This window comes from Nocardioidaceae bacterium SCSIO 66511, from assembly GCA_023100825.1.
Lineage (GTDB): Bacteria > Actinomycetota > Actinomycetes > Propionibacteriales > Nocardioidaceae > Solicola.
The window spans coordinates 2,587,661-2,645,331 of record CP095846.1; the positions used below are offsets into that span (position 1 = coordinate 2,587,661).

General features: G+C 67.2%; 54 protein-coding genes, 3 rRNA genes and 1 riboswitch (2 of these 58 running past the window's edge). Of the genes, 5 read left to right on the forward strand and 52 right to left on the reverse strand.

Annotated elements, in window-relative coordinates; translation table 11 throughout:
* The 6 genes from steA to MU582_12150 form a co-directional block, all read right to left on the reverse strand.
* Window positions 1–1,077 carry the 5' portion of a putative cytokinetic ring protein SteA gene (steA, locus tag MU582_12125; GenBank protein UPK73192.1) on the reverse strand. The gene continues 99 nt to the left of window position 1, outside the view, so 1,077 of the gene's 1,176 nt are visible here — the first part of the coding sequence; its start codon is at window positions 1,075–1,077; the stop codon falls past the left edge of the window.
* 87 nt (window positions 1,078–1,164) lie between these two features.
* Complete coding sequence (recN, locus tag MU582_12130) at window positions 1,165–2,874, reverse strand: DNA repair protein RecN (GenBank protein ID UPK73193.1); 1,710 nt, start codon at window positions 2,872–2,874, stop codon at window positions 1,165–1,167.
* Window positions 2,874–3,821, reverse strand: a complete 948-nt coding sequence (locus MU582_12135; protein ID UPK73194.1) for an NAD kinase — start codon at window positions 3,819–3,821, stop codon at window positions 2,874–2,876. The genes recN and MU582_12135 overlap by 1 nt, the downstream gene beginning before the upstream one ends.
* Window positions 3,818–4,642 (reverse strand): TlyA family RNA methyltransferase, encoded by an 825-nt coding sequence (locus tag MU582_12140; GenBank protein ID UPK73195.1) that lies wholly within the window; start codon window positions 4,640–4,642, stop codon window positions 3,818–3,820. The genes MU582_12135 and MU582_12140 overlap by 4 nt, the downstream gene beginning before the upstream one ends.
* Window positions 4,639–4,818, reverse strand: coding sequence for a hypothetical protein (locus tag MU582_12145; protein UPK73196.1), 180 nt, complete (start codon window positions 4,816–4,818; stop codon window positions 4,639–4,641). The genes MU582_12140 and MU582_12145 overlap by 4 nt, the downstream gene beginning before the upstream one ends.
* Before the next feature lie 32 nt (window positions 4,819–4,850).
* On the reverse strand, window positions 4,851–5,909 hold the full coding sequence (locus tag MU582_12150) for an HAD-IIA family hydrolase (protein ID UPK73197.1): 1,059 nt from the start codon (window positions 5,907–5,909) through the stop codon (window positions 4,851–4,853).
* A 37-nt stretch (window positions 5,910–5,946) separates the two neighbouring features.
* Between MU582_12150 and MU582_12155 the strand changes: the two genes are divergently transcribed.
* Window positions 5,947–7,161 (forward strand): DUF1015 domain-containing protein, encoded by a 1,215-nt coding sequence (locus MU582_12155; GenBank protein ID UPK73198.1) that lies wholly within the window; start codon window positions 5,947–5,949, stop codon window positions 7,159–7,161.
* On the opposite strand, the gene MU582_12160 is transcribed toward MU582_12155, so the two are convergent.
* The 7 genes from MU582_12160 to MU582_12190 form a co-directional block, all read right to left on the reverse strand.
* Entirely contained in the window at window positions 7,156–7,500 is a 345-nt protein-coding gene (locus tag MU582_12160; protein UPK73199.1) for a single-stranded DNA-binding protein, read from the reverse strand. The two genes, MU582_12155 and MU582_12160, sit on opposite strands and share 6 nt — an antisense overlap.
* Before the next feature lie 86 nt (window positions 7,501–7,586).
* On the reverse strand, window positions 7,587–8,252 hold the full coding sequence (locus MU582_12165; GenBank protein UPK73200.1) for a tetratricopeptide repeat protein: 666 nt from the start codon (window positions 8,250–8,252) through the stop codon (window positions 7,587–7,589).
* Between the two features lie 76 nt (window positions 8,253–8,328).
* A 5S ribosomal RNA gene (gene rrf / locus MU582_12170) occupies window positions 8,329–8,445 on the reverse strand.
* A gap of 68 nt (window positions 8,446–8,513) precedes the next feature.
* Window positions 8,514–11,614, reverse strand: a 23S ribosomal RNA gene (locus MU582_12175).
* 318 nt (window positions 11,615–11,932) lie between these two features.
* Window positions 11,933–13,450: ribosomal RNA gene (locus MU582_12180) — 16S ribosomal RNA — on the reverse strand.
* Together the 16S, 23S and 5S rRNA genes form the textbook arrangement of a ribosomal RNA operon.
* A gap of 589 nt (window positions 13,451–14,039) precedes the next feature.
* Entirely contained in the window at window positions 14,040–15,293 is a 1,254-nt protein-coding gene (gene tyrS / locus MU582_12185) for a tyrosine--tRNA ligase (protein ID UPK73201.1), read from the reverse strand.
* Window positions 15,294–15,337: 44 nt separating this feature from the next.
* Window positions 15,338–15,946, reverse strand: a complete 609-nt coding sequence (locus tag MU582_12190) for a DNA-3-methyladenine glycosylase (protein UPK73202.1) — start codon at window positions 15,944–15,946, stop codon at window positions 15,338–15,340.
* Window positions 15,947–16,075: 129 nt separating this feature from the next.
* Here MU582_12190 and MU582_12195 point away from each other — a divergent pair, with 129 nt between their 5' ends.
* The gene (locus tag MU582_12195; GenBank protein ID UPK73203.1) at window positions 16,076–17,158 is read left to right on the forward strand and encodes a hypothetical protein; all 1,083 of its coding nucleotides are present in this window, start codon (window positions 16,076–16,078) and stop codon (window positions 17,156–17,158) included.
* A 644-nt stretch (window positions 17,159–17,802) separates the two neighbouring features.
* Here the strand turns inward: MU582_12195 and argH are convergent.
* The 15 genes from argH to MU582_12270 form a co-directional block, all read right to left on the reverse strand.
* Window positions 17,803–19,200 carry an argininosuccinate lyase gene (gene argH / locus MU582_12200; protein UPK73204.1) on the reverse strand — a complete coding sequence of 466 codons (1,398 nt, stop codon included), beginning with the start codon at window positions 19,198–19,200 and terminating at the stop codon, window positions 17,803–17,805.
* Entirely contained in the window at window positions 19,197–19,721 is a 525-nt protein-coding gene (locus MU582_12205; GenBank protein ID UPK73205.1) for an arginine repressor, read from the reverse strand. The genes argH and MU582_12205 overlap by 4 nt, the downstream gene beginning before the upstream one ends.
* The gene (gene argF, locus MU582_12210) at window positions 19,718–20,650 is read right to left on the reverse strand and encodes an ornithine carbamoyltransferase (protein ID UPK73206.1); all 933 of its coding nucleotides are present in this window, start codon (window positions 20,648–20,650) and stop codon (window positions 19,718–19,720) included. Before argF ends, MU582_12205 begins: the two co-directional genes overlap by 4 nt.
* A complete protein-coding gene (locus tag MU582_12215; GenBank protein UPK77162.1) occupies window positions 20,647–21,771 on the reverse strand; it encodes an acetylornithine transaminase in 1,125 nt (374 codons plus the stop codon). Before MU582_12215 ends, argF begins: the two co-directional genes overlap by 4 nt.
* Window positions 21,772–21,812: 41 nt before the next feature.
* A complete protein-coding gene (argB, locus tag MU582_12220; GenBank protein ID UPK73207.1) occupies window positions 21,813–22,742 on the reverse strand; it encodes an acetylglutamate kinase in 930 nt (309 codons plus the stop codon).
* A gap of 17 nt (window positions 22,743–22,759) precedes the next feature.
* Window positions 22,760–23,911 carry a bifunctional glutamate N-acetyltransferase/amino-acid acetyltransferase ArgJ gene (gene argJ, locus MU582_12225; GenBank protein ID UPK73208.1) on the reverse strand — a complete coding sequence of 384 codons (1,152 nt, stop codon included), beginning with the start codon at window positions 23,909–23,911 and terminating at the stop codon, window positions 22,760–22,762.
* The gene (argC, locus tag MU582_12230) at window positions 23,908–24,951 is read right to left on the reverse strand and encodes an N-acetyl-gamma-glutamyl-phosphate reductase (protein UPK73209.1); all 1,044 of its coding nucleotides are present in this window, start codon (window positions 24,949–24,951) and stop codon (window positions 23,908–23,910) included. The genes argJ and argC overlap by 4 nt, the downstream gene beginning before the upstream one ends.
* A 34-nt stretch (window positions 24,952–24,985) precedes the next feature.
* Window positions 24,986–27,451 (reverse strand): phenylalanine--tRNA ligase subunit beta, encoded by a 2,466-nt coding sequence (pheT, locus tag MU582_12235; protein UPK73210.1) that lies wholly within the window; start codon window positions 27,449–27,451, stop codon window positions 24,986–24,988.
* Window positions 27,451–28,515, reverse strand: coding sequence for a phenylalanine--tRNA ligase subunit alpha (gene pheS, locus MU582_12240; GenBank protein UPK73211.1), 1,065 nt, complete (start codon window positions 28,513–28,515; stop codon window positions 27,451–27,453). Before pheS ends, pheT begins: the two co-directional genes overlap by 1 nt.
* A gap of 112 nt (window positions 28,516–28,627) precedes the next feature.
* A complete protein-coding gene (locus MU582_12245) occupies window positions 28,628–29,665 on the reverse strand; it encodes an ATP-binding protein (protein ID UPK73212.1) in 1,038 nt (345 codons plus the stop codon).
* A 9-nt stretch (window positions 29,666–29,674) separates the two neighbouring features.
* Window positions 29,675–30,451, reverse strand: coding sequence for an RNA methyltransferase (locus MU582_12250; protein UPK73213.1), 777 nt, complete (start codon window positions 30,449–30,451; stop codon window positions 29,675–29,677).
* Window positions 30,452–30,488: 37 nt separating this feature from the next.
* Window positions 30,489–30,881, reverse strand: a complete 393-nt coding sequence (rplT, locus tag MU582_12255; GenBank protein UPK73214.1) for a 50S ribosomal protein L20 — start codon at window positions 30,879–30,881, stop codon at window positions 30,489–30,491.
* A gap of 66 nt (window positions 30,882–30,947) precedes the next feature.
* A complete protein-coding gene (gene rpmI / locus MU582_12260; GenBank protein UPK73215.1) occupies window positions 30,948–31,145 on the reverse strand; it encodes a 50S ribosomal protein L35 in 198 nt (65 codons plus the stop codon).
* A 1-nt stretch (window position 31,146) separates the two neighbouring features.
* Window positions 31,147–31,821 (reverse strand): translation initiation factor IF-3, encoded by a 675-nt coding sequence (gene infC / locus MU582_12265; GenBank protein ID UPK73216.1) that lies wholly within the window; start codon window positions 31,819–31,821, stop codon window positions 31,147–31,149.
* A 263-nt stretch (window positions 31,822–32,084) separates the two neighbouring features.
* Window positions 32,085–32,552, reverse strand: coding sequence for an SseB family protein (locus tag MU582_12270; GenBank protein ID UPK73217.1), 468 nt, complete (start codon window positions 32,550–32,552; stop codon window positions 32,085–32,087).
* A gap of 50 nt (window positions 32,553–32,602) precedes the next feature.
* On the opposite strand from MU582_12270, the gene MU582_12275 reads away from it, so the two are divergent.
* Together MU582_12275 and MU582_12280 are read left to right on the forward strand one after the other, a co-directional pair.
* Window positions 32,603–33,037 (forward strand): hypothetical protein, encoded by a 435-nt coding sequence (locus MU582_12275; protein ID UPK73218.1) that lies wholly within the window; start codon window positions 32,603–32,605, stop codon window positions 33,035–33,037.
* Window positions 33,038–33,045: 8 nt separating this feature from the next.
* A complete protein-coding gene (locus tag MU582_12280) occupies window positions 33,046–33,717 on the forward strand; it encodes a helix-turn-helix domain-containing protein (GenBank protein ID UPK73219.1) in 672 nt (223 codons plus the stop codon).
* A gap of 15 nt (window positions 33,718–33,732) precedes the next feature.
* Here the strand turns inward: MU582_12280 and MU582_12285 are convergent, their stop codons facing one another.
* From MU582_12285 to MU582_12400, 24 genes are all read right to left on the reverse strand, one after another.
* Window positions 33,733–34,125, reverse strand: a complete 393-nt coding sequence (locus MU582_12285) for a VOC family protein (protein ID UPK73220.1) — start codon at window positions 34,123–34,125, stop codon at window positions 33,733–33,735.
* 72 nt (window positions 34,126–34,197) lie between these two features.
* The gene (locus tag MU582_12290) at window positions 34,198–34,614 is read right to left on the reverse strand and encodes a PH domain-containing protein (protein ID UPK73221.1); all 417 of its coding nucleotides are present in this window, start codon (window positions 34,612–34,614) and stop codon (window positions 34,198–34,200) included.
* A gap of 7 nt (window positions 34,615–34,621) precedes the next feature.
* The gene (hisG, locus tag MU582_12295) at window positions 34,622–35,467 is read right to left on the reverse strand and encodes an ATP phosphoribosyltransferase (protein UPK73222.1); all 846 of its coding nucleotides are present in this window, start codon (window positions 35,465–35,467) and stop codon (window positions 34,622–34,624) included.
* A gap of 23 nt (window positions 35,468–35,490) precedes the next feature.
* The gene (locus MU582_12300) at window positions 35,491–35,754 is read right to left on the reverse strand and encodes a phosphoribosyl-ATP diphosphatase (GenBank protein ID UPK73223.1); all 264 of its coding nucleotides are present in this window, start codon (window positions 35,752–35,754) and stop codon (window positions 35,491–35,493) included.
* A 27-nt stretch (window positions 35,755–35,781) separates the two neighbouring features.
* Window positions 35,782–36,261, reverse strand: coding sequence for a 6,7-dimethyl-8-ribityllumazine synthase (ribH, locus tag MU582_12305; protein UPK73224.1), 480 nt, complete (start codon window positions 36,259–36,261; stop codon window positions 35,782–35,784).
* Window positions 36,262–36,264: 3 nt separating this feature from the next.
* Window positions 36,265–37,497 (reverse strand): bifunctional 3,4-dihydroxy-2-butanone-4-phosphate synthase/GTP cyclohydrolase II, encoded by a 1,233-nt coding sequence (locus MU582_12310; protein ID UPK73225.1) that lies wholly within the window; start codon window positions 37,495–37,497, stop codon window positions 36,265–36,267.
* On the reverse strand, window positions 37,494–38,171 hold the full coding sequence (gene pnuC / locus MU582_12315; protein UPK73226.1) for a nicotinamide riboside transporter PnuC: 678 nt from the start codon (window positions 38,169–38,171) through the stop codon (window positions 37,494–37,496). Before pnuC ends, MU582_12310 begins: the two co-directional genes overlap by 4 nt.
* Window positions 38,168–38,770: a riboflavin synthase gene (locus tag MU582_12320; protein UPK73227.1), complete on the reverse strand. Its 603-nt coding sequence runs from the start codon at window positions 38,768–38,770 to the stop codon at window positions 38,168–38,170. Before MU582_12320 ends, pnuC begins: the two co-directional genes overlap by 4 nt.
* Window positions 38,770–39,807, reverse strand: a complete 1,038-nt coding sequence (gene ribD / locus MU582_12325) for a bifunctional diaminohydroxyphosphoribosylaminopyrimidine deaminase/5-amino-6-(5-phosphoribosylamino)uracil reductase RibD (GenBank protein ID UPK73228.1) — start codon at window positions 39,805–39,807, stop codon at window positions 38,770–38,772. The genes MU582_12320 and ribD overlap by 1 nt, the downstream gene beginning before the upstream one ends.
* Window positions 39,808–39,886: 79 nt before the next feature.
* Window positions 39,887–40,033: riboswitch (FMN riboswitch) on the reverse strand.
* A gap of 51 nt (window positions 40,034–40,084) precedes the next feature.
* Window positions 40,085–40,750, reverse strand: a complete 666-nt coding sequence (gene rpe, locus MU582_12330; protein ID UPK73229.1) for a ribulose-phosphate 3-epimerase — start codon at window positions 40,748–40,750, stop codon at window positions 40,085–40,087.
* A 46-nt stretch (window positions 40,751–40,796) separates the two neighbouring features.
* Complete coding sequence (locus tag MU582_12335; GenBank protein UPK73230.1) at window positions 40,797–42,146, reverse strand: rRNA cytosine-C5-methyltransferase; 1,350 nt, start codon at window positions 42,144–42,146, stop codon at window positions 40,797–40,799.
* The gene (gene fmt / locus MU582_12340) at window positions 42,133–43,065 is read right to left on the reverse strand and encodes a methionyl-tRNA formyltransferase (GenBank protein UPK73231.1); all 933 of its coding nucleotides are present in this window, start codon (window positions 43,063–43,065) and stop codon (window positions 42,133–42,135) included. The genes MU582_12335 and fmt overlap by 14 nt, the downstream gene beginning before the upstream one ends.
* Before the next feature lie 170 nt (window positions 43,066–43,235).
* Window positions 43,236–45,239 (reverse strand): primosomal protein N', encoded by a 2,004-nt coding sequence (locus MU582_12345; GenBank protein ID UPK73232.1) that lies wholly within the window; start codon window positions 45,237–45,239, stop codon window positions 43,236–43,238.
* 72 nt (window positions 45,240–45,311) lie between these two features.
* On the reverse strand, window positions 45,312–46,508 hold the full coding sequence (gene metK, locus MU582_12350) for a methionine adenosyltransferase (protein UPK73233.1): 1,197 nt from the start codon (window positions 46,506–46,508) through the stop codon (window positions 45,312–45,314).
* Between the two features lie 61 nt (window positions 46,509–46,569).
* The gene (gene coaBC, locus MU582_12355) at window positions 46,570–47,805 is read right to left on the reverse strand and encodes a bifunctional phosphopantothenoylcysteine decarboxylase/phosphopantothenate--cysteine ligase CoaBC (GenBank protein UPK73234.1); all 1,236 of its coding nucleotides are present in this window, start codon (window positions 47,803–47,805) and stop codon (window positions 46,570–46,572) included.
* Window positions 47,806–47,826: 21 nt separating this feature from the next.
* Window positions 47,827–48,099 (reverse strand): DNA-directed RNA polymerase subunit omega, encoded by a 273-nt coding sequence (gene rpoZ / locus MU582_12360; GenBank protein ID UPK73235.1) that lies wholly within the window; start codon window positions 48,097–48,099, stop codon window positions 47,827–47,829.
* Between the two features lie 51 nt (window positions 48,100–48,150).
* Complete coding sequence (gene gmk / locus MU582_12365) at window positions 48,151–48,744, reverse strand: guanylate kinase (protein ID UPK73236.1); 594 nt, start codon at window positions 48,742–48,744, stop codon at window positions 48,151–48,153.
* Entirely contained in the window at window positions 48,737–49,057 is a 321-nt protein-coding gene (locus MU582_12370; protein UPK73237.1) for a 30S ribosomal protein S13, read from the reverse strand. The genes gmk and MU582_12370 overlap by 8 nt, the downstream gene beginning before the upstream one ends.
* Before the next feature lie 154 nt (window positions 49,058–49,211).
* On the reverse strand, window positions 49,212–49,736 hold the full coding sequence (locus tag MU582_12375) for a hypothetical protein (GenBank protein UPK73238.1): 525 nt from the start codon (window positions 49,734–49,736) through the stop codon (window positions 49,212–49,214).
* A gap of 6 nt (window positions 49,737–49,742) precedes the next feature.
* Complete coding sequence (locus MU582_12380; protein ID UPK73239.1) at window positions 49,743–50,210, reverse strand: hypothetical protein; 468 nt, start codon at window positions 50,208–50,210, stop codon at window positions 49,743–49,745.
* A gap of 223 nt (window positions 50,211–50,433) precedes the next feature.
* A complete protein-coding gene (locus MU582_12385; GenBank protein UPK73240.1) occupies window positions 50,434–52,932 on the reverse strand; it encodes a hypothetical protein in 2,499 nt (832 codons plus the stop codon).
* 86 nt (window positions 52,933–53,018) lie between these two features.
* The gene (locus tag MU582_12390; GenBank protein UPK73241.1) at window positions 53,019–53,984 is read right to left on the reverse strand and encodes a peptidoglycan DD-metalloendopeptidase family protein; all 966 of its coding nucleotides are present in this window, start codon (window positions 53,982–53,984) and stop codon (window positions 53,019–53,021) included.
* Between the two features lie 172 nt (window positions 53,985–54,156).
* Complete coding sequence (locus MU582_12395; GenBank protein ID UPK73242.1) at window positions 54,157–55,323, reverse strand: TRAM domain-containing protein; 1,167 nt, start codon at window positions 55,321–55,323, stop codon at window positions 54,157–54,159.
* On the reverse strand, window positions 55,313–57,319 hold the full coding sequence (locus tag MU582_12400; GenBank protein UPK77163.1) for an APC family permease: 2,007 nt from the start codon (window positions 57,317–57,319) through the stop codon (window positions 55,313–55,315). The genes MU582_12395 and MU582_12400 overlap by 11 nt, the downstream gene beginning before the upstream one ends.
* Before the next feature lie 172 nt (window positions 57,320–57,491).
* Here MU582_12400 and MU582_12405 point away from each other — a divergent pair, with 172 nt between their 5' ends.
* Window positions 57,492–57,671 carry the start of a TrkA family potassium uptake protein gene (locus tag MU582_12405; GenBank protein ID UPK73243.1) on the forward strand. Its footprint extends 483 nt past the window's final position, so 180 of the gene's 663 nt are visible here — the first part of the coding sequence; its start codon is at window positions 57,492–57,494; the stop codon falls past the right edge of the window.

The following is a 57,671-nucleotide window of genomic DNA, read 5'->3' on the forward strand; positions in this document are numbered from 1 at the left end:
GATCGCGAGCAGTCCTGCGGCGAGCAGGATCAGCAGCTGCCACATCCGGATCCGCGCATGGTGGAGACGACTCACCCCCTTGGCGTCGATGAGCTTCGGGCCGAGGCGCAGCCGGGTCAGGAAGGTACTGGCCATCCCCGAACGGCCCTTGTCGAGGAACTCCACGAGGGTCGCATGCGTACCCACAGCGACGATCAGCTCGGCGCCCTTGGCGTCGGCGAGCAACATCGCGACGTCCTCGCTCGTGCCGGTGGCCGGGAACGGGATGCCTTCGAGGCCGAGCTTCTCCAGCCGGGCCAGGCCGGGAGCGCGGCCGTCGCGGTACGCGTGGACGACGAGCTCCGCGCCGCATTTGAGCGTCGCATCGGAGACCGAGTCCATATCGCCGATGATCATGTCGGGCTTGTATCCGGCCTCGACCAACGCGTCGGCTCCTCCATCGACGCCGATCAGTACCGGGTGGTACTCGCGGATGTAGGACTTCAGGATCGCCAGATCCTCGCGGTAGTCGTACCCGCGCACGACGACGAGCGCATGGCGACGAGCGAACGAGGTGCGCACCTCGGGTACGCCCACGCCGTCGAGCAGCAGCTCGCGCTCACGTTTGAGGTACTCCATCGTGTTGGCCGTGAACGCCTCGAGCTGGGTGGACAGACCGTCGCGGGCGGCCTCCATGAGCTCGTCGACACGCGTACTGTCGAGGACCTCGCCCTTGCCGAGCGGCTCGGCGTCGCGGTACAGGACACCCTCGTCGACGCGTACGGTGTCGCCCTCGGACAGGGCGGTGAAGACCTCGTCGCCGACATGGTCGACCAAGGGGATCCCCGCACCGGCGATGATCCCCGGGCCGAGGTTCGGGTAGCTACCGGTGCAGGAGCGTGCCGCGTTCACGACGGCGGCGACCTGCGAGTCGACGAGCGCCTCGGCGCTCACCTTGTCGATATCGGCGTGGTCGATCACGGCGATATCGCCGGGCCGCAATCGCTTGGTGAGGTTCTTCGTACGCCGGTCGAGGCGTACGGGCCCGGTGACGCCGGGTAAGGCGTCGGTCCGGTTTCGGCGCAGCGAGAGTCTCATCGATTGCCATGGTGCCATGCAGGGACGCGGATTCCGGGGATCCGCACGCGTCGTGTCTGGGAAGTCGATCACACCGCAGGTACCAGCTCAGCGCTGTGCGGCGAGCTCCAGTAGCTCGCGTGCGTGCGCCTCCGCCGTTGCCGAGCCTTCGAGTCCGGCGAGCATCCGCGAAAGCTCCTCGATCCTGGCGTCGGCGTCCAGCCTGCTGATACCGCTCGTCGTGACCGTGCCGTCGTCGGATTTGACGACCCGATAGTGCCGGTCGGCAAAAGCAGCGACCTGTGGGAGGTGCGTCACGGCGATGACCTGGGCGTTGCGGGCGAGCCGGGACAGCCGGCGACCGACCTCGACGGCCGCCTTACCGCCGATCCCGGCGTCGACCTCGTCGAATACGAGGGTCGGCACCGTAGAGGTGTCGGCGAGTACGACCTCCAGCGCGAGCATCACCCGGGACAGCTCTCCCCCACTGGCGCCCTTGTTGAGCGGCAACGGGTCGGCCCCTTTGTTCGCTGCGAAACCGATCTCGACCGTGTCGAGGCCGTGCGGAGTCAGATCGCCCGCCGTCGGCTCATCCGGCGTCTCGACCGCGACGTCGACATGTGCATGCGGCATCGCGAGTTCGCTCAGCTCGGCGTCGACGAGCTTGCCGAGACGCTCCGCGGCGCTCCGCCGAGCGTCGGCGAGTCGTACGCCGAGTTCCAGCAGCCGCGTGGTCAGGTCCTCACGCTCGCCGACAAGCCCGGAGATCCGGTCGTCGTCGCCGTCGAGTTCGCCGCTGCGGGCTCGCGCGTCGTCGGCCCAGGCAAGTACGTCCTCGACGGTGTTGCCGTACTTGCGCAGCAGCGCCGTGATCTGGGCACGACGTTGCTGAACCGTATCGAGCCGGGCCGGATCGACCTCGACGGAGTCGGTGTAGGCACCGAGCTCTGCCGAGGTGTCGGCGATCAGGTAGCCGATCTCGGCTACTCGGCCGGCAAGGCGTTCGAGCTCGGAGTCGTGCTCGCGTACCACGTCGAGCGCCGCCTGCGCCCCGGCCACGAGGGCAGTCGCGTCAGCACCCGGCTCGGCCGACTCGGCGTCACCGGACAGGCGTACGTGCGCCTCATGTGCCGCAGTCACCAGCGCCTCGGCGTTGGCGAGCCGGTCTTCGTCGGCGACCAGCGAGTCCAGCTCACCGGGCTCGGGCGAGACCTCGTCGATCTCGGCCAGTCCGAAACGCAACAGATCGAGCTCGCGGGCGCGCTCCTGCGCGTTCGTCGTCAGCTCGTCGATCTCGGTCTCCACCACGCGGAGCCGCTGGTACGACGGTGTGTACTCGGCCAGGAGATCGGCGATGTCGGTGCCGGCGAACTGGTCGAGCGCGGCGCGCTGTGCACCTGCGCGAAGCAGCCGATTCTGGTCCGACTGGCCGTGGACTGCGACTGCTCGCTCGCTGATCGCACCAAGGACAGAGGCGGGCACCGACGCACCTCCGACGAACGCCCGTGAGCGACCCTCGGCGGACACCGTACGGCCGACGATCAGGCAGTGCTCCTCGACCTCGCCCCCGGCCTCGAGCGCCGCATCGGCGACGCCGTCGATGCCCGACGTGTCGAGTCGCGCCTCGACTCGGCTGCGTTTCGCTCCTTGCCGCACGAGGGTGCTCTCGGCGCGTCGCCCGCGCAACAGGTTCAGCGCGCTCACGATCATCGTCTTACCGGCACCGGTCTCGCCGGTGATGACGGTGAGACCGGGGTCGAGGTCGAGTGCTGCCTCGTCGATGACGCCGATCGAGCTGAGCCGGATCTCCTCCCACATCAGTCGGAGACCCCCGATCCGGCCGCGCCTCGGCCGCGCCAGCCGGACACGGGAAGGTCGAACTTTCGTACCAGCCGATCGGTGAAACTCGCGCTGTGCAGTCGCGCCAGACGTACCGGCTGGCGACCGCGGCGTACCTCCACCCGCGCACCCGGCGGGAGCTCGAACGTGCGACGGCCGTCGCACCACAGCACACCCGATCCGAGTGTGCCGGCGAGCACTTCGATCGCGAGGGTCGAATCGGGTGAGGCGACCATCGGCCGGGCGAACAACGCGTGTGCGCTGATCGGCACCATCACGATCGCCTCGACGTCGGGCCAGACGACCGGGCCGCCCGCGCTGAAGCTGTACGCGGTCGAACCGGTCGGCGTTGCGCATACGACTCCGTCACAGCCCCAGCGCGACAGGGGGCGGCCGTCGATTTCGGCAACCACCTCGAGCATGCGCTCCCGGGCGGCCTTCTCGACCGACGCTTCGTTCAGCGCCCAGGTGCTTGCGACGCGGTCACCGTTGACGGTGACATCGACGTCGAGGGTCAGGCGCTCCTCGACAACGTACTCACGAGCCACAACGCGGTCGACCGTGATGTCCAGATCGTCGACGTCGGATTCGGCGAGGAAGCCAACATGGCCGAGGTTGACCCCGAGCAGCGGCGTCTCGGCCGATCGAGCGAGCTCGGTGCCGCGCAGGATGGTGCCGTCGCCACCGAATACGACCACCAGCTCGCAGTCGGCCGCTGCCTTCTCGTCCGCAGCACACGACTCGACGTCACCGAGCCCGTAGCGGGCGAGGTACTCATGTTCGTCGTCGAGTACTCGGCTGCGGATGCCGGCCTCGCGGATCCGGCGTACGAACGCCGCCGCGACCTCCCCCGCCGCGGCGCGCCCGGTATGGGTGACGACGAGAACTCGCCGGTCCTCGGAAGCGTCCTGTGCGCCGGAAGTCACGTTCCCACCTTCTCACCGTCGGGTCCCGCGGCCACAACCGCCGCTACCCGCGCAGGATCGACCGGGGGTGCATCGCGGCGCAGCCAACAGAAGTACTCGACGTTACCGGCGGGGCCCGGGAGCGGGCTGGCGGCGAGTCCGCGCGTACCCCAGCCGAGCTCCTGTGCGCGGGCGCACACCGCCTCGACGGCCTCGACACGCAGCGCGGGATCGCGTACGACGCCGTTCTTGCCGAGCCTGCCCTTGCCGACCTCGAACTGCGGCTTGACCATCAGCACCTGGTCGCCGTCATCGGAACACACCGCGCTCAGCGCGGGCAGGACCACGGTCAGGGAGATGAAGGAGAGATCGGAGGTCACCACATCCACGGATCCGCCGATGACGTCTCGGGTCAGATGGCGCACGTTGGTGCGATCGTGCACCTCGACCCGGTCGTCGTTGCGCAGCGACCAGGCGAGCTGGCCGTAGCCGACATCGACGGCAACTACCGAGGCTGCGCCCCGCCGCAGCAGAACGTCGGTGAAGCCACCCGTGGAGGCACCCGCGTCGAGACAACGCCGATTCTCGACTTCGAGACCGTCCGGGCCGAACACCTCGAGAGCGCCGATCAGCTTGTGCGCGCCGCGGGAAGCGTACGCAGGTGTCTGGTCGGGCTCGCGGACCACGATCGGCTGATCGGTTGCGACCGCCGTAGCGGGTTTGCGCGCAGCCAGCCCGCCTACCGTGACTGCGCCGTCGGCGATCAATGTGCTCGCCTCATCACGAGATCTGGCGAGTCCTCTGCGTACGAGCTCTGCGTCGAGTCGTAGGCGTTTCGTCACGACGCGGAGCCGGACCCGGCGTCGGCAAGAGAGCTGCGTAGCTGTTCGTGCACATCCTCGTAGATCGCCGCATGCGACTCCACCGGCGTTGTCTCCAGCTCGCTCAGCCGCTCGACCGCCGCATCGACTCGCGCGTTGCCGGTGCGTGTCGGGTCCTCATCGGATGGCGCGGTCATCAGTCTCCCGGGTCGTCGTCGAAGTCATCTCATCATCGCACGAACGGCACGACGTACTCGGTAATGGCCGTGACGTCCGGTGACCGTTCGTCGGAGTGCCAGCACGCGGTCAAGCCCGCCCGCAGCGCCGACACCGCATCGGCATACGCCGGATCGGCGTCGGGCACGCTGAGCTCGATCCGCCCGGCGTCGTTTCGGGCGCGGATCTGCCCGCATACGAACCATTCGTCGTCACGGACGACCGCCGGCTGTGGCTCGGTGAGAGCTCTCAGGTCGGGTCCGACGTAGGTGGGCCGAAGCATCGGAGGCGCCGTCGCCAGATCGTCGACCGAGCTCACACCCGTCAGAACGCACAGGCTGTCGGCTCCTACACCGTTCGCACCCTCGATATCGGTGTCCAGCCGGTCGCCGACGACGATCGGCCGCTCGCCGCCGACCCGGACGACCGTCTCGTCGAACAGGGCCGGTTCCGGCTTACCCGCCACGACCGGCCGAGCGCCCGTCGCCGCCGATAACGCGGCCACGAACGCACCGTTGCCCGGGGCCAGGCCCCGTTGTGTGGGTACCGAGGTGTCGGTATTGCTCGCGTACCAAGGCACTCCGGCGGCGATCGCATATGCGCCCTCGGCGAGCGCCGACCAGTCGATGCTGGGGTTGAACCCCTGTACGACCGCGGCCGGCGAGTCCTGCGCGCTCGTCGTGACGGCGAGTCCCCGCTCCTCCAGTGCCTCGCGCAAACCATCGGCGCCCAACAGCAGTACCGTCGCTCCTCCGGGCACGTCCGCTGCGACCAGTCGGGCGACGGCCTGCGCTGAAGTGACGATGTCGCTGGGCGAGGCTTCGATCCCGAGCCGGCCGAGCCTAGCTGCGACGGTCGCGGGCGTGCGGGCGGCGTTGTTCGTGACGTACGCGAGGCGGACCTTCTCACGCAGCTCGCCAAGAACCTCGACCGCATAGGCGACCGCCCCGCCACCGACGTACACCACGCCGTCGAGATCGAGCATGATGACGTCGTACGCGGCCGCCAACGGCGATCGACAATCGGCGAGCCGCTCGGTCGGACGGGCCCGCTCGCTCGCGGCTGTACTCACAGACACTCCTGTTTCTCGCAGTGCATAGGATGCAGCGATGACATCTTGGCAGGACCGCGCGGCGCGTACCGTCATGCGGGTCCGTCCGTTCCGCGGTGTCACCTTCACCGAGCACGCGGGCGACCCCGCGGATCTGACGTTCACACCCCCGACGTCGTGGTCGACCCTCCCCGCTGACCTGCTCGAACGTATCGATGCGCACCACATCCTGCATCTGCTTGCCCCGGCATTCGGCGGGCATCCGGCATCCGGAGCCGAGCGTGCTCGCGCCCTGCTCAGGTCCTGGCTCGACGACGAGGTACTTCGCCACGACGCCGAACCCGCGATGTACGTGTACGCACAGCCCGCGGGCGACTCCGAGGTTGTCGGCGTGATCGCGACCGTCGATCTGGTCGCAGACGGCGGTGGACCGTTCCTCGACCACGAGGAGGTGATCGCGCCCCTCGTCGACGTGCAGGAGACGCTCGAGCAGACGACGAACGCCCAGATCGAGCCGATCCTCGCGCTCTGCCACGAAGCCGCGGCCTTGGGAGACGTCCTTCGCGAAATCGTCGGCCGGCCTGCCGACCTCGCTGTCGCCCAGCCAGACGTCGGTACGCACCGTCTCTGGCGTATCGACGACTCCGCGGTTCAACTGCGTATTGCGCAAGCCGTGCCTGATGCGCCCGCCTTGATCGCCGATGGACACCACCGGCACAGCGCCTGGTCGCGCGTCGCAGCGCGGGACGGCACGGGGCCCGCCACGAGAGCCCTCGCTCTCCTCGTACACGCACCACAGCCCGGGATCCGGCTCGGAGCGATCCACCGCGTGCTCGCAGATGTCGACCTCGCCACCGCAATCGGGTCGGAGTCAATCGATGCGGCGGCGCTTCCTAACCGCTCCGCTGCCGCCGACTACCTCGCCAGCGGACCGACCGCCGGATGCGTACTGCACTCGGGCGGTGCGTACTACGCCGTAGTCCCACGAGTGCCCAATGCCGAATGCGCGGCGCCCGAGCTCGCGGTATGCCATCTGCACGCCGGGTGGCTGAAGCAATGGGCGGTCGCAGATGCCGACGTGGGATACGTACACGGGCTGGACGAGGCGATCGCACAGACGACAGAGTCCGGCGTTGCCGTCCTGCTGCCCGCACCGCGGCTCGAAGACGTCATGGCGGCGGCCCGCGACGGCCGCCCGCTACCGCGCAAGGCGACGTCGTTCGGCCCCAAGCCCCTCGTCGGCGCAGTCTTTCGGAGCTGGCTGGGTTCATGACGCCTTCTCGACCGTGCGGCAGGCCGACAGCTCGATCTCGATTCTGCTGACGGGAGCACCCGACACCCGCCGGAAGCGCCGGCGCAGCTCTCCCTCGACCTCAACCACATCGTCGGGTCCGAGCCTGGCGAGCGTTCGCTGTAGCCGACTCGTCCACGCGACGCATTCGAACGCGTCGACCGTGATGCGACTGCGACGCAGGGCTCGTTTGCTGCGTCGTACGATCACTCGCATCGTCGTCAACGTGTCGCCGCTGGGAAGCGTGCGCTCAACCGGCTCACGCGCCACCCTGCCGCAGAGTCGCACGACGTTCTCGTACGGGATTTCTGGTGTCTCCATTGCGCCTCCTCACCTGCAGCATGCCCCGGCAACAGCTGCACGGCGGCGCGATGAAGAGCGACTGTGGAAAAGCCTAGCGAATGCGCTCAGCTGTGGAGAGTTTCGAGCCTCTCCTCCGCATCGGTAGCGCGATTCCCGTCAACCGCAACCGTCCGGTGGAACCACTCGATCGCCTCCGTCGTGCGACCGAGCTCGGCCAGCACGTCCGCGTACGCGTAGCGAAGGCGCGCCACCCAAGGTTCACGCGAGCTCGAATGCAACGACTCACGTTCGAGGAAGCGCGCGGCCGCTTCTGGCTGGCCCAGATCCCGGCGCGCACCGGCGACCACGATCGCCAGCTCGGCAACGCCGGCGTCGTCCAGCTTCTCCCGCACCTGCGGGGTGTCGAGATCCAGGGCGCGCTCCGGACGGCCCAGCGCGCGCTCGCAGTCTGCGATGAGGGCGATGTAGTGCACCTGACCATTCATCCGGCGCGCCGCGCGCAGCTCACGCAACGCCTCGTTGAAGTCTCCCGACGCATACGCGGTTTCACCGCACGCCTCACGTACGACCGCAATCCGCGACGCGCGATCACGCGCCGCGCGAGCATGCCGATACGCGAGCTGCGGATCGTCCTCGATCAGCAGGCCTGCCATCGCGAGATGGCGGGCTACCAGATCAGCCGTGCGCTCAGGGAGACCTTGTAACGAGCGGCGCACCTGCCGGTCCAGCGCCCGGGCGGTGACATCATCAGGGATCTCGGGGGCGTCCACGAGGACAGTCCTTCCACAAAGGGGATGTAAACGAAGCAGCGGGGCCGCCCGAAGGCGGCCCCGCTGTCGAAGTAATATCCGGCGACGTCCTACTCTCCCACACAGTCTCCCGTGCAGTACCATCGGCGCTGAAGGGCTTAACTTCCGGGTTCGGAATGTAACCGGGTGTTTCCCCTTCGCCATGGTCGCCGAAACTCTATGGAGATATGTCCGACCATACCTCGGGAACCTCACAGTGGACGCGTTGCAAAAAGTGTGTGTAAAAACAAGCCCTCGGCCTATTAGTACCGGTCGGCTACGTGCATTACTGCCTTCGACCTCCGGCCTATCAACCCAGTGGTCTGCTGGGGGCCTTACCTGGTAAACCAGTGGGAAACCTCATCTTGAAACGTGCTTCCCGCTTAGATGCTTTCAGCGGTTATCACTTCCGAACGTAGCTAACCAGCAGTGCTCTTGGCAGAACAACTGGCACACCAGAGGTTCGTCCATCCCGGTCCTCTCGTACTAGGGACAGCCTTTCTCAAGTTTCCTACGCGCGCGGCGGATAGGGACCGAACTGTCTCACGACGTTCTAAACCCAGCTCGCGTGCCGCTTTAATGGGCGAACAGCCCAACCCTTGGGACCTACTCCGGCCCCAGGATGCGACGAGCCGACATCGAGGTGCCAAACCATCCCGTCGATATGGACTCTTGGGGAAGATCAGCCTGTTATCCCCGGGGTACCTTTTATCCGTTGAGCGACGCCGCTTCCACTTGCCGGCGCCGGGTCACTAGTCCCGACTTTCGTCCCTGCTCGAGATGTCTCTCTCACAGTCAAGCTCCCTTGTGTACTTACACTCAAAACCTGATTGCCAACCAGGCTGAGGGAACCTTTGGGCGCCTCCGTTACATTTTAGGAGGCAACCGCCCCAGTTAAACTACCCACCAGGCAATGTCCCTGATCCGGATAACGGACCGAGGTTAGATATCTAGTACAATCAGAGTGGTATTTCAACGATGACTCCACACGAACTGGCGTCCATGCTTCGCAGTCTCCCACCTATCCTACACAAATTGAACCAAATACCAATACCAAGTTGTAGTAAAGGTCCCGGGGTCTTTCCGTCCTGCCGCGCGTAACGAGCATCTTTACTCGTAGTGCAATTTCGCCGAGTCCATGGTTGAGACAGCGCCCAAGTCGTTACGCCATTCGTGCAGGTCGGAACTTACCCGACAAGGAATTTCGCTACCTTAGGATGGTTATAGTTACCACCGCCGTTTACTGGCGCTTAAGTTCTGCGCTTCGCTGTTGCCAGCTAACACGTCCCCTTAACGTTCCAGCACCGGGCAGGCGTCAGTCCGTATACATCGAATTTCTTCTTCGCACGGACCTGTGTTTTTAATAAACAGTCGCTTGGGCCTGGTCTCTGCGGCCATCATCGCTTCCGGGAGCAAGTCCCATCACGAATCCGGCCCCCCTTCTCCCGAAGTTACGGGGGCATTTTGCCGAGTTCCTTAACCATGGTTCACTCGATCACCTTAGTATTCTCTACCTGACCACCTGAGTCGGTTTAGGGTACGGGCGGCTCTGAAACTCGCTAGAGGCTTTTCTCGGCAACATAGGATCACTCACTTCGTCTAATACGACTCGGCGTCGGTTCTCAGGCATGAGAGTCGCGGATTTACCTACGACTCGCCCTACTACCTTGCCCGTGCTCTACCATCGGCACGGTTGAGCTACCTTCTTGCGTCACCCCATCGCTTGCCTACTACCAGTTCGGGTCGTGCGCTCCTCGACTTCGCTCCGAAGAGCTCCGTCGATTCGGGCACTTAGCATCACTGGGTTCAGCATGGTCGCGTCAGCGCCGGTACGGGAATATCAACCCGTTGTCCATCGACTACGCCTGTCGGCCTCGCCTTAGGTCCCGACTTACCCAGGGAAGATTAGCTTGACCCTGGAACCCTTGGTCATTCGGTGGAAGAGTTTCTCACTCTTCTTTCGCTACTCATGCCTGCATTCTCACTCGTGTAGCGTCCACGGCTAGGTCACCCTGCCGCTTCACTCGCCACACGACGCTCCCCTACCCGTCCACGCACCTGGACCACGAAGGCCTAGTACACGCGTAGACGCCATAGCTTCGGCGGATTGCTTGAGCCCCGCTAAATTGTCGGCGCGGAGTTACTTGACCAGTGAGCTATTACGCACTCTTTCAAGGATGGCTGCTTCTAAGCCAACCTCCTGGTTGTCTGTGCGACTCCACATCCTTTTCCACTTAGCAATCGCTTAGGGGCCTTAGCTGATGGTCTGGGCTGTTTCCCTCTCGACTACGGAGCTTATCCCCCGCAGTCTCACTGCTGCGCTTTAGCTTTCCGGCATTCGGAGTTTGGTTGACTTCAGTAAGCTGGTGAGCCCCCTAGGCCATCCAGTGCTCTACCTCCGGAAAGAAACACGCAACGCTGCACCTAAATGCATTTCGGGGAGAACCAGCTATCACGGAGTTTGATTGGCCTTTCACCCCTATCCACAGGTCATCCCCCAGGTTTTTAACCCTGGTGGGTTCGGTCCTTCACGCGGTCTTACCCGCGCTTCAACCTGCCCATGGATAGATCACTCCGCTTCGGGTCTAGGACATGCGACTCAATCGCCCTATTCGGACTCGCTTTCGCTACGGCTGCCCCGCATGGGTTAACCTCGCCACATATCACTAACTCGCAGGCTCATTCTTCAAAAGGCACGCTGTCACGGTTCACAAGGAACCGCTCCAACGGATTGTAAGCACATGGTTTCAGGTACTATTTCACTCCCCTCCCGGGGTACTTTTCACCTTTCCCTCACGGTACTAGTCCGCTATCGGTCATCGAGGAGTATTTAGGCTTAACGGGTGGTCCCGCTAGATTCACACGGAATTTCAGGGGTTCCGTGTTACTCGGGGTGACACATAAGAGCCGCATGCTTACGTCTACGGGGGTATCACCCGCTACGCCGGGACTTTCCAGTCCGCTTCGACTTCACATACGGTTTATGACTCTTCGACGGTTCAGCAGACCCGTCATTGTGGCCCCACAACCCCGCGCAGGCAACGCCTGCCGGCTATCACACCTGCGCGGTTTAGCCTGTTCCGATTTCGCTCGCCACTACTATCGGAATCACTTTTGTTTTCTCTTCCTGTGGGTACTGAGATGTTTCACTTCCCCACGTTCCCTCCGCGCACCCTATGTGTTCAGGTGACGGTAACTGGACATGACTCCAGCTGGGTTTCCCCATTCGGAAATCCCCGGATCACAGCTCGGTTGCCAACTTCCCGGGGCTTATCGCAGGCTCCTACGTCCTTCTTCGGCTCTCGATGCCTAGGCATCCACCATGTGCTCTTAGTAGCTTGTTGTTTTACTACTAGATGCTCGCGTCCACTGTGAAGTTCTCAAGATACGGGCGGTCCCACACTCATGCTACGCAGAGTCTGCGTGGTGGTGTGTGGGCCAGAGGGAGTTGTTACCTGATCCCTCAGGACCCAACAGTGTGCCAGGCTCGATTCGATCGATGATTCGGAGGTTCCTGCCCTTACGGGTGTACTGACCGAACCTTCAACCGACCGAGCCAACTAATCGACGTTCCACTAGTGAGCATCGCCGCACCAAGACATTCGCTTGGTCAACGACGACTTGGACAACCGATCCATGACCGATTGCCAGTTGCTCCTTAGAAAGGAGGTGATCCAGCCGCACCTTCCGGTACGGCTACCTTGTTACGACTTCGTCCCAATCGCCAGCCCCACCTTCGACGGCTCCCTCCACAAGGGTTGGGCCACCGGCTTCGGGTGTTGCCGACTTTCATGACGTGACGGGCGGTGTGTACAAGGCCCGGGAACGTATTCACCGCAGCGTTGCTGATCTGCGATTACTAGCGACTCCGACTTCATGGGGTCGAGTTGCAGACCCCAATCCGAACTGAGACCGGCTTTTTGGGATTCGCTCCACCTTGCGGATTCGCAGCCCATTGTACCGGCCATTGTAGCATGCTTGAAGCCCTGGACATAAGGGGCATGATGACTTGACCTCATCCCCACCTTCCTCCGAGTTGACCCCGGCAGTCTCCTATGAGTCCCCACCATTACGTGCTGGCAACATAGGACGAGGGTTGCGCTCGTTGCGGGACTTAACCCAACATCTCACGACACGAGCTGACGACAGCCATGCACCACCTGTATAGGGCCCTTACGGACCTCATATCTCTATGAGTTTTCCCTATATGTCAAACCCAGGTAAGGTTCTTCGCGTTGCATCGAATTAATCAGCATGCTCCGCCGCTTGTGCGGGCCCCCGTCAATTCCTTTGAGTTTTAGCCTTGCGGCCGTACTCCCCAGGCGGGGCGCTTAATGCGTTAGCTGCGGCACGGAACTCGTGGAATGAGTCCCACACCTAGCGCCCAACGTTTACGGCATGGACTACCAGGGTATCTAATCCTGTTCGCTCCCCATGCTTTCGCTCCTCAGCGTCAGAATAGGCCCAGAGAACCGCCTTCGCCACCGGTGTTCCTCCTGATATCTGCGCATTCCACCGCTACACCAGGAATTCCGTTCTCCCCTGCCTACCTCTAGTCTGCCCGTATCGGAAGCACGAACAGGGTTAAGCCCTGAGTTTTCACTTCCGACGCGACAAACCGCCTACGAGCCCTTTACGCCCAATAATTCCGGACAACGCTCGCACCCTACGTATTACCGCGGCTGCTGGCACGTAGTTGGCCGGTGCTTCTTCTGCAGGTACCGTCACTTGCGCTTCGTCCCTGCTGAAAGAGGTTTACAACCCGAAGGCCGTCATCCCTCACGCGGCGTTGCTGGATCAGGCTTTCGCCCATTGTCCAATATTCCCCACTGCTGCCTCCCGTAGGAGTCTGGGCCGTGTCTCAGTCCCAGTGTGGCCGGTCACCCTCTCAGGCCGGCTACCCGTCGTCGCCTTGGTGAGCCATTACCTCACCAACAAGCTGATAGGCCGCGAGCTCATCCCTCACCGCCGGAGCTTTCAACCACCGAAGATGCCATCGGTGGTGGTATCCGGTATTAGCCCCAGTTTCCCAGGGTTATCCCAATGTGAAGGGCAGATTGCTCACGTGTTACTCACCCGTTCGCCGCTCGTGTACTCCCGAAGGAGCCTTACCGCTCGACTTGCATGTGTTAAGCACGCCGCCAGCGTTCGTCCTGAGCCAGGATCAAACTCTCCGTTGAAGACTTGCCATCATCGCCGAAGCGATGACGAAATCTACGGTTTGTTGATGCCTGACAAATTACTTGCTGACAAATAATTTTGTCTGGAATCGATCCATCGTTCGTTGAGCCGAAGCTCGCCGATCGACGGGGTATAACTGACTAAATCGTCGACTTTTGGCACACTGTTGAGTTCTCAAGGATCAGACGCACACCTTTGCTTCGGCCTTGCGGCCATCCGCTCCGGGGCAACTCGTCTAACTTACCGGATCGTCCTGACCCGGTCAAATCCGGGGCCGGCCTCTCCTCCCCCGCCCAGGCCGCAGCGACCGGAGCTGAACTGAGCCGTAACTCAGTCGCCTCGGTCGAGGCTTCCTTAGAAGGGGAGTCTCCGGAGCCGGCCACCCGACCTTCCGGCCTTGTGTCCCGCCGCTCTCGGCGACAGACAGAACATTACGCACGGCGGTACAGAGGGTCAAATCGGGGGTGCCCCGCTGTGCGCACGCTGAACGTTTTCGCAGGTCAGAGCGTTGCAGCGTTTGCACGGGACGTGAAACGGCCCCGGATCGGGAAGGATCCGGGGCCGTCGCGTTGCGGAGGTAGGCACCACCTACGGCACCTCGACACCAGCGATCGTTCGCTTGCCCTTGCGCAGAACTCCGTAACGCTCGTGCAGGAGTCCGGCCTTGGCCAGCGGTAGCTCGGGATCGCTCACCCGCTCGTTGTTGACGTACGCACCGCCATCGCGCATTGCTCGCCTGCCGGCCGAGAGGCTCTCCACCAGTCCGGTCTGTACGAACGCGTCGAGGACGGTTGCGTCGGTTGCGAGCTCGTGGAGTCCGGCCTCGCTCAGTGCCGCACGTAGCGTCGACTCGGGCAGCTCGGACAGCTGTCCGCGTCCGAACAGCGCAGCCGAGGCTCGTTCGGCGGCGTCGGTCTCTGCCTCGCCGTGCACCAGTCGGGTCACCTCGGACGCCAGCCGACGCTGTGCGGCGCGTGCCCCGGGTCGCTCTTCGTGCTCGACCATCAGTGCATCGATCTCATCGACACCGAGGAAGGTGAACTGCTTGAGGTACTCCCCCACCTTGGCGTCCTCCGCCTGTATCCATGACTGGTAGAACGCGTACGGCGACGTCAGTTGCGGATCGAGCCAGACCGTGCCCGACTCGGTCTTGCCGAACTTCGTGCCGTCGGACTTGGTGACCAGCGGTGTCGAGAGCGCATGTACACGGTCGCCGTCGGCACGGCGTACGAGCTCTACGCCCGCCGTGATGTTGCCCCACTGGTCGCTACCGCCGGTCTGCAGGACGCATCCGTAGCGGCGATGCAGCTCCAGGTAGTCCATCGACTGCAGTAGCACGTAGCTGAACTCCGTGTAACTGATTCCGGAGTCGAGCCGGCTGCTGACGACGTGCCGGTCCAGCATGCGGTTGACCGGGAAGTGCTTGCCGATGTCGCGCAGGAAGTCGAGCACGTCCATCTCCTGCGTCCAGTCGAGATTGTTCACGATCGTCGCACCGAGGTCTCCGTCGAGATCGACGTAGCGGCTCACCTGCTCGCGGATGCGCTGCACCCACTCCGCAACGACGTCCTTGCTGTTCATCACCCGCTCGCCGGTCTCCTTCGGGTCGCCGATCAGTCCGGTCGACCCGCCGACCAGGATCAGTGGACGATGACCCGCCAGCTGCAGGCGTCGAGCCACCAACAACTGGAGGAGGTTACCGATGTGCAGACTCGGAGCCGACGGGTCGAAACCGACATAGAACGTGATCGACCCGCCCGACAGCTCGGCACGGAGCGCGTCTCGCTCCGTGGAGTGCGCGACCAGCCCGCGCGCGTCGAGTTCGTCGAGTACGTGTGTCACGTTCGTCTCCTAGTGATCGGTTGTCGTCACCCGATTGTCTCGTACTACTGCGCGCGAGGACTCCTGCGGTACGCCGAGACCGTGGGCTCACCGTCGATCCAGAATCGCAATGCGACATCAGCCGCAAGACGTACGCCGACTCGGCTACCCGATGCGATTCGAGCGGGTTCGACACACGTTCCGCGCCGCAGGCGCACGCAGCCGTCACCGGTGAGGTCCGCACCGTAGTCCTCGCCCGTCAGCCCGAGCGCTTGCGCGAGGCAACCCGGACCGCGAGCGAGAGCGCGCTCGGCGACGTCCGGGCCGCGGCGCGCACGCGCGAGTTCCAGACCTTCGATCACGCGCCCAGCGCGCAGCAGTACCGCCGAGGCGATGCCGTCGGTGCCTGTGACCACGTTGCAGCACCAATGGATGCCGTACGACCGGTACGTGTACAGGTGTCCGGCCGCGCCGAACATCACCTCGTTGCGCGCCGTGCGGCCGCGGTACGCATGGGACGCGGGATCTTCACCGCCCAGGTACGCCTCGACCTCGGTCAGCTCGACCGTGACCGTACCTTCGGGGCGGGTACTGCTCAGCGTCCAGCCGAGCAGCACCGGCGCCACCTCATCGGCGGGCCGCGCCAGTTCGGCAGCAAGCTTCTCGGTCTTCACGCATCCGAGTGTCTCCCACCGGATATCGCGCCGACGGCCGGAGCGTCGCTACCGACCGTTGTAGCAAGCCGAATCCGACCTGGATAGACTCGGCCCTGGCCTCGACCGCGACCTGATGGACGCCGCACTGTGACGCACAAAGCCTTTCTCCACATAGGGCCTCCGAAAACCGGAACGACCTATCTGCAGAGCCTGCTACACCAGAACCGCCAACTCCTGCGCGGGCGCGGACTGCTCGTCGTACGACGAACCAAACAGCAGTACGACGCCGCGAGCGAGATCACTCAGCGCAAGGCCGCCCGGGCGACCAAGGTGCCCAAGGGCGTGTGGTCCGCGCTGGTCAAGGACGTGCTGCACTTCGAGGGTGACGCGGTGTTGTCGCATGAGCGCTACTCCCTCGCGACGACCGAGCAGAACGAACGCATGCGCGACGACCTCGCCGATCGCGAGCTACATGTCATCTTCACGTTGCGCGATCTCACCGGTGTCGTATCCGCCGACTGGCAGGAGTCGGTCAAGAACGGCTCCGCCGGCACCTGGGCCGAGTTCTGCAAGTCCGTCATCGACGACGACGGCAAGCTGCTGCGCAAACGCACTCGCGCACTTCGCAGCCTCCGCGCCTGGTCGAAGGTCCTGCCGCCCGAGCAGGTCCATATCGTCACGGTGCCGCCGTCGGGTGCGCCGCGCGAACTGCTGTGGGAGCGGTTCTGCTCCGTACTCGGAGTCGACACCTTGGGCACGTCGACCGAGCAGCCGCGCGGCAACCAGTCGATGGGACAGGTCGAGGTCGAACTCCTACGCCGGGTGAACGAGCTTCCCGAGTCTGCGCTGTCGGTCCACGACCGTCGTCCGGAGCTGAAGCATTTCCTTGCCGAAGAGGCGTTGAACCAACGCTCCGGCAAGACCCGGGTGTCGATCGACCGCGAGACCTTCGACGCGGCCCGCCGCGAGTCACGAGCGATCGCCCGGCAGGTCAGCAAGTCCGGCTTCGACGTCGTCGGCAACCTCGAAGACCTGACGAGCGCGACGTTCAAAGATCCCGCTCCCGACGCGAACGACGTGAGTGACGCCGAGCTCGTCGACGCGGCGATCGATGCGATCGCGGCGCTGTCGCGGCGGTCGGCCCGACGAGGTCGCAAGATCGCCCAGCTCGAGGCCGCCGCCAACGACGAGGGACTCATTCAGAAGGTTGCGCGCAAGGCGAAGACGTAGGCCGTGGCGGGTTGGTTGTCCGCGCTACCGGGCGATTACCCGCCGCTTCGCTTCTCGTCGCTGTCGGCTTCGCCGCTTCTACGGTGCGACTACCCGACTGCCCGATTCCCCTCGCAGTCGACTTTCCCTACTTCTAAGGCGACTACCCGCCTACCCAATTCCTCGCCGCCATCGGCGTTGCCGCTTCTACGGTGCGACTACTCGCCGCTTCGCGCCTCATCGCTGTCGGCTTTCCCCGCCCCCTTCGGCTGGGCAAAGACGCGGCGACGCGGGAGCCGCGGCTACGTGGCTCGGCTTGCTTGCCGGCTTTCCCGTTCCGGTCGGCCTGTGCGGGGTCGGCGGTGCTTTACCAAGTCAGCATGGTGAAGCACCGCTTTGCACGGCAGGGACACCGTGCAAAGTGACAGCTTGCCGTGCTCGTTGGTACGTACGGGGCTGCCGTGTCGGAAGTTCACTCGTTCGCGTCGGGCCACCGCAAAGTGGCGGGAAAGCCGCCAAGCAGCCGAACCGAAACCGCGCCTCCGCGCGTCGCCGCGTCTTTTGCCCAGCCGAAGGAAGCGGAGAGCCGACAGCGGGCCGGAATCGGGCACACCGGTAGTCGAACCGAAGCAGGCGGTAGTCGAACCGGAAAGACGCCGGAGTCGTCAGGGGCGTAGGGCGGCAACCACTTCGGCCAGCTCACCGAGTTGCTCGTCCACTCGCGCCCGGGCCGTACCTCCGCGCGCGTCACGGGAGCCGATGGAGCCTTGGACGCTGAGCACCTCGCGTACGCCCGGGGTCAGGTGAGGCGAGATCGCGGCGAGCTCGGCGTCGGTGAGGTCCCATAGCTCCTTGCCTTCGGCCTCGCATGTGCGTACGCATGCGCCCGACAGCTCATGGGCCTCGCGGAACGGCACTCCCTCACGGACGAGCCACTCGGCCACGTCGGTGGCGAGCGAGAAACCCTGCGGTGCAAGGGATGCCATCCGGTCGGTGTTGAACCGCAGGGTCGCGACCATGCCGGCGACGGCCGGGAGCAGCAGCTCGAGCGAGTCGATCGAATCGAAGACCGGCTCCTTGTCCTCCTGCAGATCACGGTTGTACGCGAGCGGCAACGCCTTGAGCGTCGTGAGCAATCCGCTCAGATTGCCCACCAGTCGACCGGACTTGCCACGGGCGAGCTCGGCGATATCGGGGTTCTTCTTCTGCGGCATGATGCTCGAACCGGTGGAGTAGCCGTCGTCGAGCGCGACGAAGTCGAACTCCTTCGTCGCCCACAAGATGACCTCTTCGGCGAGCCGCGAGACGTCGACGCCGATCATCGAGGTGACGAAGGTGAACTCCGCGACGAAGTCGCGCGCGGCAGTGCCGTCGATGGAGTTCGCGCTGGAGCCGGTGAAACCGAGATCGCGCGCGACCTGCTCCGGGTCGAGGCCGAGCGACGACCCTGCCAACGCTCCCGAGCCGTACGGCGAGTCGGACGCGACCCGCGCGTCCCAGTCGCGCAGGCGTTGCACGTCACGTACCAACGGCCAGGCATGCGCAAGCAGATGGTGCGAGAGCAGCACCGGCTGGGCATGTTGCAGATGAGTACGCCCGGGCATGGCCGCGCCGAGGTGTGCCCGAGCGTGTTCGGCGAGTGCGCCGACCACATCGAGGACGAGCCCAGCGATCGTACGCGCGTGATCGCGCAGGAACATCTTGAACAACGTTGCAACCTGGTCGTTGCGCGAGCGCCCGGCCCGCAGCCGTCCGCCGAGGTCGGCCCCGACGCGCTCCAGCAGACCGCGTTCGAGCGCCGAATGCACATCCTCGTCGGACTCGGCCGGCACGAACACCCCTGCTTCGACGTCGCGAGCGAGCTCATCGATACCGGCAAGCATCGCGGACAGGTCTTCGTCGCTCAGCAGCCTTGCCCTGTTGAGAACCCGCGCATGTGCACGCGAGCCCGCCAGATCGTACGGCGCCAGCCTCCAGTCGAAGTCGGTCGACTTCGACAGTGCGGCGAGCTCCGGCGACGGCCCGCCCGCGAAGCGTCCGCCCCACAGCTTCTGGTCGCTCATCGTTCGCCCTCCGTACTCGTTGCTGCGACGGCTGCCAATGCGGTGAACCTTCGTGCGACGTCCTCACCGCCGTCGGGCTCGCGGGTGATGACGAGCACCGTGTCGTCGCCGGCAATCGTGCCGAGCAGGTCATCGCCCTCGGCGTGATCGATCGCGGATGCGAAGAATTGCGCCGCTCCCGGCGGCGTACGCAGCACGACGAGGTTTGCGGACGCATCTGCCGAAACCAACAGCTCATGCGCGAGTCGCGCCAGCCGCGACTGCGCGGCGTGGCTGAGCGTGCCGGCGATGTGGGTGCGGTCGCCGCCCTCCGCCGGGACGGCATAGACCAACGCACCCGACTCGTCGCGAACCTTGACTGCGTCGAGCTCCACCAGATCGCGCGACAACGTCGTCTGGGTGACGTCGACGCCCTCCTCGGCGAGCAGTGACGCGAGGTGCCCCTGCGAGCGCACCTGCGTACGCCCGAGCAGGTCGATGATCAGCTGCTGGCGCGCACCCTTCGTCGACGGGATCGTCATCGGCGCTCCCCCATCGTCAACAGCCAGGTGAGCAACGCCTTCTGCGCGTGCAGGCGGTTCTCGGCTTCATCCCAGATCACTGCGCGGGGGCCGTCCAGCACCTCGGCCTCGATCTCGTAACCGCGGTACGCGGGAAGGTCGTGCAGCACGATCGCGTCCGGCGCCGCACCGGCCATCAGCGCTTGCGTTATCGCGTACGGGCGGAGCGTATCGATGCGTTCGGCCTGCTCCTGCTCCTGACCCATCGAGACCCAAGTGTCGGTCGCGACCACATCGGCATCGGCGACGGCCTCGGTCACGTCGGTGGTCACAGTGACGGACCCGCCGGTCGACGCGGCGATGCGCTCGGCATCGGCGACGATGTCGGCGCGCGGCGACAACGACCCGGGGCACCCGATCCGTACATGGAGACCGGCAGTTGCGCCCGCGAGCAGGTGTGAGTGCGCCATGTTGTTGGCGCCGTCGCCGACGTACGCGTACTTCAGACCCGCGAGCGTGCCCTTGTGCTGGCGTACGGCCTGCAGATCGGCGAGCAGCTGGCACGGATGGAAGTCATCGCTCAGCGCATTCACGACGGGCACCGACGCGACCGACGCCATCTCTTCGAGGTCGGACTGCGCGAACGTCCGCCAGACGATCGCATCGGTCATCCGGTCGAGTACGCGCGCCGTGTCTGCGACCGGCTCGCCGCGGCCCCGCTGGGTGGTACTCGCATCGAGTACCACCGCGCTGCCGCCGAGCTCTGCGATGCCGACTGCGAACGACACACGAGTACGCGTTGAGGGCTTGTCGAACAGCACGCTGACCGACCGTGGTCCGTCGAGCGGACGCCGGTGGAAACGATCGGTTCGGAACGCATCGGCGAGATCGAGGATCGCCGACTGCTCCTGCGGCGTCACATCGTCGTCGCGTAGGAAGTGCCTCATCACACTGCTCCTTCGAGTGCGTCCGCGAGGATCGTCATCGCCTTGTCGGCTTGCTCCTCGGTGAGAACCAGCGGGGGTGCAAGCCGGAGGCGTGCAGGCCCGCAGGCATTGATGATCAGGCCGGCGGCCAGCGCGCGATCGTGCACTGCTGCGGCTATGTCGGTGTCGAGGCCGATCCCGATGAGGAGCCCGAGTCCGGAAACGTCGCGTACGTGTGGCAGGTCCGCAGCGGCGCTGCGCATACGCTCGCCAAGCGTCACGGCATGGTCGAGCAGGGCGTCCTTCTCGATCGTGTCGAGAACGGCAAGACCTGTCGCGGTGGCGAGCGGGTTGCCGCCGAACGTCGTGCCGTGGTTGCCGGGCTGAAGCAGCGCACCTGCGGCTCCGACAGCGAGGCAGGCACCGATCGGAACTCCGGCGCCGAGCCCCTTGGCGACCGTGACGACATCGGGCGTGATGCCGGATGCCTGGTAGCCGAACCAGTCACCGGTGCGACCGATGCCGGTCTGCACCTCGTCGATCCACAGCAGCGCACCGTGCCGAGCCGTTGCCTCCCGAGCCGTGGCGAGATAGCCATCGGGGGGCACGATCGCGCCCGCTTCACCTTGTATCGACTCGAGTACGACGGCCGCCGTCTCGTCGTCGACCGCGGCGGCCAGTGCCTCGGCGTCTCCGTACGGCACGAACTCGATATCGCCCGGTAGTGGCTCGAACGGCTCGCGGTACGCCGGCTTCCAGGTGAGCGCAAGGGCGCCCATGGAGCGACCGTGGAAGCCGCCCTCGGCAGCGACGATCTTCGTACGCCCGGTGCGCCGGGTCAGCTTGAACGCTGCTTCGTTGGCCTCCGTACCGGAGTTCGTGAAGAACACCCGACCGTCGACGTCGGCCAGTGCGAGCAGTCGCTCGGCGAGCTCGATCTGCGGCGCGGTCGTGAAGAAGTTCGAAACGTGCACGAGCTTCGGCGCCTGTTCGGCCAAGGCGGCAACGACAGCAGGATGGCCGTGGCCCAGTACGTTGACCGCGATGCCGCCGAGCAGGTCGAGGTACTCCTTGCCGTCGATGTCCCAGACCCGGGCGCCGTCGCCGTGGTCGAGCACGAGCTTCGGCGGCCCGAAGGTGTTCATCAAGCTCGCGGCGTACCGCTCGGTCCAGCCCACGCTGTCGGTCACTTCTGGCTCCTCACGGATGCGCGGATCTTGGTCTCCACCTCGGGCAGCACCTGCGTGCCGATGCCGTCATCAGTGAAGATCTCCAGCAGGACGGCGTGCAGCTCTCGTCCGTCGACGACGGTTGCGCCCGCGACTCCGCCTTGCACGGCGGCCAGGCAGGCGCCCATCTTCGGGACCATGCCGCTCGCCAGAGTCGGCATCAGCTTCTCCAGCGCCTCGACACCGATCTTGCCGATGACGTCGTCGCTGTCGGGCCAGTCGGCATAGAGACCCTCGACGTCGGTGAGCACCATCAGCTTGTCTGCGTTGAGCGCGACCGCGAGCGCGGCGGCCGCGGTGTCGGCGTTGACGTTGTGCACAACGCCGTCGGCGTCGGGTGCCACCGACGACACGACGGGGATTCGGCCGGCATCGATCAGGTCCAGCACGGCCTCCGGGCGTACCTCGGCGACCTCACCGACGAGTCCGAGATCAACCTCTTCGCCGTCGACGATCGTGTTGGTCGCCTTCGCCGTGAACAGGCCGGCGTCCTCTCCGGACAGCCCGACCGCCATCGCGCCGTGCTGGTTGAGCAGGCCGACGAGCTCGCGGCCGACCTGGCCGACGAGCACCATCCGGACAACGTCCATCGCCTCCGGCGTCGTGACCCGAAGGCCGCCCCGGAACTCCGACTCGATACCGAGACGGTCGAGCATGGAGCTGATCTGCGGTCCGCCGCCGTGCACGACGACCGGTCGGAAACCGGCGTACCTCAAGAACACGATGTCTTCGGCGAACGCGCGTTTCAGATCATCGTCGGTCATCGCGTTGCCGCCGTACTTCACGACGACGGTCTTGCCGTGGTAGCGCTTCATCCACGGCAACGCCTCGGCGAGCGTCGCCGCCTTGTCGGTGGCGCGCTTCCAGGACTCGGTCAGGTCGCTCATGTGGTGGGTGTCCCCGGTCAGCTCGAGTAGGCGGAGTTCTCGTGTACGTACGCGTGGGTGAGGTCGTTGGTCCAGATCGTGGCCGCTTCGCCGCCCGCCTTCAGGTCGATCTCGACGGTGACCTGGCGGGCGCTCATGTCCACCTCGTCTGCGGACTCGCCGGGGCCGCTCGATCGGCAGACCCAGACGCCGTTCAGCGCAACGTCGAGGTCGGCGGGATCGAAGACCGCGTCGGTCGTGCCGATCGATGCGAGCACGCGACCCCAGTTGGCGTCCTTGCCGAACACCGCACACTTGAACAGGTTGCTGCGCGCGACCGATCGGCCGACCTCGAGCGCATCTGCCTCACTCGCGGCGTTACGTACCTCGATGGTGATCTCGTGGTCGGCGCCCTCGGCATCGCCGAGCAGCTGCATCGCGAGGTCGTGACACACAGCGCGTACGTGGCCGGCGAACTCTGCGACGGCAGGGCGTACGCCGCTCGCGCCGCTGGCCATCAGGACCACCGTGTCGTTGGTCGACTGACAACCGTCGGAGTCGAGACGGTCGAACGTGGCGCCCGTCGCTGAGCGCAGAGCCTCGTCGAGCTCGGCCGCGGTCAGATCGGCGTCGGTGGTGAGGAACACCAGCATCGTCGCGAGCTGTGGCGCGAGCATGCCCGCGCCCTTGGCGATGCCACCAACGGTGTAGCCGTCGCCGGTCGAGACGGCGTTCTTCGCATGCGAGTCGGTCGTCATGATGGCCTGTGCCGCTGACTCACCACCATCGGCACGCAGTTCCTTGGTTGCTGCGGTAGCACCCGACAAGACGTCGTCTCGGTCGTTGAGCATGCCGATCAGGCCGGTCGAGCACACCTGGACGTCGATCGCACCGATCCCGAGCGCGCTCGCAACGGTCTCCGCCGTCGCATGGGTGATCGCGAAACCGTCCGGGCCGGTGTAGCAGTTGGCTCCGCCGGAGTTGACGATCACCGCGCGCGCTGTGCCGGCGCGGATGGCCTGCTCACTCCAGAGCACCGGGTTGGCCTTGCAGCGGTTCGAGGTGAACACCGCGGCCGCCGCGTCGCTCGGGCCGTCGTTGACGATGAGCGCCATATCGGGATCACCGCTGCTCTTCAGACCCGCCGCGACGCCGGCAGCTCGGAAACCCTGTGGAGTCGTGACGGTCACGGTGCAATCCCTACTGTCGTCAGGCCGGCGTCCTCCGGCAGGCCGAGGGCGAGGTTCATCGACTGGATGGCGCCGCCGGCCGTACCCTTCGCGAGGTTGTCTTCGGCCGAGATCGCCACCAGGCGGCCGGCGCGCTCGTCGACGGTCGCCTGGACATGGACGGTGTTCGCGCCGATCGTCGCCTGGGTCTGCGGCCAGATGCCCTCGGGGAGCAGATGCACGAACGGCTCACTCGCGTACGCCTTCTCGTACGCCGTGCGTACATCGGCCGCGATCACGCCGGCCGTGACTGATGCCGTGCACGTCGCGAGGATGCCGCGCGCGGTCGGTGCGAGCACCGGCGTGAACGACACCTTCGGGTCGTCTCCGCCCGCCGCGCGGAGGTTCTGCTCCATCTCAGGAGTGTGCCGATGGACGCCCCCGACGCCGTACGCGCTGAGCTGGCCCATCGCCTCAGCACCGAGGAGGTGGGGTTTGAGCGCCCGCCCGGCGCCGGATGTGCCCGTTGCCGCGACGACAGTGACGTCGTCTCCGATGAGACCGTTACTGACCGCGGGCAGCAGCGCGAGCGTGGCCGCGGTCGGGAAGCATCCCGGCACCGCGATCCGCTTCGCGCCTTGCAGGACGGCACGTTGACCGGGTAGCTCCGGCAGGCCGTACGGCCAACTGCCCGCATGCTCGCCGCCGTAGAAGTCGGCCCAGTCGCCAGAGTCGACGAGCCGGTGGTCGGCGCCGCAGTCGACGACGAGCGTCTCGTCGGACAGCGCTGCAGCGATCTTCGCCGACTGACCGTGCGGCAGGGCCAGGAACACGACGTCGTGACCGCCCAACGTCTCCTCGTCGGTCTCGGCCAGCACTCGATCGGCCAATGGCAGCAGATGCGGTTGGTGCGCGCCGAGCGTCGTACCGGCGTTGCTGCCGGCCGTCAGCGCGCCGATCTCGACGTGGGGATGTGCGAGCAGCAGCCTCAGCAGCTCCCCGCCCGCGTACCCGCTCGCGCCGGCAACCGCTACGGTGGTGTTGGATGTCGTCACCTGCATGATTATTCATTGCTTTGCAGGTTTATGCAAGCACCTAGGCTCGTTGCACGGCACCGTGGTCGGTTGCGGCCGCGGCGACCGCGGCGTCTCGCGCCTGGGCCGTGTCCGCCTCGGTGAGCGTACGGTCGGGTGCGCGGAACCGCAGTGCGTACGCGAGCGACTTGCTGCCCGCGGGCACCTGCTCGCCCGTGTAGACGTCGAACAAGCGCACCGACTCCAGTAGGTCGCCCGCGCCGCGGCGCAGTGAGTCGGCGACGGCCGAGCTCTCCACCGAGGCGTCCACGATCAATGCGACGTCCTCCTTGGCGACCGGATAATGCGAAAGCGGAGCGGGGCGTACGACCTCGACCGCGGCGTCGAGCATCGCGTCGAGATCGAGCTCGAGCGCCGCCGACCGCGGGGGCAGGTCGTACTCCTTCACGACCCGCGGGTGCAGTTCGCCGGCATGTCCGATCACCGTGCCGTCGAGGCGGATCGCCGCGCAGCGCCCTGGATGCCATGGCGCGTACGCTGCGGAGACCACGTCGATCTCGGCCGCGAGTACGCCGGCAATCGTCTTGGCGAGGGCGATCGCATCGGCCCATGACGCTGCTCGTGCCTCGCCCCACCACCCGGCCGGCTCCCGGTCGCCCGCGAGCAACGCCGCGAGGTGCAGCGGCTGTGCGGGCAGTGCGGCGTCGAGTGCCCTGATCTCGTCGTCGGAGGGCCGCCGGTCGACCGGCAGGATCGGTGCCGCACCGTCGTCGTCGCCCGGCATGAACACCGGCGCCATCTCGTACAGCGCGATCTCGGACTGGCCACGACCGGTGTTGCGGGCGCCCGCCCGGAGTACGAGCGGCAGCAGCGTCGTTGCGAGCCCGGGCTCCTCGGTCGAGAGTGGGTTCTCCAACTCCACCATCGTTCGCCGCGGGTCGTCGTCGGCGAGCCCAAGTCGGTCCCACTCGGCAGGGCCGACGAACGGGAACGTCTTGACCTCCACGTAGCCGGCGCCGGCAACCGCTCGGCCGACCCGACGGCGCAGTCGCTGCTTGGTGGTGAGTCCGTGCCCTGCGGGCGGGACCGGCAAGACCGACGGCACCTTGTCGTAACCGACGACCCGGATGACCTCCTCGACGAGGTCGTACGGATCGGTCAGGTCGTAGCGCCACGTCGGTGGTACGACGTGCAGCAGACCGGTGTCACCCTCGACCGCACAGCCGTTGGCGACAAGGGTCTGTACGACCGTCTCGCGGTTGATCTCGACACCGGTGACCCGCTCGGGCAGCTCTTCGGCGAGCTCGATGACGGGCGGCTCCGGTATCGATCCGACAGTCGTCAGACCGTCGTCGATACGACCGCCGCCGTGCTCGACCAGCAGCTCGGCCACGCGCTGTGCCGCATGCGCACCCAAGGCCGGGTCGACGCCGCGTTCGAAACGTCGCGACGCCTCGGACGGCAGCTTGTGCACGCGCGCGGTGTGCGCGATGCCGGTGGGTTCGAAGTACGCGGCCTCGATCACGATGTCGGTCGTACCCGCGTGCAGCTCGGTGTTCTCGCCGCCCATGACGCCGGCGAGCCCGATCGGCCCCGAGTCGTCGGTGATGAGCAGATCCGTCGACGCGAGCGTACGAGCGACCCCGTCGAGCGTGGTGAGCTTCTCGCCGTCGTTGGCCTTTCGTACGACGATCGGACCGGACAACCGTGATCGGTCGTAGCCGTGAATCGGCTGCCCGAGCTCGAGCATGACGTAGTTGGTGATGTCGACGGCCAGCGAGATCGGCCGCATGCCCGCCGCCTCGACCCGGCGGGCCAGCCAGGCCGGGGTCGGGCGGCTCGGGTCGAACCCGCTCACGGTGCGCACCGAGAACACCGGACAGGCGTCGTTCGCCTCGACGACGACCGGGTACGCCTCTCCCTCGCCGGCGACCTCGATGGCGGCCGGGTCATCGAACGTCGTCTCGTACGCGATCGCGGCATCGCGCGCCACGCCCCGCATCGACAGGGCGTACGCGCGGTCCGGGTTGACCTCCAGGTCGAGCACGACCTCGTCGAGGCCGAGCAGCGCGATCGCGTCGTCGCCGACCGAGGCGGCATCGGCGTCGAGCACCATGATGCCGTCGTGATCGTCTCCGAGCCCCAGCTCGCTCGCCGAGCAGATCATGCCGTCGGAAACATGTCCGTACGTCTTGCGCGCGGAGATCTCGAAACCGCCGGGCAGCACCGCACCGGGCAGCACCGCAACGATCAGATCGCCCTCGGCGAAGTTGTGCGCACCGCAGACGATGCCGCGGGGTTCGCTCTCGCCGACGTCGATCTGACACCAGCGGACGGTCTTGCCGTTCTTGTGTTCCTCGGAGGAGAAGGACAGCACTCGACCGACGACCAGCGGGCCAGTGACGCCGGTGGTGACGATCTCCTCGAGCTTCAGGTCGTACTCGGTCAACCGCGCCGCGAGCGCTTCGACGGACAGGTCGGCGGGAAGGCTGACGTACTCACGCAGCCAGGAGACGGGGACGCGCATCAGACCTCGATTCCGAAGGGGCGGGCGAAGCGGACGTCGCCGTCGAACATGTCGCGGATGTCGGAGATACCGTGCCGGACCATCAGGGTCCGGTCGATGCCCATGCCGAAGGCGAAGCCGCTGTAGCGCTGCGGGTCGACGCCGCATGCCACCAGCACGCGCGGGTTCACGACACCGCAGCCGCCCCATTCGATCCAGCCCTCGCCACGACAGGTGCGACAGCTCGCCCGAGCCTCCGGCTCGTCCTCGCAGACGAAGCAGCGCAGGTCGAACTCCGCGCTCGGCTCGGTGAACGGGAAGTACGACGGGCGGAACCTCGTGCGGCTTGCATCGCCGAACATCGCCCGCGCGAAATGATCGAGCGTGCCCTTGAGGTTGGCCATCGTGATGCCTTCGTCGACGACGAGACCCTCGACCTGGTGGAACACCGGTGTATGGGTCGCATCCAGCTCGTCGGTACGAAAGACCCGCCCCGGCGAGACGACGTAGATCGGAGGCTCGCGGGTGAGCATCGTACGCGCCTGCACCGGCGAGGTCTGGGTACGAAGAACCTTCGCATCGGACTCCGGCTTGACCCAGAACGTGTCCTGCAACGTACGAGCGGGATGGTCGGGACCGAGGTTGAGCGCATCGAAGTTCAGCCACTCCGCCTCGACCTGTGGGCCTTCTGCGACCTCCCAGCCCATAGCCACGAACACGTCGGCGATGCGCTCGTCGAGTGTCGTGACCGGATGGCGCGCGCCGACCGGGTCTCGGTCGTAGGCGAGGGTGACGTCGACCGCCTCGTCGACCAGGATCCGCGCTTCGTTCTCGGCCTCCAGCACTTCGGTACGCGCGGCGAGCTCGGCACCGACTGCTTTGCGCGCGGCGCCGATCCGCTGCCCAGCAGACTTTCGCTCCTCCGGAGGCATCCCGCCGATCGACCGGTTGGCCAGCGCGAGTGGCGAACGGTCGCCCGCATGGTCGAGCCGCACCGCCTTGAGCTCGTCGAGCGATTGCGCGCCGGCGATCGCCGTCAGCGCAGCGTCACGCAACTCCTCGATCGTGCGGTCGTCGTCGGACATGCGGGCCTTTCCTCGAACCTCGGGCGTACGAACACCTCGAGTTTAGAAAGCCTGCGCACCACGCCGCCACCGGGTTATCCGTTGCCGCCTCGACGTCGAGGTGGACGGACGCTCACGCCTCGTCGAGAACCTCGGGCTCGTTCACCGGGAGCCAGACGGTGACCCGCGCTCCCCCGCCGTCGGTCTCGCCGATGCCGACCTCTCCGTGATGCCCGTCGACGATGCCGCGCACGATGTAGAGGCCGAGACCGCTCCCGCCGCGTTCGCCCGACTTCCAGAAGCGGGTGAAGATCCGCGATCGCATCTCCGGGGGGATGCCCGGACCGTCGTCCTCCACCACGAGAACCGCGCCCTCGCGGTCGTCACGCGGGCGCCGGATCTCGATACGCGCCACTCCCCGCCCGTGCCGCATGGCGTTCTCGACGACGTTGGTCACCAACTGTGCGAGCCGATCGGGGTCGGCCCAGATCGTCGCGACCTCGTCGTGCTCGGTCACCGAAAGCGTCTGCCCGCTGCCGGCGGCGATGTTGTCGAGCACGCTCTGCACCGTCTCGACGAGGCGTAGCGGACGCGGCCGGAGCGTCAGTCGTCCGGAGTCGATCCGGGCCGCATCGAGCAGCTCGGTGATCAGCCGGCTCAGCCGGTTGGCGTCGTTGTCGATCGTCTCCAACATCAGCTTGCGTTGGTCGTCGCTGAACCGGTCCCACTTGCGCAACAGGGTCGCGGTGAACCCCTTCACGCCGGTCAACGGCGAGCGCAGCTCGTGCGCGACCGTGGCCACGAGGTCGGACCTGGTGCGGTCCTTCGCAGCTCGGGCGCGGGCGTCGCGTACGCACATGACGACGCGGTGCACCTCGCCGCGCGGCCGGTCGCGCCCAAGTGACGCGGTGACCAACAGCTCTGCGCCGTCCGGGGTGTACCAGCTGCCCTCCGCTATGCGGGTGCGGTTGGCGAAGCCGTCGTACGGGCGGTGGCATGCGTACCAGCTGTTGCCCTGCCGGTCGTCGAGCACGAGCGCATCCGTCAGATGCGTACCGATCAGTTCGGAGCGGTCGCTGCCGAGCAGCCGCTCGAATGCGGCGTTGACCTCGGTGACGACACCGTCGGCATCCGCGACGAGTACGCCGTCGGGCAACGAGTCGAGCTCCATAGCGGAACGTTAGTCCAACTCTCGGGCACGTGCCGAGGTATAGAGGCATACGGCAGCGGCCGTCGCGAGGTTCAGGCTTTCGGCACGACCGTAGATCGGCACCGCGACGACATCATCGGCCAGCGCGCGTACCTCGGCGGGCAGACCCCACGCCTCGTTGCCGAACAGCCAAGCGGTCGGACCGACCAGCCCGCCTGCCCGGTCGAGTGCGAACAAGTCGCCACCCGCGCCGTCGGCGGCGAGCACCCGGACTCCCCGCTCGCGTACGGCGCCGACGAGCCCCGGCAGATCGCTTTCGACTCCGATCGCGGTATGGAAGAGGCTGCCGACACTCGCCCGCACTGCCTTCGGGTTGTACGGATCGACGCTGTTGCCGCCGAACAGCACCGCGTCGGCACCGGCAGCATCCGCGCAGCGGACGACTGTTCCGGCGTTGCCGGGGTCGCGTACGTCGGCGCAGATCGCGATCAGCGCAGGGTCATCGGCGAGGATCTCACCGACGGGCCGGTCTACGAACCGGCAGTGGGCGACGAGCCCTTGCGGGTGAACCGTGTCGGCGAGCGCAGCGACGACGTCGGAGTCGACGATCGTGGCCGGCGTCGCATCGGTCGCCAGATAGCGGTCGTACGCGCCCTGTGTCGCGAACACCTCGATGACCGTGCCGGGCCGGGCCAGCGCCTCGCGTACGGCCTGTGGACCCTCGGCGAGGAATTCCCGGCGCTCCTGGCGCGACGAACGGGTGCCGAGTCGGCGAAGTCGCTTGATCCGACCAGTTGTCGGGCTCAATGCCTCGGGACTCGACACCCGTTGGAGCGGCTCGGCCTCAGGCCGCCGCGTCGTCCTTCTTCGCGTTGACGTCGCTCGGGAGGTTCTGCTTCGCGACCTCGACGAGTGCCTCGAACGCGGCCGGCTCGTTGACGGCGAGCTCGGCGAGGTTCTTCCGGTCGACCTCGACGCCCGCCTCGCGCAGACCCTGGATGAACCGGTTGTACGTCAGGCCGTGTGCCCGAGATGCGGCGTTGATGCGCTGGATCCACAGCCGGCGGAAGTCACCCTTGCGGGCGCGACGATCGCGGTAGCTGTAGACGAAGGAGTGAGTGACCTGCTCCTTCGCCTTGCGGTAGAGCCTCGAACGCTGACCGCGGTATCCGGACGCGCGCTCGAGGGTTACCCGGCGCTTCTTCACTGCATTGACTGACCGCTTGACGCGTGCCATCTGATTACTCCTTGTCGGTCTTGTTACCTCGGTCGGTGATCGGCGGCGTGGGTGTGCCGCGGACGATCACTTGCCAAGGAGCTTCTTCACACGCGGGACGTCGGCCTTGGAGATCTGCTGGTCGGCGTCGACACGACGCGACCCTCCGCTGGCGGACTTCTGCTGCAGATGGGTGCGGCGACGGCCATGCGCATGCATGATCTTGCCGGAGCCGGTCACCTTCACGCGCTTCTTGATACCGGAGTTGGGCTTCATCTTCGGCATTTCAAACCTCCACGTCGGGGTCGATGTTCTCGGAGCGCCGGCGTGGCTTGGCCTGCGCAACATGCTGGTGCTCTTCGCGATGGACGCGGTCGTATTCCTTCTCGGCCTCGCGTTCGGCCTCGCGTGCCGAAGCGACCCGGGCCTTCTCTTCCTTGGCCTCCTTGCGGGCCTCGGACTTCTTCTTGTGCGGTGCGAGCACCATCGTCATGTTCCGGCCGTCCTGGCGGGGCGCCGCCTCGACGAAGCCGAGGTCGTCGACGTCTTCGGACAGACGCTGCAGCAACCGGAACCCCAGCTCGGGGCGGTGCTGCTCTCGACCGCGGAACATGATGGTGATCTTGACCTTGTCGCCCTGCCGAAGGAACCGTACGACGTGACCCTTCTTGGTGTCGTAGTCGTGCTGGTCGATCTTCGGCCGCAGCTTCATCTCTTTGATGATGGTGTTCGTCTGGTTGCGGCGGGACTCGCGCGCCTTCTGCGCTGCCTCGTACTTGAACTTGCCGTAGTCCATGAGGCGGCACACCGGCGGCCGTGCGGTCGGGGCCACTTCAACCAGATCGAGATCTGCTTCCTGGGCCAACCGCAACGCGTCTTCGATGCGTACGATGCCGACCTGCTCGCCGTTGGGGCCGACGAGGCGGACTTCGGCTACGCGAATCCTGTCATTGACGCGCAACTCGTTGCTGATGGGTCCTCCTGGTGTCCTATGAGTCTGTTGACCGCGGGGACCACCGAGGACCGATGGAGGCGTGTCGGGTGAATCCGACCGCCTGCGACGATCCGACCGAACCCGACGACCTATGCGGTCGATGCGGGTGGGAGGTGGGCTCCACTTGTGGTTCGGACTGAAGACAGCACGAACCGGTCGCGGTCAAGAGTAGCAGTGGGTGGGAACGTACGTACAATCGCGGGTTATTCCCCGGACCGTCGGCGGAGCGCTCAGGTCCAGACGTACCCGACCTCGGTGCGGGTGAGCACCGAGCCGTCGGCGCTGTGTACGAGGTCGGCGTCGGTGATCACGGTACGCACCGGCCCGGCGATGTCGACAACCACGGCCGCCGCACCCTCGGAGCGGGCGGCCTGCGCCGCCTGAGCGAACGGAACGGGTACGGGTCGCGCATCGGGATCCCACCGCTGCAGCGACTCGAGCCCGGTGAAAGCCAGCAGCGCGGTCCGACCGTCGCGGCCGGTCATCAGCACAGCGGCCATATCGGCCTGCTTATCCGAGCCGTCGGCAGCGCGCTCCCCGGCCAGCACCGCGACGACGGGCACGATGACCCGGCTGCGGGTGAGCGCAGCGAGGGCCGGACGGAGATCGCCGTGTGTCGCGTACGCCGACAGCGCGTCCGCGACGGTCTCGTCGGTCGCACCGTCGTCGTCGGGAAAGGCCGGAGTGGAGAGTGACACCTGTGCACGGTATCTGTCGCTGATGTGGATGGGTGAGGCAGACTTGGTGCATGGGTTCCTCATCGCTTGCCTGGCTGCCGTGGACGATCCTGCTGTCGGCCGTCGGCCTGTTCGCGGCCTGGCGGGCGTACAAGAACGGCGACCGCTCGGCGGTTGTACGCCGCCTGGGCTGGGCCGTACTGCCATGGGGCCTGTACTTCATGGGGCTCATCCGCTTCACCGTGCGCGTGTTCGACGCCGTTGCCGACTGGGCGGCCGGCTTCGCTTTCAGCCCACTGGCCTGGCTCGGCGTCGGGCTCTCGGTCGTTTCGGTGCTGATGATCGGCGGCGGTGCTTTCCTGACGGGTCGGCGCAATCGCGTGCGATCCGAGGCGCCGAGCGAGGAGAAGCCGCGTAAGCAGGTGAAGGCGAAGAAGTCCGCGCCCCCGGCCGATGAGGACGTCGACGACATCGAGGCGATTCTGCGCCGCCACGGTATCGAGTAGCAGCGCCGATGCCCTACCGCGAACGCCGCTCATCGATCGAACCCGCGGTCGTGTGGTCGATCGACGGCGGCGGTGGCGGGCGCGTGCTACCCGACGGCTGCATGGACCTGCTCTGGCTCAACCACGAGCTCGTCGTCGCGGGCCCCGACACCCGGGCGTATGTCTCGAAGGCGCCGAGGCCCGTCGTCGGGATCCGCGTCGCCGCGGGTGTACTCCCGACGGTGCTCGGCGTACCCGCCGATGAGCTGCGCAACAGGCGGGTACCACTCGCCGAGGTGTTAGGCGTACGTGAGGCGCGACGGCTCACTTCGCCAGTGGCGAGCGCTGCAGACCCCGGTGCAGAGCTGGAGCGCATCGTCGGCTCCCGGCTCGAGGAGCAGGTGCCCGATCCGGTCATGGCTTACGTCGAGGTGCTCGCCCGAGACGGGATGCCCGTGCCCGCTGTCGCTCGGGCGATCTCGATGAGCGAGCGCCAGCTGCGACGGCGTACCCGCCAGGCATTCGGCTACGGCGTCAAGACCCTCTCCCGTATCCACCGGTTCCAGGCAGTGGTCGCGCTGGCCCGGGCGGGTGTGCCCCTTGCCGACGCAGCCGCACGTACCGGGTACGCCGACCAGCCGCACCTCGCCCGCGAGGTCCGCACGCTTGCCGGCGCCCCGATGTCCGCGCTACTGAGCTGACTGCGTACCTCGCGCTCAGAGCCAGGCGAACAGGTCGATCGAGTTGCCGTCGGGGTCCTCGATGGTGGCGTACCGCTGGCCCCACTCGGCGTCCCACGGCTTGTGCACGCCGGTGCGGCCCTCGGCGACGAACGACTCGTACGCCGCATCGACCGCCGCCGCGTCTTCGCATTTGAACGCGAGCCCGATGCGTCCGCCGCCCCGGGTCGGTTCGAAGTCGGGGAGGAAGCTCTGGATGGTCGCAACCGTGTCCCAGGCGATGCGCAAGCCGCCCGGCAGCGTCGCCTCCACATGGGGCTGGGACTCCGCGCCTTCTGCGAACTCCAGACCGAACTGGCGGTAGAACGAAAGCGTGGCGGTGAGGTCGTCGGCGATCAGGCCGATCATGTCGAGCTGTGGTGTCGTCATGGGCTCAACGTACGCAGCATGAGCGGTACGGGTCTTGAACGTTTCGGCCGGATCGATCGGCGGCCGAACGCGTCATTCGTGCTCGGCAGCCTCGGCGCGTAACCGGCGGACGGCGGCACGCGCGCGAGTGCCGTCGGCGGACTGGATCGCCATCACCGCGACCGCCTCGCCGTCGGTCGTGTCGATCATCGCCCACGGCGCACCCCGCCCGAGTTCGATCGAGATCACCTCGGCCCATTCCAGGTCGTACCGGCGATATCCGTTCAGGATGTGTACGCCCTGGTCGTCGGTACGTACCCGCGTACGACCGATGCCGTGGAGGATGGCGAGTGCTCCGAGGAACACTGCGAGCAGCGTGATCAGCTGCGGCGGTGTCACGCTGTCGCGTACGTCTGCCGGGAGCGCGAACGTGATCACCAGGAACATCACGAGGAAGCACCCGGACGCGACGTACGCGACGATGCGAGCCCCGATCGGCCGGTACGTCACGACAGACTCATAACCGGCACGCGAGGATGTCGGTGACGAGAGTGCCCCGCGCGCCGAGCTGCCACAGCTCGTCCATGACCTTCTGGGCGGCGTCGCGCGGCACCATCGACCGAACCGCGACCCACCCTTCGCGATGAAGCGGCGAGACCGTCGGCGACTCGATGCCCGGCGTCAGCGCGACCGCGCGCTCCACCTGCTCGACGCGGATGTCGTAGTCCATCATCACGTATGCCCGGGCAACGAGGACACCTTGCACTCGGCGCTCGAACACGTCGTACGCATCCGAGCTCTCCTTGCCGCGCGGGCGGATGAGCACCGCCTCGGACTCGAGGATCGGATCGCCGATCACCTCGAGGCCCGCCTGGCGCAAGGTGCTGCCGGTCTCGACGACATCGGCGATCGCATCGGCGACCCCGAGCCGGATGGCCGACTCGACCGCACCGTCGAGGCGTACGACATCGGCCGCCACGCCGCGCTCGGCGAGGTAGGCCCGGACGACCAGGGCGTACGAGGTGGCGATGCGGCGACCGTCGAACTCGGCGATGTCGCTCATCGTGCCGGCGGGCACGGCGAATCGGAAGCTCGACCTGCCGAACCCCAGCGCCCTGACCTCATCGGCGGCAGCACCCGAGTCGTGCAACAGGTCACGGCCCGTGATGCCGACGTCGAGGGTTCCGGCGCCGACGTACACGGCGATGTCTCGTGGCCGGAGGTAGAAGAACTCGACGTCGTTGTCGGTGTCTCGGATCACCAGGTCACGGCTACTGCGACGCTGGCGGTAACCGGCCTCGGTCAACATCTCGACGGCGGCGTCGGCGAGCGCCCCCTTGTTGGGGACGGCGATCTTCAGCATGGGAAGTCCGTTTCGGTGAAGTCTCAGAGGTGCTCGTACACGTCGTCGAGGCTCAAGTCGAGGCTCAACATCAGCACCTGCGTGTGGTACAGCAGCTGGCTGATCTCCTCGGCCGCGCGCTCACGCGACTCATGCTCGGCGGCCATCCACGACTCGGCCGCCTCCTCGACGAGCTTCTTGCCGATCGAATGGACCCCGGCGTCGAGCGCCGCGACCGTACCGGAACCGCTGGGCCTCGTCTCGGCGCGCTCGGCGAGCTCGGCGAACAGACCATCGAACGTCTTCACTCGTGCAACCCTAATGGGCGCTCCGCGCTAGTGGTCGCGGAGGCTCCGCAGCGTGAGCAGGGTGGCGACCGCCGCCTCGGCCGCCTCGCGCCCTTTGTCCTCGCGGCTGCCGGCCAACCCGGCACGGTCAAGAGCCTGTTGCTCGTCATCGCAGGTCAACAGTCCGAAGCCGATCGGCACACCGGAGTCGAGCGCGACCCGGCTCAGACCGTCGGTCGTCGCCGCGCTCACGTACTCGAAATGGGGCGTGCCGCCACGGATCACCACGCCCAGCGCAATGATCGCGTCTCGGCCGAGTCCGGCGAGCTTTCGTGCGACCACCGGCAGCTCGAACGAGCCGGGTACGCGCACGACCTCTGGGTTCGCGATGCCCATCCCCTGCAGCGCGTCGGTCGCTCCGGCCACCAGGCCGTCCATCACCGTCTTGTGCCACGACGCCGCGACAATGCTGACCCGCAGCCTCGATGCATCCAGCCCGCTGAAGTCGGGCGCGCCTTCACCGCTCATCGTCTACTCCTCCGCTTCGGCTGTCGCAAGGTCGGGAAGATCATGGCCCATCCGCTCGGCCTTCGTCTGCAGATAGCGCCGGTTGTGCTCGGTCGGCCTGATCGCGAGGGGTACCCGCTCGTCGACTGCGACACCGTACGAGACGAGCGCGGTGATCTTGTCCGGATTGTTTGTGAGCAGACGGACCGACGAGACGCCGAGATCTCGCAGGATCTGCGCGCCCGTGCCGTAGTCGCGTCCGTCGGCAGGCAGGCCGAGCTCGAGGTTGGCCTCGACCGTGTCGTGCCCCTGATCCTGCAGGGCGTACGCCCGCAGCTTGTGCAGCAGGCCGATGCCACGTCCCTCGTGTCCGCGCAGGTAGACGACCACCCCGCGCCCGGCCGCGGTCGTCGCCGCCATCGAGGCCTGCAGCTGAGGCCCGCAGTCGCAGCGCTGCGAGCCGAACGTGTCACCTGTCAGACATTCCGAATGCACGCGGGTGAGTACGCTCGTGCCGTCGCCGACGTCGCCGTACACCAGCGCAAGATGCTCCGTGTCGTCGATCTCGTTGCGATAGCCGTACACCTCGAAGGTGCCGAACTCCGTCGGTAGCTGAGTGTGCGTCTCGCGGACGACCTGCGACTCGTGTCGCCGCCGGTACGTGATGAGATCTTCGATCGAGACCATCGCGAGCCCGTGCTCGTCCGCGAACGCGCGCAGCGCCTCGGCGCGCATCATGGTGCCGTCGTCGTGCACTATCTCGGCGATCACTCCCGCAGGCGTCAGACCCGCGAGGCGGGCCAGATCGACAGCCGCCTCAGTGTGCCCGGCACGTGCGAGCACACCTCCCTCCCGGTAGCGCAGCGGCAGGATGTGCCCGGGCTGAACCAGTTCGAACGGCTCGGTCGCCGAGTCGGCGAGCACCCGAACGGTTCTCGTCCGATCGGCCGCCGAGATACCGGTCGTGATGCCGTCGCGTGCGTCGATCGAGATCGTGTACGCGGTGCGCATCCGCTCGCGGTTGTGCGGTGTCATCAGCGGGATCGCGAGCCGGTCGAGGGTCTCGCCGGTGATCGGCGCGCAGACCAGGCCGCTGGTGTGCCGGACCAGGAAGGCCATCAACTCGGGCGTCGCCTTGCTCGCGGCGAAGATCAGATCGCCCTCGTTCTCGCGGTTCTCGTCGTCGACAACGACGACTGCACGCCCGGCGCCCATTTCCTCGACCGCCCGCTCGATCGGATCCAGTGTCACCGTCATGCCGTCACCTCTCTTGCCGCCGGGTCGACGGCAGCGCGCCTGGCCCGCAGCCAGGCGACGAACCCGTAAACGCAGAACGCGCCGTACACCAGATACAAGGCGGCAGACGGGTAGTACTCCGCTCGCACCAGCAGCGGAACACCGACCGCATCGACGGCGATCCAGATCAGCCAGAACTCGATCCAACCGCGCGCCATCCCGTACGTCGCGAGGATGCTGCCGGTGAGGATCCACGCGTCCGCAAGCGGGCCCCACGACCCGAGCGCACGCAGTGTCGGATAGAAGACCGCGATACCGAGGACAGCGAGAACGGCGAGCTCCACCCAACCGCGCCGCCCGGCCCAGCCGGGTACGATCGCGCGCCCGTCGTCGGACTCTCGTTCGGCTCGACGCTGCCGCCAGCGCTGCCATCCGTAGATGCTGACCGCCATGAAGAACACCTGGCGCCCGGCCTGGCCCCACAGGTCATGGACTTGCGGTTTCGACAGGACGCCGCCGACGAAGACGGTGAACAGGATCAGGTTGCCGATGATGCCCACCGGCCAGGCCGCCACGAGCCGGCGACTGCCGAGCAACGCGCTGGCGATGCCGAATCCGTTGCCGACGATCTCCCGTACGAGCAGGGTGCCGCCGCCGATCGCGATGGTTCCTTCGAGCAGCCAGTCCAACATCATGAGTCCTTGTGGGTGAGGAGCCGTTCGACGTACTTCGCGAGCACGTCGACCTCGAGATTGACCGGGTCGCCGACGCCCTTGATGCCGAGCGTCGTCGCGCGCAGCGTCTCGGGTATCAGTGAAACGGTGAACGCCGGAACGTCGTCGTCTATGCCGACGACCGTCAGCGAGGTGCCGTCGACGGTGATCGAGCCCTTCTCGACCACGTACCTGGTGAGCTCGCTCGGAAGCTCGATGGTCACCACTTCCCAGTGCTCGCTGGGCGTACGCTGTGTGATCCGCCCCGTACCGTCGACGTGGCCCTGGACGATGTGACCGCCGAGTCGATCTCCCACCGCAGTTGCGCGTTCGAGGTTCACCCGGTCTCCCGGCGCGAGTCCGGCGAGCGCGGTGCGTACGAGCGTCTCCCGCATCACGTCGGCGGTGAACGCGCCGCTGTCGCGCTCGACGACCGTCAGACAACAACCGTTGACGGCGATTGAATCTCCGTGACCGACGTCGCCGGTGACGATCGGACCTCCTACCGTGAGCCGGACGGCGTCGCCCTGGTCGGTGAGCTGCTCGACGGTGCCGAGCTCCTCGACGATACCGGTGAACATCAGGCCGTCTCCTTCGATTGCGCCGCTCGTCGCGGCCGGGCGGTGATTCGTACGTCGTTGCCGACTGTCGTCACGTCCACCGGATCGAGGTGCCAGGCGTCGCCGATCGTCGTGACGGCGGGCGTCTGTAACGCCGAGAGCCCAGATCCCAACAGCATCGGCGCAACGTAGGCGATCACCTCGTCGACGACACCCGCCTCGAGGAACGCGCCGGCCAGCGTCGGGCCGCCCTCGAGCCACACGTCGCGGATGCCGTCTGCGTACAGCGTCGACAGCGCCGCGTGTACGTCGCGGGTGGCGAGGTGACGGGTCGGTGCCTCGTCGTTCCAGATGTTGCGGTCGGCGGGTACGTCGCGCTCGCCGACCACGACCCGCAGCGGCTGTGTGGCCACCGGGACATCGTGGTCGTCTCGCACACTCAATCGCGGGTTGTCGACCAGCACCGTGCCGGTGCCGACCACGATCGCGTCGGCGTTCGCCCGCAGCCGATGCGTGTCCCGACGCGACTCCGGTCCGGAGATCCAGCGGCTCGTGCCGTCGCTCGCCGCGCTGCGACCGTCGATCGTCGCGGCGAGTTTCCACGTCACGAACGGCCGCTGCCAACGTATCGACTCGGTCCAATGCTCGTTCAGCTCGTACGCCTCGGCTTCGAGTACGCCGCCTTCGACGTCGATGCCTGCCGCCGCGAGGCGGGCCGCGCCTCCGGTCGCCTGGTCGGTCGGCTCCGCCTGCGCGTACACGACCCTTCGTACGCCGGCCTCGATCAGCGCCTCGCTGCACGGTCCGGTACGCCCGGTGTGGTTGCAGGGTTCGAGCGTGACCACCGCCGTTGCGCCGACTGCGCGCTCACCTGCCCGGGTCAGCGCGTCGACCTCGGCATGCGGTGTGCCGGATCCGTTGTGCACGCCGACCGCGATCGTGCGGCCATCGTCGGCGAGCAGCACACAACCGACGCGAGGGTTCGGATGGGTGCGTACGGACTCGCGCGCGGTACGCAGCGCATCGCGCATCGCCAGCGTCTCGGTGTGGCTTGCCACCGGTCGCCTCCCGTCGTCACCGATCGGGCTCCGGGGCGATGTCGCCGCTGCGCGACGAGTCGGCCGACGATACGGCCGACTGCGTGTTCCTCCCATCCGGACTTTGACCGTCGGTTCTGGAGTTCCACCAGATCAACCGAACGCCTGGCCCGCAGTTGCGAGTCGAGCGCCCGGGTCGCGGACTTTCACCGCCGGCTCGGAATTTCACCGACCCCGGAGCACGCTTGCTCTTCGCACAGACTACGCCTCGCCGTTCCAGACCGCGGCGTGAGTCTCATCACTCGGTCCCGGCGCCTCCGGCGAGCTTCCGCAGCTCGCGTACGGCGGCGTCCGGATCATCTGCCCCGAACACCGCGGAGCCCGCGACGAAGGTGTCGGCGCCCGCTTCGGCACAGCGTTCGATCGTGTCGGGCGCGACCCCGCCGTCGACCTGTAGCCAGATATCGCCGCCGTGTTTGTCGAGCAGCGCGCGCGTACGCCGGATCTTCGGAAGCACCAGGTCGAGGAACTTCTGCCCTCCGAACCCCGGCTCGACGGTCATCAGCAGCACCATGTCGAGCTCTGGTAGGAGGTCTTCGTACGGCTCGATCGGCGTTGCGGGCTTGAGCGCCATGCTCGCGCGTACGTCGAGCGACCGCAGCTCGCGGGCCAGCCGCACGGGGGCATGCGCCGCCTCGACGTGGAACGTCACGCTGCGCGCACCGGCCTCCGCGTACGCCGGCGCCCAGCGATCGGGCTCGTCGATCATCAGATGCGCGTCGACGGGTTGGCTCGCGGACTTCGCGATCGCCTCGACGACCGGCGCTCCGAGCGTGAGGTTGGGTACGAAGTGGTTGTCCATGACGTCGACGTGCAGCCAGTCGGCGCTGGCGACCCGCCGGGTCTCTGCCTGCAGGTTGGCGAAGTCGGCCGACAGGATGCTCGGTGAGATGCGGATGCCCATGTGCACAAGGTACCGAGACCTGCGCGGCGCACGCACCGAGAGCGGGTCAGCGGCGGCGCAGCACCGCGATGAACATGGCGTCTGTGCCGTGCTCATGCGGCCAGAGCTGTACGTACGGCCCGGCGATGTCGGGCACCTGCGGCAGCAGCGCGGCCGCGTCGACCCGTTCGATGTCATCACGTTTCGCCAACAGGGACTCGACGATCTCGGTTGTCTCGCGACGATGCGGTGAGCAGGTCGCGTACGTGATCACCCCGCCGCGGCGCGTCGAGTCGACCGCGCTGTCGAGCAGCTCACGCTGCAACGCGGTGAGCCCATCGAGGCTCGCTTCGGTACGGCGCCAACGCGCTTCCGGCCGCCGCCGTAGCGCACCGAGCCCTGTGCAGGGCGCATCGACGAGGACGCGGTCGAACGTCTCGGACGCCCAGTCCGGCTCTCGGCCGTCGGTGTTCGTGACGGTGACGTTGGTGAGCTCGCGTACGGCCTTTCGGACGAGCTCGGCGCGATGTGGTTGGAGTTCGTTGGCCGTCACGCTCGCCGACCGCTCCCCCGCGATCGCTCCGAGCAGAGCAGCCTTGCCTCCGGGGCCGGCGCAGAGGTCGAGCCAGGTCGTGTCGGTGCCGTCGACCGGAGCCGTTGCGGCGGCGATCGCAACCAGCTGGGAGCCTTCGTCCTGCACGCCGACTCGGCCGTCGCGGACTCCGCTCAGCCCGCCCGGCATCCCGCCAGGCAGTTGATACGCGTACGGCGACAGCGCGCCCGGCGTCGCACCTACCGCTTCGAGTTCCTCGCGGTCGGCGTCTCCGATGCCCGGACGAGCTGCGAGGGTCACTCGCGGAGCCGCGTTGTCTGCCTCGAGGACCCGCTCCAGCGCATCGGCGTCACCGTCGAGCGCATCCAGCATCGCCGCGACGATCCAGTCTGGATGCGAATGCACGACAGCGAGATAGCCGAGCAGATCGCGCGTACGGTCGGGTGCGACACGCTGCATCCACGTCGGCAGGTCGCTCTTGGCCACCTTGCGCAGAACGGCGTTGACGAATGCCGCGGGCCGGTGACCGACCTGTGCGCGCACCAGGTCGACGCTCGTCGAGACCGCCGCATGGCTCGGCGTACGCAGCGACAGCAGCTGATGTGCGCCGAGTCGCAGAACGTCGCGTACCGGCGGGTCGACGGCTGCCAGTCCCTTCGAGGTCGTCTGCTCGAGGATCGCGTCGTACGTGCCCTGCCGGCGGATGGTGCCGTGCGTGAGCTCGGTTGCGAACGCCGCTTCCCGCCCCGCCAGGCCGGCATCGGTGATCAGCTTCGGCAGCAGCAGGTTCACGTACGAATCGCGCTCGTCGACGGCGCGCATGACCTCCCAAGCGATCCGGCGTGCCGGGTCAACCTTCGGCATCGAACCTCGCTTCGCCGGTCAGGCGTGCGCCTCGCGCCCAGTCGGCCGCGGGCATCGGCTTCTTGCCGCGCGGCTGGACGGTGCCGAGCTCGACTTCGACGCTGCCGGTGCCGACGTGCACCGAACGTTTGCCGGCACGGATCTCACCCGGTCGGAGCGTGTCTTCGGCGCCGATGCGTACGGGACCGATCTTGACCCTGGTGCCGTCGAGGGTTGTCCAGGCGCCGGGCTCGGGCGTGTACGCGCGAATGCGTCGATCGACCAGCTGGGCCGGCTCCGTCCACCGGACGTGCGCATCGTCGACCTCGATCTTCGATGCGTACGAGGACCCATCGGGCGGCTGCTCGCGCGCTTCGATGTCGCCAGCCTCGATGTGGTCGAGAGTGTCGACGAGGAGCTTGGCGCCCGACTCCGCCAGCCGCGCGAGCAGATCGCCCGAGGTGTCGCTCGCACGTACGGCCTCGGTCGTGACTCCGAAAGTCGGGCCCGCGTCGAGCTCCTTCACGATCCGAAACGTCGTCGCACCGGTGATCTCGTCGCCAGCGAGCAGCGCATGCTGGACGGGCGCCGCTCCGCGCCATGCCGGCAGCACCGAGAAGTGCAGGTTGACCCAGCCGTGCTCGGGAATGTCGAGCGCCGATTGGGGTAGCAGCGCGCCGTACGCGACCACCGGACAGCAGTCGGGAGCCAAGTCGCGAAGCCGCGTGAGGAAGCCCTCGTCGCCCGCGCGCTCGGGCTTGAGCGTCTCGAGATCGCGTTCGGCGGCCCATTCGGCGACCGGCGAGGCCACCAGCTTGCGCCCGCGGCCCGTCGGCGCATCGGGACGCGTGACGACCGCGACGAGCTCGTGCCCGCTCGCGGCGATCGCATCGAGCGGGGGCAGGGCCACATCGGGGGTTCCGGCGAAGACAACACGCACCGGGCAAGCGTATCGACCCCGGATTCCCCCAACGCTGAGACGTGAAAAGTACCCCGCTGACACGCGACAAATGTCGCCTCGACACGAGACGTCTACCACGCAGAACTCACGTCTGAGCGTGCTGGAACTCGCGTGTCAGCGTGATGGTTCTCGCGTGTCAGCGTGATGGTTCAGGAGAGCGCGGCGGGGTCGACATCCACCCGCAGATGCTGCAACTTACGTGCGGACCGGGCGGCCTGCAGCTCGCGTAGCGAACGTACGAGGGCCGATCCGAATTGGCGGGGTACGCGCACGATCAGCCGCGCGCTGTCGTCGAGCTCGACCGGCCCGAGCAGCTCATGCGGCTGCGGCCAGTCGCGTTCGAGCAGGGGCTCGATCTCGGCGATCGGACCCTCGACCGACGCGAGCAGCACGGCCGGCGGGAGGTGGGTGGCATGCCGCTCCGCGAGCTCGCTTCGTGCGTACCCGGCAGCGTCGGCGCGTACGAGTGCCTGCAACACCGCAAGCGATGGGTCGCCGAGTGCGAGCACTCGCCCCCCGTCGGAGTTCGGTCGTACCAATGCGGTGGCGTTGAGCCACCTGCGCAATGACTCCTCGGCGACCCGTAGGTCAGGTCGCGACAGCATCAGCCCGCAGTCCATGAGTACGCCCGCCGTGTAGCCGCCCTCGGCGATCGGCTCCGCCCCCGGGGTCGCGACGACCAAGGCAGGCTCGGCATCGACACGATCTCGGACGTGCTCACCGGACGACGTCACGACCGGCACCCGTGCGAACGCGCGACCGAGCTCCTCGGCGGTACGCGCATCGCCGACGACCACCGCACGCATGCGGGTCGACCCGCACTCAGAGCACGCCCACGACTCCACGCCACGCGCACACCACCGACAGGTGGGCGGCGCATCGTGTGCGCGCTGCGCGAGCGGTCCGCCGCAGTGCGAGCACCGAGCAGGAGTGCGGCACTGCTGACAGGCGAGCGTCGAGCGGTAGCCCAGCCGCGGCACCTGGACCAGCACCGGGCCGTCGTCAAGTGCGGCTCGCATCAACGCGAATGCCTCATGCGGCAACCGCGCGCGACCGCCGGACTGATCGCGCTCGGCCGACCGGTCGTCGGCGCCGGCGATCGCAACCCGCGCCCACCGCGACCGTCGGTCGGCCATCGACGGCATCAGCTCTTCGCACCAGCCGGTCTCGACCAGCCGCTGCGCCTCCGCCGAACGCGCGTAGCCGCCGACGAGCACCGCGCACCCGACGTCGTACGCCCGCGTCAGCAGCACCTCACGCGCATGGGGATACGGTGCGCGCGGCTCGGCATGCAGATCATCGGCGTCGTCCCAGATCGCGACGAGGCCGAGGTCGTGCACCGGCGCGAACGCCGCAGCGCGGGTGCCGACCACGACCTTCGTCAACCCACGCGACAACGACAGGAACGCCCGGTAACGCGCCGACGGGCCCAGGCCCGCCGTGAGCTCGACGTGCCGGCCGGAGCCGAGAACCTCTGTCATAGCGGCGCCGATCCGCTCGACTGCCGCGGCATCGGGTACGCAGACGATGACGCCTCGACCGGACGCGACGGTCGCCGCAACGGCAGTGGCGAGCTGATGGCCGTCGGCCGCGCCGGGCAGCGCCGACCAGACGACCCTCGGCGACTCGCCGCGCCCCAACGACTCGACGAAAGCAGCCCCACTGTCGTACGCGGCCCACTGCTCGGGCGCGGGACTGTCGACCGGCTCCGCCGGATTACGCGCGGCCCGCTTCTCCGTGGTGGCATGTCGCGGCGGCACCGCGAGTCGTACGACATCGGCGAACGTGCCCGCGTAGCGATCGGCGACGGCTCGCACCAGCCGCGCGACGTCGGGCCGCAGGACCACCTCGGGAGAGACCGCACGGGCGAGCCGGCCGAGCTTGCCGGGATGCTCGGATTCGGCCAGCCGCTCCAGCACGTACCCGCCCACCTGCTGGCCGGCGAATCGTACGACCACCCGGGCACCCGGGACGGCGGTCTCGTGCATCGCCTCGGGTACGAGGTAGTCGAAAGGCCGGTCGAGGTGCGCGAGCGATACGTCGACGGCGACCCGCGCGATCGGCCGCTCCGGCGCCAACGCCTCGCCGTCGGGTACGCGCGGGCGGCGTACCGCCTGTTTGAGCAGCGCTAGCTGCTCGTGGTCGTCGCTCACGTCCCGTTCCTACCAGGCATCGGTGACTGCCGCCCCCGCCCGGTGAGCAGGACCTGTGGTCGGCCGGAACGGTCAGGCGCCCGCGGCCGCGCGCAATGCGTCGACGCGGTCGGTGGTCTCCCAGGTGAACTCCGGCAGCTCACGGCCGAAGTGACCGTACGCCGCGGTGTTCGTGTAGATCGGCCGCAACAGGTCGAGATCGCGAACGATCGCCGCCGGACGCAGGTCGAAGGTCGCGTCGACGGCCTGCTGGATGGTCGCAACCGGTACCGTCTCGGTGCCGAAGCAGTCGATGTACAGCCCGACCGGCTGCGCCTTGCCGATCGCGTACGCGATCTGCACCTCGCAGCGCCGCGCAAGTCCTGCGGCGACCACATGCTTGGCGACCCACCGCATCGCGTACGAGGCGGAGCGGTCGACCTTGCTCGGGTCCTTGCCCGAGAACGCGCCGCCACCGTGCCGTGCCATACCGCCGTAGGTGTCGATGATGATCTTGCGCCCGGTGAGCCCGGCATCGCCCATCGGGCCGCCGATCTCGAACCGGCCGGTCGGGTTGACCAACAGGCGGTAGTCGGTGTGGTCGATGTCGAACGTCGCGAGCACCTCGTCGACGACGTGCTTCTTGATATCCGGGGTGAGCATCGTGTCGAGGTCGATGTCGCGCGCATGCTGGGTCGAGAGCACCACGGTGTCGACGCGCTGCGGGTTGCCCGCGTCGTCGTACTCGATGGTGACCTGCGTCTTGCCGTCGGGCCGGAGGTACGCGATGGTGCCGTCCTTGCGCACCTGCGACAGCCGCTGGGAGAGGCGATGCGCCATCGTGATCGGCAGCGGCATCAACGACGGGGTGTCGTCGCATGCGTAACCGAACATCAACCCCTGGTCGCCCGCGCCCTGCAGGTCGAGCGGGTCGGTCGCGCCCTCGCTGCGGCCTTCGTACGCGGTGTCGACGCCCTGCGCGATGTCCGGAGACTGTGCTCCCAGGCTCACCTGTACGCCGCAGGATGCGCCGTCGAAGCCCTTCTGCGAGGAGTCGTAACCGATCTCGAGGACGCGCTCGCGCACGATGCGCGCGATATCCGCGTAGCCCTCGGTGCTCACCTCGCCGCTCACCACGACGAGCCCCGTGGTCACCAGCGTCTCGCAGGCGACCCGGCTGCGTGGGTCCTGCGCGAGCAGCGCGTCGAGGATGCTGTCGCTGATCTGGTCGGCGATCTTGTCGGGGTGTCCCTCGGTGACCGACTCAGAGGTGAAGAGGCGTCGACTCACGGATTCTCCTGCTCGTTGGATGGACGGTGGGCGATGCCACCATACCGGTCGGAATCGGGTGTCACGGGGCGTCCAGTCTCTGGACGACGGTGTCCCAGATGGCATGGGCCAACGCGGACTTCGGGCCGAACGGAATGTGCTCGGCCGCGCCGTCGGCGGCCAGGATCACCGCCTCGTTGTCGGCACGGTCGAATGCGCGACCGGCGCTGACGTCGTTGACGACGAGTAGGTCACAGCCCTTACGGGCGAGCTTCGCCCGGGCGTGCTCGAGTACCGATGCCTCGTCGTCGCCGGTTTCGGCGGCGAAGCCGACCAGGAGCGGCGTCTTGGACTCACGCTGCGCGACCAGGGCCGCCAGGATGTCGGGGTTCTCGACGAGCTCCAGCTCGGGTGCGGCGCGTCCGGGCGCCTTCTTGATCTTGGTGTCGTGGGCGTTCGCCGGACGGAAGTCGGCCGGAGCCGCGGCCATCACAACGGCGTCGAAGCCGGGCGCACGCGACGTCATCTCGTAGTACAGCTCATGTGTCGACTCCACGCGTACGACGTCGACTCCCGCCGGCACGGGGAGACCTACGTTGGCCGCGACGACCGTCACCGATGCGCCGCGCGCGGCGGCCGTCTCGGCGAGTGCGAACCCCTGCCGACCGGACGATCGGTTGCCGATGTAACGGACCGGGTCGATGAACTCGCGAGTGCCGCCGGCGCTGACGATCACGGACCGGCCGGTGAGGTCGAGCGGCCGATCGATCTCGCCGCGTACGAGAACCTCGTCGGCGAGGTCGAAGATCTGCGCCGGCTCGGGCAGTCTGCCCTTGCCGGAGTCTTTGCCCGTGAGCCGCCCCTCCGCGGGTTCGACGACGACCGCGCCGCGATCGCGCAAGGTGGCGACGTTGGCCTGGGTCGCCGGGTGCTCCCACATCTCCGTATGCATCGCGGGTACGAAGACCACCGGACAGCGCGCGGTGAGCAGCGTGTTGGTGAGCAGGTCGTCGGCGAGACCGGTCGCCGCCTTCGCGAGCAAGTCGGCGGTCGCCGGAGCCACCACCAGCAGGTCGGCCTCCTGGCCGATGCGCACATGCGGCACCTGCGACACGTCGGCGAACACCTCGGTGTGCACGGGATGCCCCGAAAGCGCCTCCCAGGTCGCTGCGCCGACGAAGTTGAGCGACGCAGCAGTCGGCACCACGCGTACGTCTCGGCCCGACTCTTTGAACAGCCGCACCAGCTCACAGGTCTTGTATGCAGCAATGCCGCCTCCCACGCCGATCACGACGCGGGGGCGGCTGCTGTCAGTCATCGTTGTCGACCGAGCCGGGGCTCAGGCCTCCTCGGCGGGGATGTCCTCACAGGTGAGGAGGTCGGAGTCGATCTCGCGGAGCGCGATCGACAGCGGCTTCTCCTGTACGTGGGTGTCGACGAGCGGGCCGACGTACTCGAGCAGGCCCTCACCGAGCTGCGAGTAGTACGCGTTGATCTGCCGAGCGCGCTTGGCGCTGTAGAGGACCAGCTTATACTTCGAGTCGGTCTTCTCGAGCAGGTCGTCGATGGGCGGGTTGGTGATGCCCTCGGCGGTTGAGCGGGTGGTGGCCACGTGGATTGACCTCGCAGAGTGCGTGGATGTCGGTGCCGGAGCGTACGCGACTCAACGTCGTGGTCGCGACTCCGGGCGGGAACTGAACAATCCTACCAACTCTTCGCACGCATCCCGAACATCGGTGTTGACGATGGTCACGTCGAACTCCGCCTCGGCCGCGAGCTCGACCCGTGCCGTACGAAGACGCCGCTCGCGTTCGGCATCCCCTTCGGTGCCGCGACCGACCAGTCGGCGTACGAGCTCGTCCCAGCTCGGCGGCGAGAGGAAGCAGAACAACGCGTCCGGCATCCGCTCGCGTACCTGCCTCGCACCCTGCAGGTCGATCTCCAGCAGCGCCGAGCGACCGGCGGCCAGCTGCTCCTCGACCGCGCGCCGCGGCGTACCGTATCGGGCCGCGCTGTGCACGACGGCCCATTCGAGCAGCTCGTCGGCGGCGATCATCGCGTCGAACTCGTCGTCGCTGACGAAGTGGTAGTGCACCCCGTCGATCTCACCCGGACGCGGAGAGCGGGTCGTCACCGACACCGAGATCCAGATGTCCGGATGGTGCTCGCGTACGCACGCGGCAACTGTGCCCTTGCCGACCGCGGTCGGGCCGGCGAGGACGATCAGGAACGCACGCCGGTCGGCGTCGTCATTCACGGTCCGCGAACTCGGCCTCGAGCGCCGCGACCTGGTTGGCTCCGAGACCGCGTACGCGCCGGCTCTCGGCGATGCCGATGCGCTCCATCACCTGGCGCGCGCGCACCTTGCCGAGCCCGGGAAGCGACGTCAGCAGGTCGAGCACCTTCATCTTGCCGATGACCTCGTTGCGCTGACCCTCGCGCAGCACCTCCGAAAGGGGTGTGCCGGAGTGCTTGAGGCGGTTCTTGACCTCGGCCCGCTCACGGCGAGCGGCAGCGGCCTTGTCGAGCGCAGCCTGACGCTGCTCGGGGGTCAGCGGCGGAAGAGCCAACGCAGGTCACCTCGGATGTGGAAACGTCCAGTATGGAACGAGGAAACGACCGACGCCCCCTCGTGTAGGTAGAACCTAGCGACGTACCTGCGGGAGCCGCAAACAGGGGTGGTGTGACGCGGTCGACCGACCGTGTCACACCACCCCTGAAGCGTCACTCCGCGCTGTCGCCGGACCCCTCGGAGTCGCTGTCGTTCAGCTCGAAGTCGCACTCGGACTTGACGTTCTTCTCGATGGCCTTCGAGTCGGACTCGATGTCGCCCAAGCCCGACATCGACGACATGGCCTCCTGCAGCTTCTGAGGGTCCTCCTTCTGGAGGTCGGTCATCTCCTGCTGCAGCGGTTTGCTCTTGTCGATGCCGAGATCCTCGAACCCGCCGAGCAGCTTGTCGAGCGTGTCGTGCATCGAGGTCCACGACGACTTGATGTCGTCGGGCGCGGAGCCCTCGATGTCGCCGAGCCGGTCGACGGCGCTGGACATGTCGTCGAGCGTCGTGTCCTCGCTGCTGAGGCTCTCGAACTCGCCCTTGAAATCCTTGACCTGGTCGCAGTAGTCACCGCCGCCGCTTGCGCTGCTGCCGCCACCGTCGCCGCCGTCACCGGAGTCGTCGCCGCAGCCGGTGAGCACGGCCGTCGCGAGCAGGCCCGCGCACACGATCGTCGAAAGCCTCTTCATCATTACCTCCTACTCGGAGTCCCCGAGCTCGATATCGCACTCTTCCTGTGCGTGGTCCTGGACCTTCTCCACATCGGACTGTGCGGACTGGAAGTCCTGCAACGGTTCGGTGAGCTTGGTCTGTAGTTCTGGGTCGGCCGTCACGGCCTCCGTCACAGCCTCGGACAGTGGCTTGTCGGTCGCGACATCGGCATCCTCGAGGATGCCGACCATGTCGTTGACCGCGCCGCTGAGCGACTTCCATTCCGAGCTGATCTCGTCGGGCGCCGCATCGGCGATGTCGCCGAGCTTGTCGCCCATGTCCGACATCTGGTCGATCGTGGTGTCCTCGCTCTCGAGGCCGTCGAACTCGCTCTGGGCGTTCTCGATCTGTCCGCAGTAGTCGTCGCCGTCGGCTTCGTCGTCGCTACCGCCACAGGCTGTGAGGCCACCGAGGGCGAGGACGCTCGTCGCCGCCACTGCTGCAAATCGCTTCATTCGATCCCTAACATTCGAAGTGTTGGACGGGCCGGCCGCGCAGTCTTCCACACTGCGGTGGGCGGGCATCGAGTGGTAGGACGCAGCTGCGCCCGCATTGGTTTCGTTGTGTGTATGCGCCTCCGACAGATCCATGTCGCGACGGCGTCGCATCGAGCCTACGCGCCCGCCGGTCGACGCCAACCCGCGGCCGTCGCAGGCCGTCACCGACGATCACCGACAGTCACCGCATCGTCTCTACGTACGACGCGGCCGTGCGCGCGTCGCGTACCCGCGACTCCCAGGTGACGCCGACCGTGAGGAGTACGACTCCGGCCGCCGCGATCAGCACCCAGCGGGGCACGGCGTCGGTGTACGGGCCGAGGTGACGTACGACGATCACCATGGCGAGTGTGACGCCGGCAAAGAACGGCGCCTGCCAGTGCATCCGGACGCCGACGGCGAGCACAACGCAAGCGGCGATCCCGAGCAACAGCCCGCGCAGCGTTGTCGGGTCGATGAGCACCGCAGGGAGCGTGGGCAGCAGCGCCAGCGACAGTCCCGGGGTCAGGGCGACCCGAGTTCGCAACTGCGGCACGGCACGCATCCGCGCGTACCCGAGGGCGAGCAGCAGGGCCGCGAGCGGCAGGGTGTACGCCTCGACGACGCTGACGTCGCTCGCCACGAGTCGGAGTACGTACGCGATACCGAGGAGCACGCCGCCCGGGACCACGAGGTGGCGTCGATCGGACCGCAGCAGCGACACCCCGGTCACCGCCACACCGAGCATGGTGAGCATCGCGCTCTGCCACCCGAGTGGAAGCACGAGCCCCGACACCACAGACAGCACCGCTCCCCCGGCCGCAACGGACTCGGCCGCACGCCTTAGCTCAAAGGGTCGTACGTACTGTGCTGAGACCAAGGTGACACCGACGGCGAGAACGAGCGAAAGGTGCACAAGTCGGTCGTCCGCACCGGCGAGATGCACGACGCCCACGACCGTCGCCTGCGCGAAGGCGATGGAGACGGCGGCCGCGGCCGATCGGATGAGCGAATCCGACGTACGCGCACCGATGCCCGCGGTCGCCGCGCAGATCAGCAGCCAGGCGACCACCGACGCGGGCTCCGAGACCAGGGCGACCGGCGCCGCCGCGGCGATGACAACGAGCCCGATCGCCTCACAACGGACGTCCGGCGCCGCGGCCACCACACAGCCCGCGCCGACGAACGCTGCAGCGACCACGACGACCGGAGTGGCGACAAGGCACATCGGCACGATGAGTCCGGCGATTCCCAACGCCACCGCACCGATGAACAGTCGGCGGCGGTTGGCAGCGACGCACTGAACGTCCGAGTAGTACGCACCGGCGAGCATCGACACCGCCAGTGCTCCCAGCGCCACGCCGGCCAGCAAGCCGCAGCCGAGACCAGGATCGGTGGGACGCAGAACGGCCCAGACTCCCTCCGACCAGACGGGCTTCATCGACCGCTCGAGCGACGTCAGTGCGGCCGCACACCAGGCGATCCCGAACCAGACAAGCGGCACGGCGGTCACGACGCCGGCGATCCGGACGCCTTGCAGCCGACGTCCGCGTGCTCCGATCCCGACCACGGCCAGCCCGATAGTGACGCCGGCCGCAACCAGCTGGGTCTGTTGAACGTCGTCGAGCACAACCGCGTACGCGGGAACCAGTAGCTGCAGCAGGGCGACGGCAGTTGTTGCATACGCGGTCAACGTCGCCAGCTCGGCATCGCCCCGGCGACGTACGAAGGCCTCAACACCGATGCCGACGAGGACCGTCTGCGCGGCGACGGCGACCGTTGGCAGCACGCCCAGCCGGCCGAACAGCTCGGACAGCGACTCGTACGCGAGCACGTCCGTCGCGATGGACAGCGCCGACGCAGCTTGCAGGACCGCGCCGAGCCCAGCCGCGTACCACATCGGAAGCCCGAGCCGCAGCAGCCGAATGGCGGCAGCGCAAGCGAACATCGGAAGCACCAGACCGAGCACTGTCCAGGTGTCGCCCGCGGGCGCGAGCACGATCGCACCGGCGACGAACGCGGTCAAGCCGATGCAGGTCGCGATCTCGCCGGCCGTGATCCGGAGCTCGAAGGTCCGGCGTACCCATGCCGACATCGCGACGGCCGCAGACCCGAACCCGACGCCGAACACCAGCAGTGCGCCGGCGGCGCTCAGTGACCCGAGACCGAGCAAGCCGTACGAATAGGCACCGGCGTAGTCGAGTGCGAGCATCGCCAGAGTGACCGCCCACAGTGTCTCGGCGGACGCCCGTAGCCGTCGGACGGTCACGGCTGTTGCCGCCCCTGCGAACGCCAGCGTGACCGCGGCCAGGACCGCGGTGCGCCCGGCGAGTCCGAGCGTGCCCCACGAGACGCTGACGAAGATGAAGGCGGCGACGACCAGGCACACCGCCCCGAGTGCGAGCAGCATCGACCCGATCGACCAGCTGGACCGGCGCTTCCGGGTCTCGCCGGGCGCGGGCGCGGGGTCGAACGGCCGCGGGCCTACTGCTGCCGGGACTGCCGCGACCGGCATGCTCGCTCGCCAACTCTGCGCCTCGGCGCGCAGACCGTCGAGGATCCGGTCGGCGTCTGCGAGCACGCCGAGCAACCGCTGTGGAGTCGGACCGACCAACAGCACGTCGCAGACGGCACAGCGCGGCTGCCCATGTGCGGGACGACGACAGTTGGGACATGAGTTCGGATCGGCGTATCTGCTCATGCCTCAACGGTCGCCGGATCGCGACGCAGAGGGCAGCGCCGCGCTACTCATCCGGGCTGAGTACGCGTACTCAACCCGAGCGCGACTCAGCCGACAAGTGCCTCCCAGGTGATCATGCCGGCCTGGCCGTCGACGACGAGCCGGTTGAGACCTTGGAACGTACGTACCGCCTTATCGGTGACCGACCCGAAGTCGCCGTCGACCGCGAGGCCCGCGCTGCGCTTGTTCATGGCAGCCTGCAGACCGCGTACGTGCGATCCGTTGTCGCCCTTGTCGAGTGTGTACGCGAGCTTGGGCCAGGTCGCCGGGCCGACCTGTCCGTCGGCTTCGAGTCCCTTCGACGACTGGAACTTCTTCACCGCGGCGACCGACACCGAGCCGTACGACCCGTCGGCGACGAGCTCGTGACCGCGCTGGGTCATCAGGTGCTGGATCGCGACGACAGTGGCTCCGGCGGCGCCCGGGTCGATGCGCGGCCAGCCGCCGACGAGCGTGATGCCGCGAGCCGCCATGAACGACACGGGATTGGTGATTCGCCCGAGGCCGCCGGAGTGGGTCTCGAAGTGCAGATGCGGTCCGGTCACGTTGCCGGTGGCTCCCATATCGGCGATGCGCTGGCCCGCGCCGACCTTCGCGTTGAGGCTGACCCGGTACGCGTTCAGGTGCCCGTAGTAGGTGTACAGACCGCCGCCGTGCGAGATGACGATCGCATTTCCGGTTCGACCGCCGATACCGCCGCCCCACTTGCGCCGGATGACTGTGCCGGCCGCGGCCGCGTACACCGCCGTGCCCGTCGAGTTGGTGATGTCCTGCCCGGCGTGCGGACCGCCCGACCTCGGTGCCCCGTAGTAGCCGCCGTCCGGGAAGTAGCCCTGCGCCGGCGTGCACCACCGGCCGTCGTTCGCCGACGCAGCAGATGCGCTCGGCGTCGCTCCTGGCAGACCGAGCACCGATGCGCCGACGCCGATCCCGATGCCCGCCAGCAGGCCGCGTCGCGACAGACCGCTGCCCTTCCCGACCGGTTGCTCAATACCGCTGCACGTCTCACACATGGGTCCTCCATGACCGCTCAATCGATGGTGATTCCAGCCGAGAACGGCCAACGTTATTGAGTCGACAGGTCACCTCGGGCGAACCCGACGGAGCGCGTTTGGACTCGGTGAAACGGGGGCAGAATCGGCCTGAACCGGCGACTGTGACCGACACCGTTGAAGCACCGAAGCGCTACGTACGCTCCAGCAACGCGACGCATTCGACATGGTGCGTCATCGGAAACAACGCGTACGCGCGCAGATCGCGCAGTTCATAACCCTCCGTCGCGAACGACGCGACATCACGCGCGAGTGCCGCGGGGTCACACGCGACGTACACGACACGGCTCGGGCCGAGGCCGGCGATGCCGCGTACGACCTGAGCCTTCGCGCCGGAGCGTGGCGGGTCGAGGACGACCGCGTCGCACGGGCCGACCTGGCCGGTACGCAGCGCACGCTCGACCCGGCTGTCGATGATCCGCGCCTGCGGCAGGTCGTGCAGGTTGCGGCGCGCGTCGCGTACCGCTGCCGCCTCCGACTCGACGCTCACCACCCCTCCATCGGCGCCGACCGACTCGGCCAGGAACGCAGTGAACAGGCCGACTCCTGAGTACAGATCGGCGATCCGCTCGCCCGGTCGGGGCCCGACCAGCTCGAGTACGGTCTCGGCGAGTACCTCGGCAGCGCGCGGATGCACCTGCCAGAACCCGCTCCCGGTCACCCGGAAGGTCCGTTCACCCACGCGTTCACGCGCATGGCGTCGTCCGCGTACGGTCTCCTCGTCGGCGACCACGATCGTGTCTCCCTCGGACGAGACCACCGTGTCGACCCGCGACGCGGACCACGACTCCCCCGCGACGTCCGGCAGGTCCGGGTGTGCGATCGGGCAATCTGCGATCGGCACGACGTCGTGCGACCGGTGCTTGCGGAGGCCGGTACGCCCGTCTTCGCCGACCGCCCACGAGACGCGCGTACGCCAGTCGAGGCCGTCGCCGTCGTCGGGCGACTCCACGACCACCTCGCGGTCAATGCCGGCGAGCCTGCGCAACTGCTCGCGCACCACGTCGCCGAGGAGCCGGCGCTGCGTTGCGAGGTCGACGTGCTGGAAGTCGCAACCACCGCAGCCACCCGGCCCCGAGTGCTCGCAACGACTCGCCACTCGCCCAGGCGCGGGCTCGAGCACCTCAACCGCGTCGGCGCGCAGGAACCGTGACTTCTCGGCGCCGTCGGTGATCACCGCACGTACCCGCTCACCGGGCAGCGTGTGCCGCACGAACACGACTCGGCCGTCCAGCCTGGCTACGCAGTGCCCGCCGTGTGCGACCGGGCCGACGTCGAGCTCGACGCTGTCACCGATCATCGTCGTCCTTGCGCCGGCCGATGGTCTGTCCGCGGCGTACCTCCCCGGGCACCGGGCGTACGCGCTGCGCTCGCTCGCGGGCGTACTTCGTCGACTGCAGCTGGTACGGAACGCTCGTCACCATCACGCCGGGAGTGAACAGCAGCCGGCCCTTGAGCCGCAACGCGGTCTGGTTGTGCAACAGCTGCTCCCACCATCGGCCGACGACGTACTCGGGTATGTAGACCGACACGATGTCACGCGGGCTGCGCCGACGGATGCCCTTGACGTACCGCACGATCGGTCGGACCAGTTCACGGTACGGCGAGTCGAGCGTCGTGAGCGGCACCGGCAGGTCGAGCTCGTCCCAGCGCCGTGAGATCGACTCCGTCGAGTCCGGGTCGAGGTCGACGATCACCGCCTCGATCGTGTCCGGGCGGGCGATCCGGGCGTACGCGAGCGCGCGCATCGTCGGCTTGTGCAGCTTGCCGACCAGCACGATCGCGTGCACCCGCGACGGAAGAGCCACATCGGAGTCGTCGATCTCCAGCTCTTCGGAGACGTGGTCGTAGTGGCGCCGGATGCCGCGCATGACGAAGAAGATCGCGGTCATCGCAGCTATCGAGATCCACGCTCCCTGCAGGAACTTCGTGAGGAGCACTATCACGAGCACCAAACCAGTGACGCTCAGGCCGAATGCGTTGATCGCCCGGTTACGCATCATCCGTCGCCGCGTGCGCGGATCGGACTCGGTCCGCAACAGCCGAGTCCAATGTCGGACCATCCCCGTCTGACTCATCGTGAACGACACGAAAACGCCCACGATGTACAGCTGGATCAGCTTGGTCACCTCGGCGTCGAACGCGAGGATCAACACGATCGCACCGGCCGCCAGGGCGACGATGCCGTTGCTGAACGCGAGCCGGTCACCGCGGGTGTCGAGCGCGCGCGGTAGGTAGCCGTCGCGGGCGAGGATCGAACCGAGCACGGGGAAACCGTTGAACGCGGTGTTCGCGGCGAGTACGAGGATGATCCCGGTGAACGCGATCGTCAGGTAGAACAACGGCTCGGCGTTGTCGAAGATCGCTCCCGCGAGCTGCCCGATCACGGTCTGTTGTTCGTACGAGTCGCCGACCGGTTGGCCGTTGCGCTGCAGCTGATGCGCGGGATCCTCGGCGTACCGCAGTCCGGTGATGTCGGCAAGCACCAAAATGCTCATCAGCATCGTGACGGCGATCGAGCCGAGCAGCAGCAACGTGGTGGCTGCATTGCGGCTTTTGGGCGGACGGAACGCCGGTACGCCGTTGCTGATCGCCTCGACGCCGGTCAGTGCGGCGCACCCCGAGGAGAATGCCCGGGCGAGTAGGAAGACCATCGCGATCGACGAGAGCGAGCCCGCGTACGCGCCTTCGGCGGTGATGGTGAGGTCCGCGCTCTCGACCTCGGGCAGCGTGCCGAAGGCGTACCGCGCGTACCCCCAGATCGCCATGCCGATTATCGAGAGCATGAACAGGTACGTCGGGATGGCGAACGCCGTGCCCGACTCCTTGACTCCGCGTAGGTTCACCGCCATCAGCACGAGAACCAGAACCGATGCGGCGAGCGCCTCGTGTCCGTGCAGGAACGGCAACGCGGCCGCGGCGTTCTGTACGCCCGACGAGATCGACACCGCGACGGTGAGCACGTAGTCGACCAGCAGCGCACTGGCCACGGTCATGCCCGCGGTCGGGCCGAGGTTCGTCGATGCCACCTCGTAGTCGCCGCCGCCGCTGGGGTACGCGTGGACGTTCTGCCGGTACGACGCGACGACAGTGAGCATCACGATCGCGACGGCGACGCCGATCTGCCAGTTGTACGCGTACGCCGAAAGCCCCGCCATCGAAAGCGTCAACAGGATCTCGTCCGGCGCGTACGCCACCGACGACAATGCGTCGCTGGCGAACACCGGAAGCGCTATCCGCTTCGGTAGCAGGGTCTCCCCGAGCTGAGTGCTCTTGAGCTTGCGTCCCAGCAGCATCCGCTTGCCGGCGTCGGCAACTCCCACATCGTGATCGTAGGACATTCACGACGCAGAGGAGGACCATAGGTCACGTTCGGCAACCCTTGCGCCGCCGGCTGCTCCCGACCGGAGTAGCGTCGGTGGCTGTCCGTACCAGGCGGGGACGCCCCGCATTCGAAAGAAGGCCTTCGTGCATGTCGTGATCATGGGATGCGGCCGCGTCGGATCCACCCTCGCGCGCGGCCTCGAGGTACGCGACCACTCCACGGCCGTGATCGACCAGAATCCCGACGCCTTCCGCCGGCTCGGGCCGTCGTTCACCGGTTCGACCGTCACCGGGCGCGGGTTCGACCGCGATGTGCTCAAACGA

Excerpts from the sequence above, each read along its gene's own strand:
- recN (UPK73193.1), bottom strand. The coding sequence starts at position 2,874 with ATGTGGGAGGAGATCCGGCTCAGCTCGATCGGCGTCATCGACGAGGCA.
- MU582_12145 (UPK73196.1), bottom strand. The coding sequence starts at position 4,818 with ATGACCGCGCCATCCGATGAGGACCCGACACGCACCGGCAACGCGCGA.
- MU582_12155 (UPK73198.1), top strand. The coding sequence starts at position 5,947 with ATGACATCTTGGCAGGACCGCGCGGCGCGTACCGTCATGCGGGTCCGT.
- MU582_12160 (UPK73199.1), bottom strand. The coding sequence starts at position 7,500 with ATGGAGACACCAGAAATCCCGTACGAGAACGTCGTGCGACTCTGCGGC.
- argH (UPK73204.1), bottom strand. The coding sequence starts at position 19,200 with ATGAGCGACCAGAAGCTGTGGGGCGGACGCTTCGCGGGCGGGCCGTCG.
- MU582_12205 (UPK73205.1), bottom strand. The coding sequence starts at position 19,721 with ATGACGATCCCGTCGACGAAGGGTGCGCGCCAGCAGCTGATCATCGAC.
- MU582_12215 (UPK77162.1), bottom strand. The coding sequence starts at position 21,771 with ATGAACACCTTCGGGCCGCCGAAGCTCGTGCTCGACCACGGCGACGGC.
- argB (UPK73207.1), bottom strand. The coding sequence starts at position 22,742 with ATGAGCGACCTGACCGAGTCCTGGAAGCGCGCCACCGACAAGGCGGCG.
- argC (UPK73209.1), bottom strand. The coding sequence starts at position 24,951 with ATGCAGGTGACGACATCCAACACCACCGTAGCGGTTGCCGGCGCGAGC.
- pheT (UPK73210.1), bottom strand. The coding sequence starts at position 27,451 with ATGCGCGTCCCCGTCTCCTGGCTGCGTGAGTACGTCAGCCTTCCCGCC.
- pheS (UPK73211.1), bottom strand. The coding sequence starts at position 28,515 with ATGTCCGACGACGACCGCACGATCGAGGAGTTGCGTGACGCTGCGCTG.
- MU582_12245 (UPK73212.1), bottom strand. The coding sequence starts at position 29,665 with ATGGAGCTCGACTCGTTGCCCGACGGCGTACTCGTCGCGGATGCCGAC.
- rplT (UPK73214.1), bottom strand. The coding sequence starts at position 30,881 with ATGGCACGCGTCAAGCGGTCAGTCAATGCAGTGAAGAAGCGCCGGGTA.
- rpmI (UPK73215.1), bottom strand. The coding sequence starts at position 31,145 with ATGCCGAAGATGAAGCCCAACTCCGGTATCAAGAAGCGCGTGAAGGTG.
- MU582_12275 (UPK73218.1), top strand. The coding sequence starts at position 32,603 with ATGGGTTCCTCATCGCTTGCCTGGCTGCCGTGGACGATCCTGCTGTCG.
- MU582_12280 (UPK73219.1), top strand. The coding sequence starts at position 33,046 with ATGCCCTACCGCGAACGCCGCTCATCGATCGAACCCGCGGTCGTGTGG.
- MU582_12285 (UPK73220.1), bottom strand. The coding sequence starts at position 34,125 with ATGACGACACCACAGCTCGACATGATCGGCCTGATCGCCGACGACCTC.
- hisG (UPK73222.1), bottom strand. The coding sequence starts at position 35,467 with ATGCTGAAGATCGCCGTCCCCAACAAGGGGGCGCTCGCCGACGCCGCC.
- ribH (UPK73224.1), bottom strand. The coding sequence starts at position 36,261 with ATGAGCGGTGAAGGCGCGCCCGACTTCAGCGGGCTGGATGCATCGAGG.
- MU582_12310 (UPK73225.1), bottom strand. The coding sequence starts at position 37,497 with ATGACGGTGACACTGGATCCGATCGAGCGGGCGGTCGAGGAAATGGGC.
- pnuC (UPK73226.1), bottom strand. The coding sequence starts at position 38,171 with ATGATGTTGGACTGGCTGCTCGAAGGAACCATCGCGATCGGCGGCGGC.
- MU582_12320 (UPK73227.1), bottom strand. The coding sequence starts at position 38,770 with ATGTTCACCGGTATCGTCGAGGAGCTCGGCACCGTCGAGCAGCTCACC.
- rpe (UPK73229.1), bottom strand. The coding sequence starts at position 40,750 with ATGGGCATCCGCATCTCACCGAGCATCCTGTCGGCCGACTTCGCCAAC.
- MU582_12335 (UPK73230.1), bottom strand. The coding sequence starts at position 42,146 with ATGCCGAAGGTTGACCCGGCACGCCGGATCGCTTGGGAGGTCATGCGC.
- coaBC (UPK73234.1), bottom strand. The coding sequence starts at position 47,805 with ATGACTGACAGCAGCCGCCCCCGCGTCGTGATCGGCGTGGGAGGCGGC.
- MU582_12375 (UPK73238.1), bottom strand. The coding sequence starts at position 49,736 with ATGATGAAGAGGCTTTCGACGATCGTGTGCGCGGGCCTGCTCGCGACG.
- MU582_12380 (UPK73239.1), bottom strand. The coding sequence starts at position 50,210 with ATGAAGCGATTTGCAGCAGTGGCGGCGACGAGCGTCCTCGCCCTCGGT.
- MU582_12385 (UPK73240.1), bottom strand. The coding sequence starts at position 52,932 with ATGAGCAGATACGCCGATCCGAACTCATGTCCCAACTGTCGTCGTCCC.
- MU582_12390 (UPK73241.1), bottom strand. The coding sequence starts at position 53,984 with ATGTGTGAGACGTGCAGCGGTATTGAGCAACCGGTCGGGAAGGGCAGC.
- MU582_12395 (UPK73242.1), bottom strand. The coding sequence starts at position 55,323 with ATGATCGGTGACAGCGTCGAGCTCGACGTCGGCCCGGTCGCACACGGC.
- MU582_12400 (UPK77163.1), bottom strand. The coding sequence starts at position 57,319 with ATGCTGCTGGGACGCAAGCTCAAGAGCACTCAGCTCGGGGAGACCCTG.